Source organism: Chryseobacterium sp. WG23 (assembly GCF_024586575.1).
Taxonomy (GTDB): domain Bacteria; phylum Bacteroidota; class Bacteroidia; order Flavobacteriales; family Weeksellaceae; genus Chryseobacterium.
In genome coordinates, this window is record NZ_JALCZE010000017.1 from 1 (window position 1) to 57,671 (window position 57,671).

The 57,671-nt window shown below is 36.7% G+C and carries 46 protein-coding genes (1 of these 46 running past the window's edge); 32 read left to right on the plus strand and 14 right to left on the minus strand.

From position 1 onward, the window contains the following. The first annotated feature begins 536 nt into the window (after positions 1 to 536). The 13 genes from MP477_RS21405 to MP477_RS21465 all read left to right on the plus strand — a co-directional run bounded on the left by MP477_RS21405 (position 537) and on the right by MP477_RS21465 (position 15,317). Complete coding sequence (locus tag MP477_RS21405) at positions 537 to 1,862, plus strand: sigma-54 dependent transcriptional regulator (RefSeq protein WP_257192029.1); 1,326 nt, start codon at positions 537 to 539, stop codon at positions 1,860 to 1,862. Between the two features lie 441 nt (positions 1,863 to 2,303). Beyond that, complete coding sequence (gene kdpA / locus MP477_RS21410) at positions 2,304 to 3,998, plus strand: potassium-transporting ATPase subunit KdpA (protein WP_257192034.1); 1,695 nt, start codon at positions 2,304 to 2,306, stop codon at positions 3,996 to 3,998. Between the two features lie 183 nt (positions 3,999 to 4,181). Then, on the plus strand, positions 4,182 to 6,221 hold the full coding sequence (gene kdpB / locus MP477_RS21415) for a potassium-transporting ATPase subunit KdpB (RefSeq protein WP_257192036.1): 2,040 nt from the start codon (positions 4,182 to 4,184) through the stop codon (positions 6,219 to 6,221). A 10-nt stretch (positions 6,222 to 6,231) separates the two neighbouring features. Further along, on the plus strand, positions 6,232 to 6,789 hold the full coding sequence (gene kdpC / locus MP477_RS21420; RefSeq protein ID WP_257192037.1) for a potassium-transporting ATPase subunit KdpC: 558 nt from the start codon (positions 6,232 to 6,234) through the stop codon (positions 6,787 to 6,789). 13 nt (positions 6,790 to 6,802) lie between these two features. Further along, positions 6,803 to 7,888 (plus strand): porin, encoded by a 1,086-nt coding sequence (locus tag MP477_RS21425; protein WP_257192039.1) that lies wholly within the window; start codon positions 6,803 to 6,805, stop codon positions 7,886 to 7,888. A gap of 256 nt (positions 7,889 to 8,144) precedes the next feature. Then, complete coding sequence (locus MP477_RS21430) at positions 8,145 to 9,254, plus strand: sensor protein KdpD (RefSeq protein ID WP_257192041.1); 1,110 nt, start codon at positions 8,145 to 8,147, stop codon at positions 9,252 to 9,254. Positions 9,255 to 9,262: 8 nt separating this feature from the next. Beyond that, a complete protein-coding gene (locus MP477_RS21435) occupies positions 9,263 to 10,978 on the plus strand; it encodes an ATP-binding protein (protein ID WP_257192043.1) in 1,716 nt (571 codons plus the stop codon). Positions 10,979 to 11,124: 146 nt separating this feature from the next. Further along, positions 11,125 to 12,627, plus strand: a complete 1,503-nt coding sequence (locus MP477_RS21440; protein WP_257192044.1) for a carboxylesterase/lipase family protein — start codon at positions 11,125 to 11,127, stop codon at positions 12,625 to 12,627. Between the two features lie 401 nt (positions 12,628 to 13,028). Beyond that, positions 13,029 to 13,394: an ATP-binding protein gene (locus MP477_RS21445; protein ID WP_257192045.1), complete on the plus strand. Its 366-nt coding sequence runs from the start codon at positions 13,029 to 13,031 to the stop codon at positions 13,392 to 13,394. Between the two features lie 169 nt (positions 13,395 to 13,563). Beyond that, positions 13,564 to 13,785: a hypothetical protein gene (locus MP477_RS21450; RefSeq protein WP_257192047.1), complete on the plus strand. Its 222-nt coding sequence runs from the start codon at positions 13,564 to 13,566 to the stop codon at positions 13,783 to 13,785. Next, positions 13,782 to 14,285 (plus strand): hypothetical protein, encoded by a 504-nt coding sequence (locus MP477_RS21455; RefSeq protein WP_257192048.1) that lies wholly within the window; start codon positions 13,782 to 13,784, stop codon positions 14,283 to 14,285. Before MP477_RS21450 ends, MP477_RS21455 begins: the two co-directional genes overlap by 4 nt. Before the next feature lie 45 nt (positions 14,286 to 14,330). Continuing rightward, positions 14,331 to 14,798: a hypothetical protein gene (locus MP477_RS21460; RefSeq protein WP_257192051.1), complete on the plus strand. Its 468-nt coding sequence runs from the start codon at positions 14,331 to 14,333 to the stop codon at positions 14,796 to 14,798. Between the two features lie 54 nt (positions 14,799 to 14,852). Beyond that, positions 14,853 to 15,317, plus strand: a complete 465-nt coding sequence (locus MP477_RS21465; RefSeq protein ID WP_257192053.1) for a hypothetical protein — start codon at positions 14,853 to 14,855, stop codon at positions 15,315 to 15,317. A gap of 145 nt (positions 15,318 to 15,462) precedes the next feature. Here the strand turns inward: MP477_RS21465 and ligA are convergent, their stop codons facing one another. After that, positions 15,463 to 17,469 carry an NAD-dependent DNA ligase LigA gene (ligA, locus tag MP477_RS21470; protein WP_257192054.1) on the minus strand — a complete coding sequence of 669 codons (2,007 nt, stop codon included), beginning with the start codon at positions 17,467 to 17,469 and terminating at the stop codon, positions 15,463 to 15,465. Positions 17,470 to 17,709: 240 nt separating this feature from the next. On the opposite strand from ligA, the gene MP477_RS21475 reads away from it, so the two are divergent. The 7 genes from MP477_RS21475 (at position 17,710) to MP477_RS21505 (ending at position 30,647) form a co-directional block, all read left to right on the plus strand. After that, positions 17,710 to 20,805 (plus strand): TonB-dependent receptor, encoded by a 3,096-nt coding sequence (locus tag MP477_RS21475; protein ID WP_257192056.1) that lies wholly within the window; start codon positions 17,710 to 17,712, stop codon positions 20,803 to 20,805. A 153-nt stretch (positions 20,806 to 20,958) separates the two neighbouring features. Next, complete coding sequence (locus tag MP477_RS21480; RefSeq protein ID WP_257192057.1) at positions 20,959 to 21,705, plus strand: glycerophosphodiester phosphodiesterase family protein; 747 nt, start codon at positions 20,959 to 20,961, stop codon at positions 21,703 to 21,705. Between the two features lie 406 nt (positions 21,706 to 22,111). Further along, positions 22,112 to 25,084, plus strand: a complete 2,973-nt coding sequence (locus MP477_RS21485; RefSeq protein WP_257192059.1) for a SusC/RagA family TonB-linked outer membrane protein — start codon at positions 22,112 to 22,114, stop codon at positions 25,082 to 25,084. 10 nt (positions 25,085 to 25,094) lie between these two features. Then, positions 25,095 to 26,540 (plus strand): SusD/RagB family nutrient-binding outer membrane lipoprotein, encoded by a 1,446-nt coding sequence (locus MP477_RS21490; protein WP_230041030.1) that lies wholly within the window; start codon positions 25,095 to 25,097, stop codon positions 26,538 to 26,540. Positions 26,541 to 26,594: 54 nt separating this feature from the next. Then, on the plus strand, positions 26,595 to 28,160 hold the full coding sequence (locus MP477_RS21495; protein ID WP_373567443.1) for a calcineurin-like phosphoesterase C-terminal domain-containing protein: 1,566 nt from the start codon (positions 26,595 to 26,597) through the stop codon (positions 28,158 to 28,160). Between the two features lie 283 nt (positions 28,161 to 28,443). Further along, entirely contained in the window at positions 28,444 to 29,157 is a 714-nt protein-coding gene (locus tag MP477_RS21500; protein ID WP_230041029.1) for a 3-ketoacyl-ACP reductase, read from the plus strand. A gap of 308 nt (positions 29,158 to 29,465) precedes the next feature. Next, on the plus strand, positions 29,466 to 30,647 hold the full coding sequence (locus tag MP477_RS21505; RefSeq protein WP_257192160.1) for an MFS transporter: 1,182 nt from the start codon (positions 29,466 to 29,468) through the stop codon (positions 30,645 to 30,647). A 75-nt stretch (positions 30,648 to 30,722) separates the two neighbouring features. On the opposite strand, the gene MP477_RS21510 is transcribed toward MP477_RS21505, so the two are convergent. Then, positions 30,723 to 33,500 carry a reprolysin-like metallopeptidase gene (locus tag MP477_RS21510; protein WP_257192071.1) on the minus strand — a complete coding sequence of 926 codons (2,778 nt, stop codon included), beginning with the start codon at positions 33,498 to 33,500 and terminating at the stop codon, positions 30,723 to 30,725. Between the two features lie 574 nt (positions 33,501 to 34,074). Next, on the minus strand, positions 34,075 to 35,040 hold the full coding sequence (locus MP477_RS21515; protein ID WP_257192074.1) for a YpdA family putative bacillithiol disulfide reductase: 966 nt from the start codon (positions 35,038 to 35,040) through the stop codon (positions 34,075 to 34,077). Positions 35,041 to 35,274: 234 nt separating this feature from the next. Between MP477_RS21515 and MP477_RS21520 the strand changes: the two genes are divergently transcribed. After that, a complete protein-coding gene (locus MP477_RS21520) occupies positions 35,275 to 35,916 on the plus strand; it encodes a hypothetical protein (protein WP_257192075.1) in 642 nt (213 codons plus the stop codon). 67 nt (positions 35,917 to 35,983) lie between these two features. Here the strand turns inward: MP477_RS21520 and MP477_RS21525 are convergent, their stop codons facing one another. The 7 genes from MP477_RS21525 to MP477_RS21555 all read right to left on the minus strand — a co-directional run bounded on the left by MP477_RS21525 (position 35,984) and on the right by MP477_RS21555 (position 44,398). Continuing rightward, positions 35,984 to 37,270, minus strand: a complete 1,287-nt coding sequence (locus MP477_RS21525; RefSeq protein WP_257192161.1) for a glycosyl transferase family 1 — start codon at positions 37,268 to 37,270, stop codon at positions 35,984 to 35,986. 62 nt (positions 37,271 to 37,332) lie between these two features. Beyond that, positions 37,333 to 39,873: a YfhO family protein gene (locus MP477_RS21530; RefSeq protein ID WP_257192078.1), complete on the minus strand. Its 2,541-nt coding sequence runs from the start codon at positions 39,871 to 39,873 to the stop codon at positions 37,333 to 37,335. A 29-nt stretch (positions 39,874 to 39,902) separates the two neighbouring features. Then, positions 39,903 to 40,136, minus strand: a complete 234-nt coding sequence (locus MP477_RS21535) for a hypothetical protein (protein WP_257192080.1) — start codon at positions 40,134 to 40,136, stop codon at positions 39,903 to 39,905. Positions 40,137 to 40,251: 115 nt separating this feature from the next. Continuing rightward, positions 40,252 to 41,301 carry a DUF6263 family protein gene (locus MP477_RS21540; protein WP_230041024.1) on the minus strand — a complete coding sequence of 350 codons (1,050 nt, stop codon included), beginning with the start codon at positions 41,299 to 41,301 and terminating at the stop codon, positions 40,252 to 40,254. A 34-nt stretch (positions 41,302 to 41,335) separates the two neighbouring features. Continuing rightward, positions 41,336 to 42,088 carry a 23S rRNA (guanosine(2251)-2'-O)-methyltransferase RlmB gene (gene rlmB, locus MP477_RS21545; RefSeq protein ID WP_306552801.1) on the minus strand — a complete coding sequence of 251 codons (753 nt, stop codon included), beginning with the start codon at positions 42,086 to 42,088 and terminating at the stop codon, positions 41,336 to 41,338. A gap of 210 nt (positions 42,089 to 42,298) precedes the next feature. After that, the gene (locus MP477_RS21550) at positions 42,299 to 42,769 is read right to left on the minus strand and encodes a DinB family protein (RefSeq protein WP_230041023.1); all 471 of its coding nucleotides are present in this window, start codon (positions 42,767 to 42,769) and stop codon (positions 42,299 to 42,301) included. A 291-nt stretch (positions 42,770 to 43,060) separates the two neighbouring features. Continuing rightward, positions 43,061 to 44,398: a peptide-N-glycosidase F-related protein gene (locus MP477_RS21555; protein WP_257192088.1), complete on the minus strand. Its 1,338-nt coding sequence runs from the start codon at positions 44,396 to 44,398 to the stop codon at positions 43,061 to 43,063. Positions 44,399 to 44,625: 227 nt separating this feature from the next. On the opposite strand from MP477_RS21555, the gene MP477_RS21560 reads away from it, so the two are divergent. From MP477_RS21560 to MP477_RS21610, 11 genes are all read left to right on the plus strand, one after another. Further along, positions 44,626 to 45,930 (plus strand): hypothetical protein, encoded by a 1,305-nt coding sequence (locus MP477_RS21560; protein WP_257192089.1) that lies wholly within the window; start codon positions 44,626 to 44,628, stop codon positions 45,928 to 45,930. A 300-nt stretch (positions 45,931 to 46,230) separates the two neighbouring features. Beyond that, a complete protein-coding gene (locus tag MP477_RS21565) occupies positions 46,231 to 47,235 on the plus strand; it encodes a MoxR family ATPase (protein WP_230041018.1) in 1,005 nt (334 codons plus the stop codon). Next, entirely contained in the window at positions 47,235 to 47,693 is a 459-nt protein-coding gene (locus tag MP477_RS21570; RefSeq protein WP_257192093.1) for a GNAT family N-acetyltransferase, read from the plus strand. Before MP477_RS21565 ends, MP477_RS21570 begins: the two co-directional genes overlap by 1 nt. 69 nt (positions 47,694 to 47,762) lie before the next feature. Continuing rightward, the gene (locus MP477_RS21575; RefSeq protein WP_257192095.1) at positions 47,763 to 48,626 is read left to right on the plus strand and encodes a DUF58 domain-containing protein; all 864 of its coding nucleotides are present in this window, start codon (positions 47,763 to 47,765) and stop codon (positions 48,624 to 48,626) included. 67 nt (positions 48,627 to 48,693) lie between these two features. Further along, entirely contained in the window at positions 48,694 to 49,590 is an 897-nt protein-coding gene (locus MP477_RS21580) for a BatD family protein (protein ID WP_257192098.1), read from the plus strand. Next, the gene (locus tag MP477_RS21585; RefSeq protein WP_230041014.1) at positions 49,583 to 50,575 is read left to right on the plus strand and encodes a VWA domain-containing protein; all 993 of its coding nucleotides are present in this window, start codon (positions 49,583 to 49,585) and stop codon (positions 50,573 to 50,575) included. The genes MP477_RS21580 and MP477_RS21585 overlap by 8 nt, the downstream gene beginning before the upstream one ends. Continuing rightward, positions 50,575 to 51,582 (plus strand): VWA domain-containing protein, encoded by a 1,008-nt coding sequence (locus tag MP477_RS21590; protein WP_257192100.1) that lies wholly within the window; start codon positions 50,575 to 50,577, stop codon positions 51,580 to 51,582. The genes MP477_RS21585 and MP477_RS21590 overlap by 1 nt, the downstream gene beginning before the upstream one ends. Before the next feature lie 98 nt (positions 51,583 to 51,680). Beyond that, positions 51,681 to 52,424, plus strand: coding sequence for a tetratricopeptide repeat protein (locus tag MP477_RS21595; protein WP_230041012.1), 744 nt, complete (start codon positions 51,681 to 51,683; stop codon positions 52,422 to 52,424). Beyond that, a complete protein-coding gene (locus MP477_RS21600; protein WP_257192103.1) occupies positions 52,424 to 54,163 on the plus strand; it encodes a BatD family protein in 1,740 nt (579 codons plus the stop codon). Before MP477_RS21595 ends, MP477_RS21600 begins: the two co-directional genes overlap by 1 nt. Before the next feature lie 44 nt (positions 54,164 to 54,207). Beyond that, positions 54,208 to 54,810, plus strand: a complete 603-nt coding sequence (locus tag MP477_RS21605) for a MarC family protein (RefSeq protein WP_230041010.1) — start codon at positions 54,208 to 54,210, stop codon at positions 54,808 to 54,810. A 5-nt stretch (positions 54,811 to 54,815) separates the two neighbouring features. Then, positions 54,816 to 55,016, plus strand: a complete 201-nt coding sequence (locus MP477_RS21610; protein WP_047487286.1) for a hypothetical protein — start codon at positions 54,816 to 54,818, stop codon at positions 55,014 to 55,016. 84 nt (positions 55,017 to 55,100) lie between these two features. Here the strand turns inward: MP477_RS21610 and MP477_RS21615 are convergent, their stop codons facing one another. From MP477_RS21615 to MP477_RS21630, 4 genes are all read right to left on the minus strand, one after another. Further along, a complete protein-coding gene (locus MP477_RS21615) occupies positions 55,101 to 56,066 on the minus strand; it encodes a chorismate-binding protein (RefSeq protein ID WP_257192106.1) in 966 nt (321 codons plus the stop codon). A gap of 234 nt (positions 56,067 to 56,300) precedes the next feature. Then, on the minus strand, positions 56,301 to 56,729 hold the full coding sequence (locus MP477_RS21620; protein WP_230041008.1) for a PaaI family thioesterase: 429 nt from the start codon (positions 56,727 to 56,729) through the stop codon (positions 56,301 to 56,303). 30 nt (positions 56,730 to 56,759) lie between these two features. Then, on the minus strand, positions 56,760 to 57,338 hold the full coding sequence (locus MP477_RS21625; protein WP_230041007.1) for a 1-acyl-sn-glycerol-3-phosphate acyltransferase: 579 nt from the start codon (positions 57,336 to 57,338) through the stop codon (positions 56,760 to 56,762). Between the two features lie 314 nt (positions 57,339 to 57,652). After that, a protein-coding gene (locus tag MP477_RS21630; protein ID WP_257192109.1) for a PspC domain-containing protein crosses the window boundary here: on the minus strand, positions 57,653 to 57,671 show its end. 1,703 nt of this gene lie beyond the right edge of the window; 19 of the gene's 1,722 nt are visible here — the last part of the coding sequence; the start codon falls outside the window, past its right edge; its stop codon occupies positions 57,653 to 57,655.

Sequence of the window (57,671 nt, forward strand, 5' to 3'; positions counted from 1 at the left end):
AGAAGTTAAGCCCACCAGCGCCGATGGTACTGCTAACGCGGGAGAGTAGGCCGCCGCCAGTTTTTATTTTATTTTTAAAAATCCTTTATCGTAAGATAGAGGATTTTTTTTGTTTATATACTATAACGACTATACTCCAACTCTAAACTATACCCAATCTCAGTTGATAGTTGATAGTTGATAGTTGATAGTTGATAGTTGATAGTGCTGTCAACCCTCAACTCCTAACTCCTAACCCTTAACTCATTAGAACTTATATTGAAGTTCAATACTGAGATCCCTACGGGATGACAAAGGAGAGTGGAGTATGATAAAGTAATGCCGGACACTGAATAGTTGATAGCGCTGTCAACCTTCAACTTATAACTCTCAACTATTAACTCATAACTCATAACTCAAAACTGGCCACTCATCACTGTTCATAGATGTACTAAGATTCCCCTAATAATCATATATAGAAAGAAATTTCCCGCTAGAAGTAGATTTTACTCGAATAAATTCAATAAGTTTGTATCTGTTTTCCAAATACAATTATAATGTCAGGAAATATTCTGATTATCGACGATGAGATCAAACTCCTTAAGTTATTAGGTATGATCCTTTCCCAAGAAAATTTTAATGTAAAAGAAGCTTCTACGGCACGGTCAGCGATGACAATGTTGGAGCAGTATGATTTTGATGTCGTTTTAAGCGATGTCCGTCTTCCTGATGCCTTTGGGGTTGAGCTGATTAAGTCCATAAAGACAAAATATCCCCACCTAGAGATCATTTTAATGACTGCATTTGGAAATATTACAGATGCTGTACAGGCCATGAAGAATGGAGCCTATGATTACCTGGTAAAAGGGGATGATAATGAGAAGATTATTCCATTAGTATATAAAGCACTGGATAAAGTAAAAGACAACAGATCAAAAGTTGTTCAGCAAATTACTGCCATAAAAGGTTTTGAGCAAATTATTGGACATTCTCCTATCATTTTACAGGCTAAAAAACTGGCTGAAAAAGTTGCTTTAACAGATGCTGCCGTACTTTTGACAGGGGAAACCGGAACCGGGAAAGAGGTTTTTGCCAATGCCATTCATGAAGGAAGCGACAGAAAAAAAAATAATTTTGTAGCGATCAATTGCTCTGCATTCAGTAAGGATATCCTGGAAAGTGAGCTTTTTGGACATAAACAGGGAGCTTTTACAGGTGCTTTAAGAGATAAAAAAGGCTTGATTGAAGAAGCCAATGGCGGAACTTTGTTTCTGGATGAAATTGGTGAAATGCCCATTGAGCTTCAGGCAAAACTGCTTAGGGTACTGGAAACCAAAGAATTCATAAAAATGGGAGAAACGAAGCTCTCAAGATCTGATTTTAGGCTTGTAGCAGCAACGAACAGAAACCTCGAAGAAGAAATAAAGCAAGGTAACTTTAGAGAAGACCTCTATTTTAGACTGAACGTTTTTGAAATTACTCTTCCCGCATTAAGAGAGAGGAAAGAGGACTTAAAAATGCTGGCTAAATATTTTATTAATTTATTTTCAGATAAGCTGCATTTATCAACTATTCAGGTGAATCCGGATTATTATAAAGCGTTGGAAAAAAATGACTGGAAAGGGAATATCCGCGAATTGAGAAATGCCGTAGAACGAAGCCTTATTCTTATGGATAATAATATTCTTGATGCCGAAAGCCTTCCTCGCTATTCAAAGAAAGCGGTGGCTGAAAGTGACTCCCTGAGCATAAGATCCCTGGAAAAAATACATATACAGAAAGTTTTGCAGTATACAAAAGGAAATAAAGCTGAAGCTGCCAGGTTACTGGAGATTGGTATTGCTACCCTATACCGTAAACTGGAAGAATACGGATTGAAATAAATTATTTTTATCATTTTAATAAAGAGCCTATCATTTTGATAGGCTTTCCTGTTTTTATACCGTTTGTTAAATTAGTGTATCGTATTGTTATACAATGTATTATATGTTCTTTTTTTAGGATGGAATTCTTTTTGGCATATAGACTATGAATAAAATATTTAAAAAATGACAATTTCAAGAAAAACGTTTAAAAAACGGGAGTACTCTACTTTTAGCCTGCTGATTGTATCGTACGTATTACTGACTATTTTAACCTTAATAATAAAGATATGATGTTGATAAGTTTGGTTCTGCTTTGTGCAGTCCTGTTTTGGCTTTTATATAAATCAGTTGAATTTTTTGATAGAATATAAAATTATGTGGAGTTTATTTTTCCTTTCAATACTTGCCTTTGTGTACATCTGTTATGTTTTAATGAAACCTGAAAAATTTTAAATGGTCATGAATACAGAAATTTTAGGCATCATAGCAATGTTTGCTATTACATTAGTTATCGGAATATTTTTGGGTAAATATATTGCTAATGTCTATGGATATAAGAAAACTTTTTTAGATCCTGTTTTTCAGCCGATCGAAAAGTTAATTTATAAAATATCGGGAATTAACCCGACTCGTCAGATGAGCTGGAAACAGAATATGTATGCCATGCTGACGATTAATCTGGTTTGGTTCATCATTGGATTTTTAATCCTTCTGAATCAGTCCTGGCTTCCTTTAAATCCGGATGGAAACCCCAATATGACGGCAGATCTGGCTTTTAATACAGCTATCTCGTTCTTAGTTAACTGTAACCTACAGCATTATTCGGGAGAAACGGGAGTAAGCTATCTAAGCCAGCTCTACCTGATGTTTTTACAGTTTGTAACAGCAGCAACGGGAATGGCAGCAATGGCAGTCCTTTTTAAAGCCTTTAAAGACAAAACAGCTACCGAACTGGGAAACTTTTATGATTATTTTACCAAATCGATGATTCGGATTCTGGTTCCCATAAGCGTAATTGTTGCTTTAATACTTTCCATTAACGGAAGTCCTATGACTTTTGAAGGGAAAGACCATATCACAACTTTAGAAGGGCAGAAAATTGATGTCTCAAGAGGTCCTGTGGCAGCTTTTGTTGCTATAAAGCATTTGGGAACCAATGGAGGTGGCTTTTTTGGAGCCAATTCAGCCCATCCTCTTGAAAATCCTAATTATGTAACGAATATGACAGAAATGGTTACTCAAATGATCATTCCGTTTGCATTGGTTTTTGCATTAGGCTTTTACTTGAAAAAAAGAAAACTTTCATGGGTCATCTTTATAGTAATGACTGTTGGATTTCTCGCGCTAACCATTCCGAATGTTATCAATGAAACAGGTGGAAATCCCCTGATTACAGAGATGGGAGCAGATAGTAGCCTGGGAGCTATGGAAGGCAAGGAAATCCGCCTTGGGAGTGCTGCATCAGGATATTGGAGTATTGCTACCACTGTTATTTCAACAGGTTCTGTAAACTCTATGCATGACAGCACCATGCCTCTTTCGGGAATGAACGAATTGCTTGCCATGATGATCAACTGTTTCTATGGAGGCTGTGGAGTAGGTATTCTGAATTATTTCATCTTTATCATCCTTGCCGTATTTATCAGTGGTCTTATGGTAGGACGAACGCCGGAATTTATGGGGAAGAAGATTGAAGCCAAAGAAATGAAGATTGCAATGATCGTGGCTTTATTTCACCCATTCTTAATTCTTGTGGGAACGGCTTTAACGGCTTATCTGCCGGAATTTGGAGCAAAAACATTGAATAACCCGGGTTTTCACGGATTCAGTGAAATGCTTTACGAATTTACTTCATCTTCTGCTAATAACGGATCCGGATTTGAAGGATTGGGAGACAATACTCCATGGTGGAATATTGCAACAGGAATCGTACTGCTGTTATCAAGGTTTATCCCAATCATAGGACCGGTAGCCATAGCCGGATTGTTGGCTCAGAAAAAATTCATCCCTGAAAGTTCAGGAACACTGAAAACGGACACCGCTACTTTCGGATTTATGACGCTGGCAGTTATCCTGCTTATTGCAGCATTGTCTTTCTTCCCTGCATTGACATTAGGACCCATTGCAGAGCAGATTCAGTATTTCTCTAAATAAAATATGAACATTAAAAATTAAAATCAATATTCTGCCATTAAGGAAGCTGAAGCGTCTGAGGGAGTTAGTCTAAAAACTTACTGAAACGTTCATCACATAATATTATCCATTTTCTTCCTTACAGTTTTAGCTGCCCTTGATGGTTAGTATTGATTTATAATGATATAAAATTCTTTCAAAAAAATGAAAAATCAATCACAAACATTGTTTCAAAGAGATTTGGTTAACGAGGCGATTAAGCAGTCTTTCGTAAAGCTGAATCCGAAAATTATGTTTAAAAATCCGGTCATGTTTCTGGTGGAAATCGGAACCGTTGTCATGTTTATCGTAAGCATGTTTAGCCTGACTGGCGATACATCACAGGGAAGCTTCTCTTATAACTTTTTAGTTTTTATAATATTATTTTTTACAGTTCTGTTCGCCAATTTTGCAGAAGCAATTGCAGAAGCCAGGGGAAAAGCACAAGCTGATACACTTAGAAAAACCCGTGAAGAAACACCTGCTAAATTAGTGGTTGATAATAAACCCGGATTTCAGGTGGATACCACATTGAAAATGTCTGCTGAAATGAAATTAGGTGATATTTTCCTTTGTGAAACAGGAGATCAGATTCCAATGGACGGAGAGATCATCGAAGGATTGGCAACCATTGATGAATCTGCAATTACCGGTGAAAGTGCTCCGGTAATCCGTGAAGCCGGCGGAGATAAAAGTTCTGTAACAGGTGGAACAAAAGTACTCTCAGACAGGATAAAGGTAAAAGTAACCACAAAACCGGGAGAATCATTTTTGGATAAGATGATCGCTCTTGTAGAAGGGGCTTCAAGACAAAAAACACCTAACGAAATCGCATTAACCATACTTTTAGCCGGGTTTACCCTTACATTTATTATTGTTACCCTCACGTTAAAGCCTTTTGCAGACTATGCACAGACGCCGATAACAATAGCAGCATTTATTTCTCTTTTTGTTTGCCTTATTCCGACAACCATCGGAGGACTGCTTTCTGCCATTGGAATTGCCGGGATGGACAGAGCTTTGAGGGCCAATGTCATCACTAAGAGTGGTAAGGCGGTGGAAACAGCAGGTGATATTGATGTTCTGTTGCTTGATAAAACAGGAACCATCACTATTGGAAACCGTAAAGCAACCTATTTCCATCCGTCAAACGGAATTAAGCTGGAAGACTTTATTAAAGCTTCTGCACTGAGTTCTGTAGCAGATGAAACACCGGAAGGAAAGTCTATTATTGAATTAAGTGATTTAAAATCAGAAGATTTACTGGTTCCTAATCCTGTTTATATTGATTTTACGGCTGAAACAAGAACTTCAGGGATAGATTTTGAAGATACAAGGATCAGAAAAGGAGCTTATGACACTATAAAAAAACTGACTGAAAAAGCCGGGAATATCTTCCCGCAGGAAACACAGGATGCTGTGACCAAAATTGCTGAAAACGGAGGAACTCCCTTAGTAGTAGCAATCAATGAAAAAGTATGGGGCGTGATTGAACTTCAGGATATCATTAAAACCGGAATTCAGGAGCGTTTCCAACGGTTGCGAAAAATGGGGGTAAAAACGGTAATGGTAACCGGAGACAATCCTTTAACCGCAAAATTTATCGCAGAAAAAGCCGGTGTAGATGATTTTATTGCCGAAGCCAAGCCTGAAGATAAAATGAACTATATCAAAAAAGAACAGCAGGAAGGCAAACTGGTAGCCATGATGGGGGACGGAACAAATGACGCTCCGGCATTAGCCCAGGCAGATGTAGGGGTGGCCATGAACAGTGGGACCCAGGCCGCAAAAGAAGCCGGTAATATGGTAGACCTCGATAACGACCCCACAAAACTGATTGAAATTGTAGAGATTGGAAAACAGCTTTTGATGACCCGTGGAACACTGACAACCTTCAGTATTGCTAACGACGTTGCGAAATACTTTGCCATTATTCCGGCCTTATTTATCACGTTTATCCCTTCACTGCAAAAATTGAATATCATGAATCTTCATAGCCCGGAAACAGCTATTTTATCAGCTGTCATTTTCAATGCTGTGATCATTCCTTTCCTTATTCCGTTAGCATTAAAAGGAGTAGCTTACAAACCTATTGGAGCAAGTGCCTTATTAAGAAGAAATCTTTTGATCTATGGGTTAGGCGGTGTCATTGTTCCGTTTATTGGAATCAAAATCATTGATGTACTGATCAGTTTATTTTATTAAAATTTTAAAAATGAAAAATCATATTATTTCAGCATTCAGGCTGACTCTTGTAATGCTGGCTGTGGTAGGAATCTATTTGGTAATTGTCTTCGGAGGTTCAAAAATATTACCTGCACAGGGAAATGCGGAGATTATTACCTATAAAGGACAGAAATTCTATGCAAATATAGGACAGAAATTTAAATCTGATCAATATTTTCAAGGGCGCCCATCCAGTGTCAACTATAATGCCGCAGGAAGTGGAGGAAGCAATAAAGGTCCCAGCAATGAAGAATATCTGGAAACGGTACAGAAGAGAATTGATACTTTAAAACTAGATAATCCGGAAATGAAAAATGCTAAAGTTCCTGTAGAGTTGGCTACAGCCAGCGGAAGCGGATTAGATCCTGACATCTCGCCGGAAGGTGCTTTATACCAGGCAAAAAGAATAGCTAAACTAAGAAATCTTTCAGAAGAGAAGGTGAAAGATTTAATTAAAAACCAGACTGAAGGTCCATTTTTAGGGCTTTTCGGACCCTCAAAAGTAAATGTGTTAAAGCTGAATATTGCTTTAGATCAATTAAAATAAATTAGAAAATAACGTGAAAAAATATATTGTTATAGGAATGCTGTTGGGTGTTTTCTTTCCCAAAGCACAATCTTCGGATTCATTAAAAATAGGAAATAAAGTTACCTTTTCTGCCTATGCAGAGCTTTTCTACACCTACGATGCTAATGAACCGGGTAATCATCTCCGCCAAAACTTTTTATATTCATACAACAGGCATAATGAAGTAAACCTGAATCTGGGTCTCGTAAAAGCCAATTATCAAAGTGAGAATCTTCGTGCCAATGTAGCTTTAATGGCAGGAACCTATGCTCAGGATAATATGGCTGCCGAACAGGAAGCCTTACGCTATGTAAATGAAGCGAATATCGGGATCAAAATATCAAAGAATAAAAATCTATGGATTGATGCGGGGATTATGCCTTCTCATATCGGTTGGGAAAGTGCCATAGGAAAGGATAATATCAATTTGACGAGAAGCCTTGCAGCAGAGAACTCTCCTTATTTTGAGACCGGAGCCAGGCTTTCCTATACTTCAGATAATGGAAAATGGTTTTTAAGCGGATTGGTACTGAATGGATGGCAGCGCATTGCAAAAGCAGAGGGAAATCAGAGCATTTCTTTTGGACATCAGGTAACTTACAAACCTAATGATAAGATTACACTGAACAGCAGTTCATTCATTGGAAATGATAAGGCAAAAGAAGAAAAAAGAATGCGGTATTTCCACGATTTGTTTGGAAGCTTTCAGCTGACGGATCAATTTTCAGCATTACTGGGGTTTGATATCGGGGCAGAGCAGAAATCCAAAGGAAGTGAGCAATATAATATCTGGTACAGCCCGAATGTACAGATGAAATATCAATTAGATCAAAAATGGGCCCTAGCCGGAAGATTTGAATATTATAATGATAAAAAAGGAGTGATTATTGATTCGGGAACTCCTAATGGATTTCAGACTTTTGGATATTCCCTGAATGTAGATTATGCGATCTTAAAAAACGTGATTTTCCGTACCGAGGCCAGAGGATTTACCTCTAAAGATGCCGTTTTTGTGAAAAATGATGAAATGAAACAGGGAAATTTCTTCATAACGACGAGTTTGGCAGCATGGTTTTAGAAGTTTGATGGTAAAAATGAAATAACTACAAAAAGGACAAAGTTTTTGGAAATTTTATCCATTCAATTTGTCATTCCGTAGGAATCCAGACAAGGTAAATAAAAGTAATCAATCATAATATGACCTTTTATCCTTTGAAGTTAAGAGGCTGGATTTCTTCAGAATGACAAAGTTGTGTTAAAATACAGGAAAGCTTTTGTCCCTTTTGTAGTTCAATAAAAATTATAATAACTTAATACTGTAAAAGCAGGAATCAATGTCATCAGCAAAACATTTTTTAGAACTGATCCAGAAATCCAGAAAAGGAAAATTCAAGATCTATATAGGGATGAGTGCAGGCGTAGGAAAAACTTTCCGGATGCTTCAGGAAGCTCAGTCCCTTTTACGGAACGGCATTGATGTAAAGATCGGCTATATAGAAACGCATGGCCGGGAAGAAACAGTGGCTTTGGTGGAAGGTCTCCCGGAAATTGCAAGAAAATCAGTTTTTTATAAAGGTAAAAACCTGGAAGAAATGGATGTTCAGGCTATTATCAATGAACATCCTGAAGTTGTTTTGGTGGACGAATTAGCCCATACCAATGTAGAAGGATCTAAAAATAAAAAGAGATGGCAGGACGTCCTCGAGATTCTGGATAATGGGATCAACGTGATCAGTGCCATGAATATTCAGCATATTGAAAGTCTGAATGAAGAAGTAAAAGTAATCACAGGAGTTGAAGTTACAGAGCGTGTACCGGATAAAATTCTTGCTATTGCAGATGAAGTGGTAAACATAGACCTTACCGCTGATGAATTACTGACCCGGCTGAAAGAAGGAAAGATCTATAAAAAGGAAAAAATTCAGACCGCCTTGAATAATTTCTTTCAGAGCGGACATATCTTACAGCTTCGTGAACTGGCTTTAAAGGAAGTGGCCACTCACGTGGAAAGAAAAGTAGAAACTGAAATCAAGACTGAAAATTTTAAACCGATAAAATTTCTGGCCTGTATCAGCAGCAATGAAAGAATTGCCAAAACAATCATTAGGAAAACAGCCAGACTGGCGAGCTACTATAATAGTCCGTGGACGGTCTTATATATTCAGAAGCCCTCAGAAAATCCTGAAAAAATAGCACTGGATAAACAGCGGTATTTGATTAATAATTTTAATTTAGCACAGGAATTGGGAGCAAAAGTGGTCCGGATCAAAGACGGAAGTGTTCATAATGGAATTCTGGAGTATGTAATTGCCCATAATATAACAACAGTCTGTATCGGAAAGCCTCACGCCAGATTTTGGCAGCGCCTGTTGGGGTATAGCTGGATCTATACCCTTATGAACAGATTGAATGAAAGGCAAATAGATATTATTATTTTATCTTAAAAAAAGTAATGAAACTTAAAACTAAACTTACCTTAGGCGTAGGCCTTTTATTTTTTCTGATCGTTCTGCTTTCAGTGATAGGGTCTGTGTATATTAATAAACTGAAATCTGATACGGAGAAAATCCTTACAGCCAACTATAACAGCCTGGAGTTTTCTAAGAATATGCTCCTGGCTTTGGATAATATAAGCAGCGACAGTGCGGTGGCCATTGCAGATTTTCAGAAAAACAATCAGTTACAGGAAAAAAATCTCACGGAATTCGGAGAAAAAGAAGCTACACAGAATCTGAATTTACATTTTAACAGTTACCTGAAAGAACCTTCATACAGTAAAGAAAAGCTGATCCGGGAAGATCTTACGAAGATAATGTCTTTAAATATGAAAGGCATTGAAAGGAAAAGCGATATTGCCATCATCACTGCCGGTAATGCTACTTTCTGGATTGTTAGCTTGGGAACGGTATGCTTTCTGATAGCCTTTATTTTACTTTTTAATTTACCGCAAACCATTGCAGAACCTATTAATCAGCTGACATTCAGTATCAGGCAGATTGCTGATAAAAATTATAATGAAAGGGTACATTTTAAAGGAAGTGAAGAATTCAACAGCCTGGCAGAATCATTCAACACCATGGCTGAAAAGCTTCAGGAGTATGAAAGCAGTACACTTTCTAAACAGCTGATGGATAAGAAGAGGATTGAAACACTGGTAAACAATATGCATGATGCCGTGATTGGACTGGATGAAAACCATTTTATCTATATGATTAATGACGAAGCGTTGAAAATTACCAACCTGAACAAAGACGATATTATAGGCAAAACAGCTCATGAAGTTGCTGTAAACAATGATCTGATCCGGGAGCTGTTGAAAAATATTGACCATCCGGTAAAAGAACCTATGAAGATCGTCCGCGATAATAAAGAGAACTATTTTGAACAGGATATTGTTCCTATCAATATTGTGAAAACCGGGGAAAAGGAGAAAAAATATATCGGAAAGGTTATTTTACTGAGAAATATTACCCCTTTTAAAGAACTGGATTTTGCCAAAACAAATTTTATAGCTACCATTTCTCATGAACTGAAAACTCCTATTTCTGCCATAAAAATGGGCGTACAGTTACTGGGAAATCAGAAATTCGGTGAACTGAATGACCAGCAGAAAGAACTACTGAAAAGTATCAATGAAGATGGGCAGCGCTTGCTGGATATTACCGGTGAACTGCTTAATCTTTCACAGGTAGAATCTGGAAATATCCGTTTGACAATTGAAAAATGCTCCCCTAAAGAGATTGTACAGTCGGCGGTGAAAAATGTAGAAAAACTGGCAGAACAGAAAAATATCTCAGTGAATATGGAATATCTTCTGGAAGACACAGATTTTGTTGCTGCAGATTTTGATAAGACGGTTTGGGTGATGAATAACTTTCTTACTAATGCTGTGAAACACTCTTTTCAGGATGAAAATATAAATATTTTGGTGGAAAAAATAGATTCATTTATTCAGTTCAGTATTACAGATACGGGAAGTGGTATAGATGAAAAGTACCACCGTCAGATCTTTGACCGGTATTTTCAGGTTCCTGGCGAGCATCAGAACGGAACAGGTCTCGGCTTGGCTATTTCAAAGAATTTTATTGAGAAACAGGATGGAGAAATTGGAGTAAGCAGTTCCCCTAATAATGGAAGCACATTTTATTTCAGGCTGCCTGTTTCTTAAAAATACACTAAGATATGATTGATATTATATAAATTATATTGAAATTAATTTAAAATTCAAACAAAAAAAGTCATTATTAAACTTTGCTTCCATAAAGATTGTAAAATAAAGAGATTCTTTTTTTCTTTGTTATAAAAAGTAACAAAATGAGTGATAAATTATCTTTAACAGTACAAACTCGGTGTGGCAAAGTACAGGGAATTGTAGAAAAAAACGGTGTCTCTGCATGGTTGGGAATACCCTATTCCCAACCTCCTGTTGGTCAGTTAAACTTTAAAGCTCCACAGCCTCTGCAAGAGTGGGATGGTGTTTATGATGCGACAAAGTTTCGTGCTGTTTCCCCACAAAAAACAGATTCATTAACGGAGAGTATGGGGGAAGAGGTAATGAGTGAGGATTGTCTGTATCTGAATATTTGGTCTCCCAAAGCAGATGGGAAACTTCCGGTCATGTTTTGGATCCATGGAGGCGGATTTCTTAATGGTTCCGGATCAGGGCCGATGTATCAAGGAGCTAATATAGCCCGATCAGGAAACGTTGTGATTGTCACCATTAATTATCGTCTTGGCCCATGGGGGTTTTTACACTTAGGAGATATCGATAAGAATTTTGATAGTAATATCGGGATACGTGATCAGATTGCAGCTCTTACATGGGTAAAAGAGAACATTGCAGCCTTTGGCGGAGACCCAGAAAATATTACTATATTTGGAGAATCAGCAGGAGGTGCCAGTGTTTTTAACTTAATTGGAAGCCCCGTTGCAAAAGGATTATTTCAAAAAGCTATTGCTGAAAGCCCATCTGAGGGATGTATTTATAAAGATCCTGAATTAGCTACCAAGGTAGCAAGACGTTTTTTGCAAATCTTAGAAATCTCTGAATCAGATATCACAGGTATTAAAAATCTTCCTTTCGATGTTTTACTTACAAAAGGAGATATATTGATAGAAGAGGTAATCGCCAATTTACCGGGTAATATTGCTTTTCAGCCGTTTATTGGGGATGAAATATTGCCTGTACACCCATTACAGGCTGTTAAAAATGGAAGTGGTAGTCGTGTGCCGGTTATTATAGGATTCAATGAAAATGAATATTCAATATATAATGTACTACCGATGCCACAATTGATGCCTATCACTGAATCCAAAATCCGTATGTATCTTCAACAAAACTATCCGGAAAAGGCTGATCAAATCTATGATGCATATAATGATATGGAAGAATCAGAAAGATTATTGGAAATAGGTCAGGATCTTACGATTATTTCTCCAGCAACCCAGATGGCAAGAGTGATGTTGGAATATATATCTGACGTATATATGTATTATTTTTGCTGGACATCCGATCATTTGAAATCTTTAGGCTTAGGATGTTTCCACTCTCTTGAAGTTTCTTTTGTATTTAATAATTTAAATTGGGCTCTGATGAAAGAGGTCAGGAAGGGAGTGGATGAGCAGGAAATACAGAATTTATCAAAAAATATGCAGCGGGCTTGGACAAACTTTGCGCATACAGGAAATCCGAATCATACTGATGACTATCTTTGGAGCCCTTACAGTATAGTTTCCGAATCAGTAATTATTTTTGATAAAGAAATTTCTACAGGAGAACATCCAAAAAGAAAATATATGAAAGTTTGGACAGAATAGAAATCTGGTAATAAAAATCCTTACCAATTTCAACAATATGGAATTCCTAAAAATAAAGTGTATCTATCAAAAACAAAACCATTAGGATCGCACATTGAATAAAATATAATTTGTTTTTAATATTATATAATTTAATTGTAGCATAATTTAAATATTTATTAATTCTGGCTACCAAATATAAAGAAACTTAAAAAAGAGAATTACTACTAAAGAATCTTACGATTATTATAAAAATGTATCAGACTGATTGTGGCTAAAATGAGGCATAATTGTCTCTATATCGTTATTGTTTTCAAATAGAACGGATTGATTGATAAAAAAATATAAAAGACTGCGAACCATTTTCGCAGTCTTTGTAGTAAACAGTTGTACTCTATTTTTTAAATTAACTGCCAATCAGTGTGGAGTTCCTTTTGGAGAACACAGGTTTTGTTGCTGCAGATTTTGATAAGACGGTTTGGGTGAAGAATAATTTCCTTACCAATGCTGTGAAACACTTTTTTCAGGATGAAAATATAAAGATTTTGGTGGAAAAAATAGATTCATTTATTCAGTTCAGTATTACAGATACGGGAAGTGGTATAGATGAAAAGTACCACCGTCAGATTTTTGTCCGGTATTTTCAGGTTCCTGGTGAGCACCAGAACGGAACAGGCCTCGACTTGGCTATTTCAAAGAATTTTATTGAGAAACAGGATGGAGAAATTGGAGTAAGCAGTTCCCCTAATAATGGAAGCACATTTTATTTCAGGCTGCCTGTTTCTTAAAATGTACAATATAGTATTTAACTTTACGTTTGAATCTCAATAAAGATTTTATCAGAATTGTTAAATAACAGGATGAATTTTCATAACCTGTTAAATAAAGGTGTAAAACCCTGATTACATTGAAAATTATCTAAATAAAATTTTTAAATTTGAATGAAATTCAAACAAGATGAGCACGTCAGATTTAAAACTTGAGTTAATTAATCGGATCACACAATTAAAAGAAGCCAGGATTGTTGAAGAAATTCAGAAACTTTTAGATTTTGAATTGGATCAAAACGAATATACTCTTACTGAATCTCAAAAAGAAAGGATCGCTGAAGGAAGAGAGGAGTATAAAAAGAAAGCATATCTTGCTGAAGACGAAGCCAATCAGGATATAGAAGAATGACTAAAAGAAAAATAATTATTTTACTTTCATGTGTTGTGGTTAATTTTTGCTTTGGACAAAGTGAGTTTAGAGAAGCATTTACATTAAAACTCAAGGTGGATTCTGTTAGATTCTACCAACAGGAGATCAAAAAATCGCCGTATTTTGTTAAAGACGATATTTTACAGATTTATCCAGGTGAACATTTGTTTATAGAAACAGAAGTAAAAAATGGAAAGATTGAAACCATGAAAGTGGTTAAAGATAATATAAATCCTGAAAAAACTATAGAGATAGATTTTTCACAAAATGCTGAAGAAAGAAAAAATAAAGGAATGCTACTTCAGGTAAAAAATCCTTTTAATATCAGTCTAATGTACGATGCTATGGTGTATATTGTTGGAGATACCCGATGGATTAAAACCTCAATTATATCTGTAAAACCTCAGCTTCAAAATTTTGAAACGTGGAATGATCCTATTATTAGTCTTGTATTAGATAACTGGAGATTGGAGAAATAATCTTTATTCAGAAACTATATAAATAAATTCAGTCTTTTAATTAATATGTTTACAGACTTATTTTTTTACTTTTTCCTAGCTTCTTTAGTATTTGCTGTTCTCTCAGGAATCTTCTTTTCTATACAAAAAAAGAAAATTATTTCAAAATATAAACAACCAAACTCAAAAGTCTTACAGAATATTAGTGGTACAATTGTTACTAAAAACGGCTTTCTGCGGAAAAAATATGAATGGTGTAATTTTGATGTATTAATCAATTCCAATTCAATATTTTTATTTCCCAAGACTCTTTATTGTATTCCTACTCGTTTTATTAACCTTATATTTTCTAATTTTGATAAAAGGAATACAAAAAGACCAACCATTTTAAGAGAATTTTATATTAGTAAGCATTCTGTGGAATTGGTATCTTATCCGGGTTATCTTATCAATGGAGAGCGTAAAATTTATTTAAAGAACCTCAATCAGGAACAAATTATACTTTTCCAAAACGTATTAAAGAAAAATTCATAACTTTATCAAAAACTTGAAGACTATTCTTTTAAACTTATAAACTTTTATCATACAATGAAAAAAACTCTATCTCTATTAACATTGCTGTTTTTTATCGTATTAGGTATTCAGGTATCAGCTCAGGCATTTACATTAGAAAAAATTGCAGAATTCAATAAGCTTGGTATGTCTGAATTTAAAAATGAAATGAAGAAGATTAATTTCAGCTTTAATGACAAAACAGAAAGTGCAGATTTCACCCTGAACGAATATGAAAGTCCTGATCATACATTTAAAATTGGAAAATTTGTCTACACTAAAGATAAATCCCAGGACAGAATAGAGTGTGAATTTCCGGAACAGAGAGATTATCATAAGTATCTTTCAGCTGCTTTAAATGCTGGTTATAAAGAGATTGGTAAAGGGAAAATTATTACAAAAGAGCCTTATGTTGATTACCAGAAAGGAAAACAGCACATCAGGTTTATTTTACCTAAAGAAAATCAGAATGGCCCTTACAGTGTTCTTGTTTTCAAATAAAACGAAACTCTAAATTAAAATACAAAGGCTGTGAAAGTAATTTCGCAGCCTTTATTTTAGTGTAGCCCTTTTTCCACCTTAATAAATTTCTAAATGTAATTTTTATTTTATCAAATGCTAAGGTAAAAGAAAGCTTTTTTTATTCTTATTGTTTTTCAATCAAATCAAGGAACTCCTGCTCATCCAGAATGGTAATTGTTCCAATATCCTGAGCTTTTTTCAGTTTACTTCCCGCTTTTTCACCTACCACCAGGAAGTTTAGGTTTTTGGAAACGGCAGAAATATTTTTTCCACCATGTTTCTCCACCATTTCTTCGGCCTGTTCTCTGGTAAATAAAGATAATTTGCCGGTAAAAAGAAAAGCTTTTCCTTCCAAAACATTGGATAAAACCTCATTGGTATTTTCTCCCTTTTCAAGCTGTACACCGTAAGATTTTAAACGTTCTATCATCAGGATATTTTCAGAATTTTTGAAAAACTCTACAATGCTTACTGCAATTTTGGCTCCGATATCCTCTACCTGGCAAAGCTCTTCTACAGTAGCGTCTTTCAGTTCTTCTATGGTAGGGAAGTTCTTCACCAGTTTCTTGGCAACTGTTTCTCCTACATGCTTGATCCCTATTCCGTATAAAACTTTTTCAAACGGAATTTCCTTAGATTTTTCAATGCCTGTGATGATATTTTGTGCTGATTTTTCTGCCATTCTTTCCAATGGGAGAAGCTGTTCTTTCGTTAGAACATAGAAATCAGCTGGATTTTCAATTAACCTTTCCCTGTAAAGCTGTTCAATGGTTTCACTTCCCAGGTTCTCAATATTTAAAGCTTTTCGGGAAACATAGTGGATCATTCTTCCTACCACCTGAGGCGGGCAGTGAAGTTCATTCGGGCAGAAATGGATCGCCTGATCTTCAATTTTTACCAACTCAGTTCCGCATTCAGGGCAATGTTTAATGTATTCTATTTCTTTACTTTCTTCAGTCCTTTTTTCAGTGTTTACCGCAACGATCTTCGGAATGATTTCACCGCCTTTTTCTACATAAACGAAGTCATGCTCATGAAGGTCCAGCTTTTTGATAATATCTTCATTGTGGAGAGAAGCTCTTTTGACAATAGTTCCTGCCAGTAAAACAGGTTTAAGGTTGGCAACCGGCGTAATAGCACCTGTTCTTCCTACCTGGTAAGAAACGCTTTGAAGCTCTGTCTCTACTTTTTCAGCCTTGAATTTATAAGCCATGGCCCAGCGGGGAGATTTTGCAGTATATCCAAGCTGTCTTTGCTGCTGCAGAGAATTCACTTTTAAAACAATTCCGTCAATTTCAAAAGGAAGGTTGTGGCGCTCCGTATCCCAGAAACTGATAAACTCTTTTACCTCATCCAGGGTAGTACATAATTTTGCCTGCTGAGATGTTTTGAATCCCCAGCCATGGGCTTTTTGAAGCAGTTCCCAATGGGTTTCAGCCGGAATATCTTCAGCAATGAACTGATAGAGTACAGAAGATAAACTACGCTTTCTTACTTCTGCGCTGTCCTGCATTTTTAAACTTCCGCTTGCTGTATTTCTGGGGTTCATAAACGGATCAAGGCCTTCCTCTTCGCGCAGTTTATTGAGTTTATCGAAATTCTTTCTTGTCAGGTAAATTTCTCCACGCATAAAGAAATGCGAAGGGAAATCACCTTTCAATGTCAGGGGAATATCTGAAATAGTGCGGACATTCGGGGTAATTTCGTCTCCCTGGAAACCATCGCCCCGGGTTACTGCCTGCATCAGTTTTCCGTTTTCATAAAGAATGGAAATAGAGGCACCGTCATATTTTAATTCAGCAACAAACTCTACAGGATCATTAATGGTCTTAATAATTCTTTTCTCCCAATCTTCAAGATCCTCAAAATCATAAGAATTATCCAGAGAATACATTCTGAATTTATGCTGAATAGTAGGAAAAACCTTTGTAACTCCACCACCTACTCTTACAGAAGGGGAGTTTTCATCATAAAACTCCGGATGCTTTGCTTCCAGTTCCTGAAGCTGCTGCAGAAGTATATCAAAGTCATAATCTGAAATGGTAGGCATATCCAGAAGATAATAGTTTTCATTATGCTGATGAAGCTCTTTGCGGAGCTGTTCTATTTTTTGTTGAATGTTTTCGGACATTGCGGTTCTATCTTTTGAGCAAAAATAACTAAACTAATCCCATTTAGAAAATAACATAATTAAATATTACAGGAAAATTAATATTACGTAATGTCTTTTAACAGGCTGGTTATCTAGGGGATAAATTGGCTGTTTATAATAAATTAACATAACGTTTCGATTTAATTAAAAAAATGTTAAAACTCTCTTAAACAGAAGGCTCTTAAAGTCAAAATACCTTTGCACATCTAATTTGAGGTAATGAAAAAAGTAAAGATTGTACTGGGATTATTGTTTTTAGGGTTTGGAACGCTGGCATATGCACAGACTACACAGGCTTCTATTGTAGGGAAAGTAACAGGACCGGGAAGTACGGTTCAGGAAAAAGTGAAAGTAACGATCATTAATGAATCTACAGGATTCAGAACGGAAACGGAAACCAATTCAAAAGGAGAATATATCTTTAAAGAGATTCCTCTTGGTGGTCCTTACACCGTTATTGTCAACGAGGATAAAAAAGAAGGCTATAATGTCAACTTCGGAGATCAGGTTACTGTAAACATGGATATGGGTGGAGAGAAGCACATAGAAGAAGTAGTGATTACCGGAAACCTTAAAAACAAGATCGGAAACCTTGGAGCAGCTACAGCCATTTCTGCAAAGAATATAAGTATGCTTCCGGTAAATGGGAGAAACTTCACCAATCTTACGGAACTGTCTCCTCTAAGTGGAAAGGGAGGAAATTTATCCGGACAGCTGGGCTCTTCCACCAATTTCACCATTGATGGGATGACCGCTAAAAACCCAACCTCTGCAGGTTCTACTACCAGCCGGAGCGGTGCCCCTTTTTCTATTTCTATAGAAGCAGTACGTGAATTTAAAATTACAACCAACCAATATGATGTAACATTGGGACGAAGCGGTGGTGGAACAGTAAGTGCCGTTACCAAATCAGGAACCAACAAATTTTCAGGAAGTGCCTGGGAATATTTAAGAACCAATTGGCTTTCCAGCCCATATGATATCAGAGGAAATAAGAGACAGAATGATTTCTCTACCTCTCAGTTTGGGTTTTCATTGGGTGGACCGGTCATTAAAAATAAGCTGCATTTCTTTGTAGCCTGGGATCACCAACTGGATTCCAGACCATTGATTATTGCAGATATCAGATCTCAGGAAGATGAAAAAAGATTCAACACCACTACAGAAACGCTGAACAAGTTTCTGGATATTTCAAGAGCAAAATATGGGGTAGGAAACACTCCTCAGTTCGGAAGCTTTGATAAAGTGAGAAATTCAGATGCTGCATTTTTACGTTTAGACTGGCAGATTAATGAAAAGCACTTATTGACGTTAAGAAACAACTTCACTTACGATCTTAATAAAAACGGGCTTGGTGATAATACCAATATCAATTTCTTTGAATCTTACGGAAATGATAAAAACCTTGACAACAGTTTGCTATTGACTTTAAGATCAAATCTGAAGCCTAATGTGACTAATGAGCTGAAGGCTCAGTACTTATATACTTTTCAGAATAGTTATCAAAATGATGAGTTAGGAAGACCTGTGCCGAGAGCTATTGTTGAAGGAGTAGCATCAAGTGCCGGTTCTACGAATATCCAGATTGGAGGTCACCGTTTTGCTCAGGAAAGTTTCAGAAATAATGTATTCCAGATTGTAGATAATTTGTATTACAATACCGATAAAGTAAAATATACTTTCGGTGCAGATTTGATGTATACCACTTCAAAATCTGTTTATGGAAGTGAGGTAAACGGAAGATTCCACTTTAAGGAAGATCCGGATAAAAAAATAAGCAGCCTTGATAATTTTGATAATCTTAAACCTTACAGATTCTATAGAGAAGTTCCTTTAATGGATGACCCATCGGTAAGATCCAATATCTGGAATATCGGTATTTACGGGCAGTTTCAGACGAAAATTGCAAAAGGTCTTGATTTGATGGCCGGTTTAAGATTAGACTACAGCGGTTATCCGAAAGCGGAGTTCAATCAAAAGCTATTTGATGAAATGGGGATCAGAACGGATAATAAAATCAAATCATTTGTGATCCAGCCAAGATTCCAATTTGATTGGAATATCAACGAACAAAATAAAGATTTCTTGAAGTTTGGAGCAGGAATATTCTCTTCAGATATCAACAATTATATGATTATCAATAATTTGGTATTCGATGGAAAACATTTGGCTACAGTAGATGTGGATCCTGCAACTGTTGGTCTTACTCCTGATTTTAACAGCTACAGATCAGATTATGGCAGCGTTCCTTCCCTGGCTCAGTATCAAATTCCAACCATCAACTATACAGGAAAAGATGCTAAAATTCCAATCGTTTATAAAGCCAATATCTCCTATACCCACTTCTTTAATGAAAGACTCAGAGCAGGATTGGCCGCTTATATGGCGTTAGGTAGAAATAATTACTACTATTATGACAGAAATATGGTAGCGAACCCGTTCTTTACATTGGATAATGAAGGAGGAAGAGGAGTTTATGTTCCTACTTCAGCAATAGATGGTGCAAAAATCGACTGGAAAAAAGGAAGAATCAATAATAATTTTGGAAGAGTATTGGAATTGGTAAGTGACGGTAAAGTGAACCAGTTCTCTTTTGTAGTGGATACCAGCTACCGTTATTGGAAAGATGGAGAAATCACGGCAAGTTATACCTGGTCTGATATTAAAGATAATACCTCATACAACGGAAATGTGGCCAATTCTGCAACATTATCCACAATGGTTCAGGGTGATCCGAGAGATTTGAGAATGACATATTCTGACAACCAGTTCCGCAATAAAGTGGTTATTTATGGAAACTCACCTACTATTGCAGGATTTACATTGGGAATCAGATATTCAGGAATCGGGGGAACACGTTTCTCAATGACAGCAGGAGGAAATATTAACGGAGACTTTGTGGATAGCAATGACCTTGCTTATATTTTCCCGAATGTTACCCAGTCTATTATTGATGATCCTAATGTAGGACAGGCCTTGAAGGATTATGTGAATGAATACAATGGTAAAATTGCAGAACGTAACGGTGGTAAGAATGGATTCTACGGAGTTTGGGATTTACGTGTAGCTAAGAAAATAAAATTTGATAAAGTAGGGGCATTTGAGCTTTCTGTAGATATTTTCAACGTGGCAAACTTACTTAATAAAGAATGGGGCGTCAATGAATCCTATGGAAATACCTCAATGTACAGGATCAAAAAATTCGATCCGGTAACCAAGCAGTTTGAGTATACAAAAAATTTGAGTGGTAACGGTTTAGCCCCTTTATCTGGAAATCCGTATCAGATTCAGATTGGTGCAAAATACAGTTTCTAACAAGAAAATAATATGAACCACAAAAGGCTGAAAAATAGGGAAATGACCGAAAACAAGCGAAAAATTCTGTGTCTTTTGTGGTTTAAAACTTTTTAAAATAATTATCTTTATCCAAAAGTCTCCGGACTTGGTTTTTAATTATCAATTTATATTATGAAAAATTTTATCTTAGGATTAGCAGTTTTAAGTACAGTATTGATGAAAGCACAAACTCAGATTATCGCACACAGAGGGTATTTCCAGGTACAGCCTCCTACAACGGAGAACTCTATTACATCTTTAGAGAATGCTCAAAAGCTTAAAGTGTATGGATCTGAATTTGATGTGAGAATGACAAAAGATGGAGTATTGGTGATCAACCATGACGAGCACCATGATAAAATGGAAATCTCTGAGACTTCTTTTAAGGAATTGGAAAAAGTAAAACTATCCAACGGAGAAAAGTTTCCTACCTTAAAAGAGTACCTTAAGCAGGGAAAAAAAGATCCGTCTGTAAAGTTAATTGTAGAGATCAAGCCTGCTAAAACTCCTGAAATAGAGAATGAGATCACTCAAAAGACGATCAAAATGATCAAAGATATGAAGTTGGAATCTCAAAGTGAATTTATTTCTTTCAGCTTAAATATTTGTAAAGAAATCAAAAAGCTTGAGCCAGCATTTAAAGTGCAGTATCTGAATGGCGAATTGTCACCGGAGCAGATCAGAAAAGAAGGACTTGACGGCATGGATTATCATTACAGTGTTTTCCAGAAAAACCCTACATGGATTGCCGAAGCTAAGACGCTGGGGCTTATTACGAATTCCTGGACAGTAAATGATACAGCTGTTTATGAGGAATTAAAAAAGCAGGGAATAGGGTTTGTTACCACTAATATCCCTGAACAATTGAAAAATAAGTAAAAATAAATATTGCAATGTGTAAAGTCTGTCTCTTCCAAGAGGCAGACTTTTTTGTTCTTGTTCATCAACATTAAGTTCGCTGGAATTCTAACTGGCTTTTATTTTCTGTTTGCCGTGTATTTCGTAGAGCAGCTTGGCATTAAAATAAAACATACAGGATTTAAATTACTGTTACATAGTTGTTTATGATGTTTTGTTTTCTCAAAGACAGACAATAAAGATATGCAAATGGAATTATAAAATAATATTAAAAATAATTAATTAGTTAATGTGTTGTTAATCAATGTAGTGTGTAAATGTGTTAATAAAAACTTAATATTCCATTCAATATTTTTTTAATAAATGTTAAAGTGTTGTTAAAATCTTAATCATAATGTCCTTTTAATTTTGCACAAACAAAAAGGATATGCGTAAAGAGACACAAAAGCTGTTGGTTTTGTCACTGTTAGGACTAATCAGTGTAAACCTGACAGCTCAGCAGAAATCTAAAAAAGACACTATTAAAGGGCTTGATGAGGTGGTGGTAACTGCTTTGGGAATCAAAAGGCACGACAAGTCATTAGGGTATTCTACCCAGACGGTTAAATCTGAAGAAATATTACAGACTCAAAACAACAACTGGGCAGAAGCGCTGGAAGGTAAGGTGGCAGGACTGAAAGTGCAGACTGCGGGAGCAGGACCCCTTGGAACAGCCCGTATTACCCTCCGTGGAGACATTTCTATGAATATGGGAAATAATGATGCATTGATTGTTGTTGACGGCGTTCCCCTGAGCGGGAGAAAAACCGGTACCGGAACGGCAGCATATGGAGCGGGTTCAGGAGGAGATTTACCGATTGACTATGGTGACAGCTTCAACAGTATCAACCCTGATGACATTGAATCCATATCAATTCTGAAAGGACCTACCGCTTCTGCATTGTATGGTTCCAGAGGTTCCAGAGGGGCTATCATGATTACAACCAAATCCGGAAAAACAAAAAAAGGGAAAGTTCAGATTACCTTAAATTCATATTCAAGCTATGATACCGTTCTTAAGTGGCCGGATTATCAATATGAATACGGGCAGGGAACTCAGCAAAAAGATAAGAACGGAAATTATTATTATTCTTATGGAGCTTCTGCTGACGGTATCAACACAGGTTCTACCAGCAGTGCTTTCGGACCGAAATTTGACGGACAATATTACTTTCAGTATGATCCGGCTGTAGAAGGCCAAAGCCTGGAAAGAAAACTCTGGAGACCTTATAAAGATAATATTAAAAACTTCTGGCAGGTAGGCTCTACTTATTCAAACAGCTTGTCAGTAGAACATTCTAACGAATCTACATCCTTCAGAACTTCACTTTCTTATCTTAAAAATGAGTGGATGATGCCTAATACAGGCTTCGACAGGTTGAATGCTGCTATATCCGTAGATCATAAATTGAGCAACAGGCTGAAAATGGGAACTAAAATCAACTTCAGCCAGACTAAAAGTGATAACCTTCCTGCTACAGGATATAATAACCAGTCGATCTCTTATTTTATGATTTTCCAAAATCCCAATGTAGACCTCGAATGGTATAGACCCATCTGGAAAAAGGGACAGGAGCAGGTTGACCAGATTCACCCTTTTAGCTCATATATAGACAACCCTTATCTGATTGCCTATGAAAATCTAAACAGTACAAACAAAAAGATTATTACAGGAAACGTTAACCTAAACTATCAGCTGGCTAAAAACTTTGATATTGCTTATAAGACGGGATTGGAATGGAGTAATGAGCTCCGTACACAGAGAAGACCCTGGAGTTCTGCCAATTATCTGAAAGGATATTACAGGGAGCAATACATCAGGTATTTGGATCTTAATAATGATATTCTTTTTACCTATAAAAACAAATTCGGAGATCTTGGTGTGACAGCTTCTGCCGGAGGTAACATCAAATATCATGAATATACGATGAATGATTACCGGGCTAATGGACTTAATAAAGCAGGATTGTACCAGCTGTCTAATGCAACATCATTGGAAAACAGACTGCCAAAGCCTAACGATAACCAGGTAAACAGTTTATATGCATTGGCTAATTTCAGTTATAAGGATATGATTTTCCTGGATGTGACCGCCAGAAATGACTGGAGCAGTACCCTTCCTGATCAGAACAGGTCTTATTTTTACCCTTCGTTATCATCATCTTTTATATTATCGGATATTTTTAAATTGAAATCGGATAATCTAAATTTCTGGAAACTTAGACTTTCTTGGTCAAAAGTAGGTAATGATACCTACAATTATATGCTTGAAAAATACTATGAAAATAGTGTATTCACTGGATCTGTAGAATCTCCCTTATTGTATCCTAACCCTAATCTGAGACCGGAAATGATTACCAATGTAGAAGGAGGGATGGACTTTACCATTTTGAAAAACAGACTGACCTTTAATTTTACAGCGTATCAGAATAATTCTAAAGATCAGACCATTATTATTCCTGTACTCTATGAAACCGGATATAATAAAAGAATTATCAATTCCGGAGAACTTAGGAACAGAGGAATTGAAATGTCATTAAATACTACTCCTATTAAAAATAAAAACTTCTCCTGGAATGTAAATGCCAACTGGTCAATGAACCGGAATAAAATTCTTTCCCTTCCGGAAGAATTTAATGGAATACCTTACACGATGGCGAGTGTGGGAGGCGTGGTTTATTACAATGCTGTAGTGGGAGGTTCACTTGGAGATATGTATGGTTATGGCCTGATGTATTCTCCGGATGGACAGGTGATTTATGGTACAGATGGATTAACGGCAAAGCCAACCGAAATGAAAAAAATAGGAAATGCCTATCCAAAATGGAGAGCAGGGCTTCAGAATGAGTTTAAATATAAAAATATTACAGTTAGTTTCTCATTTGACGGACAGTACAAAGGGATCGCTTACTCACAGTCGCATCATAAAATGTCTGAACAGGGGAAACTTACCCATACTCTTGTAGGAAGAGATAACCCGGGTGGGCTGATTGTAGGGAACGGAGTAGTTCAAAATCCGGACGGAAGCTTTTCTCCGAATACAAAAGGAGTTCCTGTTTCTTCCTATTATGGAGATTATTACAGAAGAGCCAATGTAGAAACCAATTCATTTGACACTTCGTTCATTAAGCTAAGAGATGCCAGAATCTCGTATTCCTTCCCAAAATCTATTACAGAACCATTAAAAGTTACAGATATCAGCCTAGCTTTATTTGGAAGAAACCTTTGGATGTGGACAAAATTTCCATTATTTGATCCGGAAGCCGCTACCCTTGACGATTCTACCATTACACCGGGAGTTGAAATCGGACAGCTGCCTTCAGCCAGAACAGTTGGAATTCAGTTAAATGTTAAATTCTAAAAATTTTAAAATGAAAAAGATACTCTATATATGCTCATTTCTTAGCCTTGTAGGAAGTGCTGTTTCGTGTGACAGAAGCCTCGATGAAATTAATAAAGATACAAGTAGAATCAACGAACCTGTTGCAAGTGCTTTGCTGGCTCCAATACAATATAATATGGCTTCCATAGGCTATAACAGAGCCAATGATTTTAATTTTGATATCATGCAGGTTTCTCTGGATTTTCCGAATGAAGGAAACTCATTAAGCCGTTATTATATTACAGAAAACACAGGAACGGGATTCTGGAACAATTCATACAGGTGGCTGAAACAGGTTGATGACCTTAAAAAAGCGGCCATTTCTGAAGGAGATAAAAATTACCAGGCTATTTCCATGGTCCTCAACGCATGGATTTATTCCAACCTTACCGATACCTATGGCGATATTCCTTTTTCCGAAGCTTCACAACTGGATAATGGGGTTTCTCAGCCTAAATTTGATAAGCAGAAAGACATTTATGTCCACCTTTTAGATGATCTGAAAGCGGCTAATGCTCTCTTCATTACCACCAAGCCTCTCACCGGAGCAGATCTTTTTTATAAAGCAGATACCGATAATACTGGAATTGCCAATTGGAAAAAATTATGCAACTCGCTTTCTTTAAGGCTCTTGCTAAGAATACTAAGCCGGGAGGGAGAAGTGAATGTTAAAGAAAGAATTCAGGAAATCGTTAACAATCCAACGGTATATCCTGTTTTTCAAAATAATGCAGATGCAACAAAGCTTGATATTTCCGGAATTTCTCCATTAATGCCACCTATTGCAAGACCTCAGGATTTTACAACAGGAAGAGCAGCTTCAGATTTCTTTGTACAGGCTTTACAGAAAAATAATGACCCGCGTATACCGATGTTCTTTACCCAGGCAAAAGATCTGAAAAATAATAATATAGGATATGTGGGTGCTCCTTCCGGATATCCTTTCGGAACAGTTTTTACTTTCCAGCCATCCAATCTTAATCAAAACCTGGCAAAAGCCCCGCTGAAAATTTTTGTTTATCCCTATGCAGAACTCCAGTTTACATTAGCGGAGCTTGCTCTAAAGGGAATCATTCAGGGAAGTGCTAAGACTTTTTACGAAAACGGAGTGAAAGCTTCTATTGAACAGTGGGGAGCTGTAGTACCGGCCAACTATTTTGATAACCAAAATGTAGCCTATGAAGCAGACCTGAAAAAAATTATGCTTCAGAAGTATATTGCTCTTTTCTTTGTGGACCAGCAGCAATGGTTTGAAAAAAGAAGAACAGGATTTCCGGTACTTCCCAACAATGGAGGTCTGCTGAATAATGGAGATTTACCCCAAAGATTAATGTACCCACCCAATCCGAAAATATTGAATCCCACCAACTATCTGGCAGCTGTTCAGCAGATGGGAGGAGATCATATTAATGTGAAAATGTGGTGGAATAAATAAGAAGATTAATAAAGAATAAAGAATAAAGAAATGAAAGCAAAGATAAAATTTTTGATGCCATGTATGCTGATTTCGGCAATGGCGTTTTCCCAGACTTCTGTCTCCGGGTATATATATGAAGACAGCAATAAAAACCAAAAGAAAGAAAGTCGTGAAAAAGGAGTGGAAGGAGTAGCCGTATCCAATGGAGCACAGGTTGCCCTTACGGATAAAAACGGACGGTATAGCTTACCTGTTCAGGATGGACAGACCATTTTTGTCATCAAACCTTCAGGATACCAAACTGCTTTAAACAGCAATAACCTGCCTCAGTTTTATTACCATCATAAACCCAAAGGTTCACCGGCTGATTTTAAATACAAAGGAGTAGCTCCTACCGGAGAACTTCCTAGAGAGCTGAACTTCCCACTGTACAGGCAGAATGAAGATAAAAATTTTGATATTCTGGTTTTTGGAGATCCACAGCCTTATACAGAGAAAGAACTCGATTATTTTAAAAGAGGAATTGTAAATGAAGTTAAAAATACCAGAAAAAATGCAGTGCTCGGAATTAGCCTGGGAGATTTGGTTGGAGATAACTTAAGCTTTCAAAAACCTTATGCAGATGTGATGAAAGAAGTAGGATTGCCATGGTACAACGTTATGGGAAATCATGATATGAATTATGATGCAAAAGAAGACCATTTATCAGATGAAACATTCGAATCCAATTTTGGTCCTGCCAACTATTCATTCAACTATGGTAATGTTCATTTCATTATTTTGGATGATATTCTTTATCCGGACCCGAGAGATGGAAAAGGATATTGGGGAGGATTCCGTGAAGATCAGCTTCAGTTTATTGAAAATGATTTGAAATGGGTTGATAAGAATAAGCTTGTTGTGGTATCTTTCCATATTCCGTTGGAGCATAAAAACGAAGATAGTTTTAGAAATGCTGACCGCCAGAAGTTATTTGATTTCTTAAACCCTTTTCAGAATGTATTGCTCTTATCGGCGCACACCCATATTCAGCAACAGATTTTCTATGGCAAAAAAGCAGGCTGGAACGGAATAAAAGAATTACACGAATATAATGTGGGAACCACTTGTGGTGACTGGTATTCGGGTACGGCTGACGAAGCAGGTCTTCCTACATCAACGATGAGAGACGGAACAGCAAAAGGATATTCTTTCATCAGTTTTACAGACAACCAATATAAAGTTAAGTATAAAACGGCTGGAAAACCTGAAGACTATCAGATAAAACTGTACGTTCCAAAGGTCATTCCTTATCCTTCAAAAACCTCTGCAAAAGTGCTGGCAAACTTTTTTATGGGAAGTAAAAAAGATAAAGTAGAGTATAAAATAGACAACGGATCCTGGGAGGCCATGGAGTATGATGAAACAATAGATCCGAATTTTGCTCTTTCAGTTTTTAAATGGGATGCTACAGAGAAAATTCTTCCCGGTAGAAGACCTTCCAACCCTGAAATGTCAAAACATATCTGGGAAGCAGATTTTCCTAAAAAATTAGCCTTGGGGAAACATAAAGTTGAGGTAAGAGCTGTTGATATGTACGGAAATCAATTCTCCGCTTCAGAAGAATTTGAAGTACAGAACTCAATTCAGATTCCTTAAGCTTATTATTTTACTTTTTTTAGATTTTGAAGCCGGTTTATCATGAACCGGCTTTTTTAGTAAGCTGGCACTAAAAAAATCAAATTTTACCATAATCTTTGTCATTCCGGAAGAATCCATCTTCATTTCAATATCATTTATTTAGATTCTCCTAATGATAAATCATGTGGATTGTTTTGTGGTGAAGACAATAGAATGCCGTTAAAAAAACATTAAATATATATTCTTCTCGTCCCGTAAAAATGTTCTTTTGTAACTTTGTACAACGAAAAGTATTATTACAATGAACATAAACGGAAAAAATGCCATCGTAACCGGTGGTGGAAGAGGATTAGGAAGGGCAGTAGCGTTAGCTTTGGCTCATGAAGGAGTGAACGTTGCCATTACAGGAAGAAACGAAGAGAATTTAAAAAATACAGTTGACGAAATCCAGAAATTGGGAGTAAATGCAGCCTATGCTGTATTTAATATTGACGATGAAGCCTCTGTAAAAGCAGGAATCAGAACTTTAGCTGAAATGCTTGGTGGAGTAGATATTCTGATCAATAACGCAGGAATCGGGGATTTTGGAAGTATTGAAGATATGTCTTCTGAAACCTGGGAACAGGTGATCAAAACCAATCTATTCGGGGTATACTATGCGGCTAAGGCCGTTCACCCGTTTATGAAAGCTAAAGGAGAAGGTGATATTGTAAATGTAGCCTCTACAGCAGGTTTAAAAGGAGGACCTAATATGTCTGCCTATGCAGCTTCCAAAGCAGCGGTAGTTTCTCTATCCCAATCAATGATGGCAGAATGGAGAAAACAGAATATCCGTGTGATTACGTTGACGCCAAGTACCATTGCTTCTGATATGAGTATTCAGGGCGGACTTACAGACGGTAATCCCGAAACGGTATTACAGCCAGAAGATTTTGCAGAATGGGTAAGAGATATTTTAAAAATGAACAGACGCGCATTAATTGCAAATGGTTCTATTTTCTCTACAAATCCATAACAGATTTAAAATTTAAAGCCTCGCGAAACATACTTTACGTAGCTTTTAAATTGTTAAATTCAAAATAAATGCAGGTTTTACTTGTCAGAGTCGGAAGAGTTTTCTTCCGGCTTTTTTATTTTACTATCTTTTTTGCGACTTATTCTAAAGTCTTTAAAAACAGTGTAAAGCTGAAAATTATTCGCTCACAACAGAGGGATATGGGCTATTTTCTCTAACTTTGCATTTTAAATTTTTCCCCCAATATTATTGTGAAATTAATTAACTTATACACGAGTTCTTTCAAAGGACTCTCGCAAGAGAGTTGGATGCTGGCGTTGGTAATGCTAATCAACAGGGCGGGTTCTATGGTACTTCCTTTTTTAGGAGTTTATATGACAGACCATTTACATTTTAGCATTGAAAATTCCGGAATTGTCCTTAGCTTTTTTGGAATAGGTTCAGTGATAGGTTCATGGTTTGGTGGAATGATCACCGATAAAATTGGTGAATACAAGGTGCAGAGCCTAAGTTTACTTTTGAGCGTACCCTTATTTTGTTTAATTCCTCTTTTTACAACAGAAGCAGGGCTGGCAGGAATTATTTTGCTGCAGAGTATTGTAAGTGAAACTTTCCGGCCCGCCAACTCGGTGGCTATTACAAAATATGCCAAGCCGGAGAATATCACCAGAGCCTTTTCATTAAACAGGATGGCTGTTAATTTAGGATTTTCTATAGGTCCTGCATTAGGAGGTATTCTATCTGCTATTTCTTATGAATTTTTATTTTTCAGTAATGCTTTGGCCGCTTTACTGGCCGGATTAATGTACATCTGGTTTTTCAGAAAACGTACAAGATTAGCTAAGAAGAAAGCAAGAAATGTAAAAGAAGCTATAGTCATTAAAAAAGAGAATTCTCCCTATAGAGACCGTAAATTTCTGGTATACTGTGTATTCTGTATGCTGTTTTCCATTTGTTTTTTCCAGTTATTCAGTACATTGACTATTTTCTATAAGGATACCGCTCATTTGAGTCAGCAGAATATAGGATTTATTCTGGGTTACAGTGGCTTCCTGATCGTATTGCTTGAAATGGGATTTGTACAGCTGGCTGAGAAATATTTCACCTTAGGCTTTACAATGCTGATAGGAACTTTCTTGTGTGGATTTTCCTATGCTATGCTGGCCTTCGACTACAGTATGGTGGTATTGTTGGTTTCCATGACCTTGCTTTGTGTGGGAGAAATATGGACCCTGCCTTTTATATCAACCATTACTGCACTGCGCTCGGGAGAAAATAATAAAGGAGCTTATATGGGACTGAACGGAATGTCTTTTTCAATAGCTTTTATTATTACACCTTATATAGGAACATTGATTGCAGATAAACTAGGTTTCAACACCCTGTGGATAGGAACCGGTGTGTTGGCAATACTGATTGCCATAGGCTTTTATTATATAGTTCCATGGATGCTTAAAGATAACAGAAAAACAGAAAAAGATTTAGTTTAAAGCCAGTCTTTATTTAATAATAAACCCAGCTGAATACTATCCAGCTGGGTTTTTCATTGACTATATGAATTAAACTTATTTAATGATAATTTTTTTAGTAATTTTTTGGGTATCTGTATTGAATACCATTATATAATTACCCTTAGCAAAGTGGGTAAGGTCTATTTTGGTATCATTGGTAATGCCGGATTGTTTATGTACTAATCTTCCTGCAATATCAAAAATATTTACCTCCACAAAATTGCTCTTTTTCATCAAGACACTAAACTTTCCATTAGATGGATTAGGATATATCTGGAATTCATCATCTTTTAATGAAAGATCTTTTACTGCCAGAGTAGTAATTGCTTCTCTTGTACAAAGTTCGATTGCAGTTGCATTTACAGTTCCTGAACTGCTATTTGCCTGTACATTATTTAAGACGTCTGATGTATGTAAAGCTTTGATGAGCCAGTTTCCGTTTGGATTCTGTCCGTAATATTGACTTAAGTCTAATCTGATAGGCTCCAGATGCTTATTGTTACTAATATTATTACAATTTACCACTGGAGATTCTCCTTCTTGGTCAAAGATGGTTTTCATTATACCGGTTCCTGAACAATTCCCCAGCCAGAATATCTGATTGCTCTGATCATTCGGACCTTTAAGTTGTAAAGCAGTTTCTTTAATATCGGTATATGAAAGGTCCATTACAATATTAATATCTTCAATCAAGGTAGTAGCAGGAATATTAATAGTAATATTTGCTGGTGTAGCCGGAGCAAAAGCGAAAGTTCCACTCGCAGGATATTGTGTACAGTTCATTGTTATAGCATAATCTATTGCAAAAGCAGGGCTTGCTGCATAATAGATATTTCCTACGGATTCCACTATAATATATGCCTTTTTTGAAGAAGTAGAGGGAATTGTAATGCTTTCTTCCCCATCGTTTGGCGTATTGGAAATAAGAGGGTTGAATGTAGTTCCTCCATCTGTTGATATTAGGACATTAACAAACTGAGTATTGATAGGCGCCGCATTTGTTCCTGCTACATCCCATTTCAGAAGGTGCGAAGATCCTGAAGGGTAATTCTGATTCAATGATAGAGAGGTAACTTTAAAAGGGCCAGTACTTTCATGTACATTAACTACAGCTTCATCACTTGCCGTTTGTCCGCCCTCCGTAGCATTATCTCTTATCAAACTTACAAATTTCATACTTCTTGCCACATCAGATATCATATTCCAGGTGCTGTATAAACTTCCGTCAAGAACTTCCTTAAGCGGTGGAAAATACCTTGTTGGGCTTGTCGTTGGTGGATATGTTCTGAAGTTAGGATTTACTGCAGACATACGGTCAGGATATGAAAATGGTCTCATCATGGCCAGAATTTGAGCAGAAGCATTTGGATCCGTAATATCAATATTATCAAAAACAGGATTGGGATCTGCAATATCAGACTCTTCCCAGGAATATGTTAAACTATTATTATCAGGGTCTGTTCCGGTAGCAGTTAACTTGAATGCTGTACCTTTAGGAATTGTATAGTCAGATCCGGCATTAGCTGTAGGCGGATTATTAAGCATATTCACTGTTGCCGCGCAGCTGGTTGTTTTAACATAGGCATTGATTTGGCTAATACTATAATGAAGAAATTGATCACTGAATTTATCGGCTACATCATATGTTCCTGTTACACCCGGATATCCCATTATGGTTACTCCGCTTCCAGGTTCTCTATTGGCTCCGGTTTCTGGTAGAATCTCGTAAGGAAATGAGATACCACCGAAGTTAATGAGAATACTAACATTTTCTGGTTTTGAAAACGTGTGATTGGCTCCAAACATGTGCCCCATTTCATGAGCCGCAGCTATTGCATACATAAATCCTTCTGGTGTTAATTGACCTATATATGCGAATCCTCCGTTGCATACTGAACCAATGGCGGAGGCTTTACCTCCTCCTGTATTCTGATTGGAAAATAACATTCCCAGGTCATAATTACCACTGCCAATAGTATTGTCAAGAGTTGTTTTAATTTCCTGATCTAATGTTGTACTTGACGTAAATGTTGAATAAGGGTCTGTAGTTTTATCCAGGAAAATTATCTGGTCATTGTTAGCTACCAGATTCATATGGATGGAAAGATCTCTTTCATAGACAGGATTAATGTAGCTCATCAGATTATTGATAGCAACTAACGAATTGGCAGCTGTTCCGCCATAGTATTCACTGAATTCTCCATCGGCGGATGCTGCCAATCTGTATGTCCTGAATTTCTTATCACTGGTATTGTCAGTAGGGAATATTCTTGCTGTATTACCAGAGTTCTTTTCCTTAATATTACATTCAAAATTACTGATTTTTGAAAGTGTTTCCGGAACAGCAGGACTCACCAGATAGACAGAAGCATCTTTGGTAGCAGGTTCTATAACTGTCGGCTTCTGGCCGGGAGTAAATATAATTATGTTTATTCCTTTAGATGAAAGGCCAAAGCTTATGGTTTTGCCAGAATTTTTTACTGATGTCCCTCTGTAAGATTTAATATCGGGAAACTTAACGGCCAGCTCAGGAGCCATATTGGAAGTTTCATAAACAGCATATTTTTCGAATTTCCCATCCAGTCCGGGAATATCTACAGTTATAGTCGATTTGGTAATAATCCCTGTTTTAGATACTGGTGCTGTTTGCAGAGTGGATTTTAATCCGTTGATATCCAGTGTATAGGCATTGGAGTAGTCAGCTCCGATATTTCTTTTAGATTCTATTGCATTTCTCTCAGTGAGATGTGTCTTTTTCCAGAAGTTCTGTCCGTACAGGCTTTGGCCACTTATGGCTGCTATTGCCAAAAATAAATAGATTTTTTTTTTCATTTTTCTTTTGTGATTTTGATTGTTTTTTTGTAAAAATATAAATTTATCACATATGAAATTGAATTATTTTTTTATGTTAAGTTATTGATAATCAATTTATTGTTGGTTTTGTTGCGAGAATGAATATTGTGTTGAAAAAATAATAAATATCTGTTTTTTATTATAAAATATTTATTTAAAAAATTATAAATGCATGATAAAATAAATACTTGGAAAATGAGTTTTGGGATAGAGTTTATAGGCAAATTGATAAAACGCTTTGGGGGTTTAATGATATCATCATAATTATTATTTTCACCGGTTTAGTTCACTTCAGCTGGTATAAAATGATATCGTATAAAAGTCTAAACATCATACAGGTCACCCCTTAGTATTTTTCCTATACCTTCTATTTTAAATTTCGCACAAGCTGATAACGAAGTATGTTGCCTGTTTTTCATGTTCTGAACGTCTGTTTTCTTTTCCCAAAAGGAGATTCAGCAGTATAGATTTTCAGCAATAAGAATTGATCTAGTGACTAAAAGAAACTTTATGTTGGATGTAAAATTGATTTTTAATGATCTGATGACTGCCATCAGCGTTTGGAGACTATATTTTTGACAATCATTTCTGCGTGTACCCTTGAATTTTCAATAAACCAGAGATGGGTGTCTTTTCCTCCGCAAACCACTCCCGCCAGATACAGATTGGAGATGTTGGTTTCCATGGTCTCCATATTGTATTGGGGATTCAGGCATTCTCCATTCAGCTCTATACCGGAATTCCTTAAAAATTCAAAGTCGGGAAGGTAACCGGTCATAGCCAGAACAAAATCATTTTCAATCTCATGAATCTGATGGTCATGGTCTTTGAAAATAACAGATTGTTCTTTAACTTCAATAATCTCAGCATTGAAATAGGCTTTTATATTGCCTTCTGAAATTCTATTTTCTATATCCGGTTTTACCCAATATTTTACACTTTTTGAAATTTCAGAATGCCGGATGATCATTGTTACTTCGGCTCCTTTTCTGTAGGTTTCAAGAGCTGCATCTACCGCAGAATTACTGCAGCCTATTACCACTACTTTCTGCCTGGCGTATGGGTAGGGCTCGGTATAATAATGTTGAACTTTCGGAAGATTTTCACCGGGAATGTTCATCAGATTCGGAATATCATAGAACCCTGTGGCAATCACCACATTTTTAGCAAAGTACTTTCCTTTTGTAGTCTCAATTTCAAAGACATCGTCAATTTTGAAAACTTTTAGTACTTTTTCATAAAGATGAATACTCAGATCTCTCTGCCTGGCAATTCCCTGATAATATTCCAACGCTTCCTGTCTGCCGGGTTTTGGAGCAGGGGAGATAAAAGGAGTCCCGTCAATTTCAAGCTTTTCAGCAGTTGAAAAAAAACGCATATACAAAGGATAATGATACAGTGAATTAACAATAGTTCCTTTTTCAATGATCAGGTAACTGAGGTTATTTTTTTGAGCTTCAATAGCACAGTTTAAACCGATAGGGCCCGCTCCGATGATAAGAATATCCAAAATTTCCATAGAACAAAGATACGGCGTAATTGGCAGATTGTATAGAGGCTTTTAGGACAAAAATTTCAGGTGGTGTGAGTTGAGAGTTAAGAGTTAAGAGTTAAGAGTTAAGAGTTGAGAGTTGAGAGGTCAGAGGTCAGAAGTTATACACTATACATTATACATCCGACATTATACATTGTACCCCTCCTCACGGTAATGGCATCAGTTTTGGTGTTTTTTACCATCACTTAAAATTAAAATATGAAAAAACTACTTATTTCTCTATGGGTACTCACTGTAGTAATCGCTTGTAAGAAAGAAGCTGGAAAACCGGTTCCGAATGTTATTGATTCTGTTGCACAGGCAAAAACAGACAGTATTGGAAAACTTCCTACAAAAGAAGAAAGAGAAGCTTCTTTGAAGAAAGTAAACGATGAGGTTCTGCAGGCCCTAAAAACTAAAGATTATAAAACATTTGCTTCATTAATTCATCCTGAAAAAGGAATTCGCTTTTCAATGTATGCACATGTTGATATGAAAGGGGACAAACATTTCTCCAAAGCTGATTTTGAACAGTTTCAGCCTACAAAAACATTGTTTACCTGGGGAGCACGGGATGGCTCCGGAGACCCATACAAGGCAACGATTAATGACTACCTGGGTAAATGGGTTTTTTCTAAGGATTTTACAGCTTCCCAGTATTCTGTAGATAAATTCATCGGTGGAGGGAACTCTCTGAATAATCTTAAAGAAAGTTATCCTACAGCTAATTTTACAGAAAACTATATCAAAGGAACAGAAAAGAATAGTGAAATGGACTGGAAAACCGTTCGTTTTGTATTTGAAGAGTTCCAGGGAAAATATTATCTGATAGCGGTGATCAATGATCAGTGGACGATATAAGAAAGAGAGAAGCTAGATGCCGGAAGGAGGAAGCTATGGTCTTCCCAATTCCTGCCTCCAGCTTTTTTTATAAAATGTCTGCCAACTGTTGAGTGAGATTTTTTCTTGAAAACTGTTCAATGTGTTGAGTGTTTTTACTAAGATTTCCACTTTTCCAAAGCTTAAATTTTTCCAGGATAAACTGCTTTACTTCTTCGGAACCATGATATCCGAAGTGCTTCCCGGCATGGGTATCTTCTAAAATTTTTTCTACATCGGCTTTATCAGGACCAAATGACAGAATCTGTTTTCCTGAAGCCAGATATTCAAATATTTTCCCCGGAATAATCCCTTTTGAAGACTCGTTAGGAAAATTGGTGATAAGCAGAAGATCAGAACTCTGCATTTCTTCAACAGCTTTTCCATGGGAAAGATAACCCAGGTTTAAAATATGGTTTTTCAAACTGGAATTTTCAAGAGAAGCTAAGATCTTATCATCAATTCTTCCCACAAATTTCAGTGAAAAATCCTTTGAAAACTCTATGTTTTCTTTCACCAGTTCGTCCAATGCTTGCCAAAGGTTATCAGGATTCCGTAATTGCTCCAAAACGCCGATGTAACTTAGCGTAAATGTTTTGTTCTTTTGCAGTTTAGGATCTTCATAGGCATCAGTCTCGTCAAATCCATTAGTAATACAAACGGCATGAGCTCCTGCTTTCCGAAAGTTTTCAGCATCGGTATAGCTGGTGGCTAGGGTAATATCTGCATTTTTAAATACAGCACTTTCTAACTGACGGTGTTTCTTATCCGAACTTCTGGTTAATTTTAAATGCTTGTAGTAAGAAATCTCCGTCCACGGATCACGAAAATCGGCAATCCATTTGATATGGGGAAGCTTATTTTTAAGACCTAGCCCAATGAGATGCAATGAATGGGGTGGGCCGGAAGTGACTACAATATCTATTTTATTTTCTTTTAAATACTTTTCTAAAAATTGAATAGAAGGTTTGACCCAAAAAACCCGGGCATCCGGAATAAAGAAATTTCCCCTAACCCAAATGGAAAGCCTGGATTTCCAGCTTTGGTTTTTACCTACATCAAATTGCCCGGCTTTGAATTTTTTATTGCTTTTATTAAGCTTTTCTGCCAGCTGATAAGGTTCCCAGATCCTTGTTCTGACCATCTCAATATCGTTGGGAACATCCTTCATCAACGTTTCATCTACCAACGGATAATTGGGATTTTCCGGAGTGTAGATCACAGGTTTCCAGCCAAAATCGGGTAGATATTTTGCGAACTTAAGCCACCTTTGAACACCAGGACCTCCCGCAGGAGGCCAGTAATAGGTGATAATCAATATTTTCTTCTGTTCCATTTTGATGTTGAGATTCTTTATAACGGCTTGTTCCATTCAGAATGGTTTGCCACAATATTGAATTAAGCTTGTGGTTCAGTTACTGTTTCCTTTTTCTTATTTTTATTCATCCAGAAAATTCCAAAAGCTGTCAGGGCTATAAATAGTCCGAAACAAATAAGGGAAATCCATTTTCCTTTTTCAATGACTTCAGGTTCAAACACCATTCTGATATGATGGTTTCCTGCAGGAACGTGTACGGCACGAAGTAAATAATCTGCTTTGATATAAGGGACTTCTTTTTCATCAACCAGAACCTTCCAGCCATGAGGATAGTAAACTTCAGAGAACACAGCCAATTGCGGTGTTCTGGATTGAGATTTAAACTCCAGTTCATTAGGCTGGTATTTTGTAAGATTGATAAATGCTGTAGAATCTGCCTGAACAGGTTTATTGTCGAAATAAGATTTGTCTGAACTGGCAATAACGGCAGTTTTTTTATTGTCAATATCCCCAATAGATTTGATTTCTTCATTGGGTGTATCTGCAAATTTCAGGTCACTTACAAACCACGCATTTCCGTTGGCATTTGGATTAGGCACAGCCTGAGGTTCTGCGGGGCCTCCAAAAATCATATACTTAGCATTAAGCATATTCAGAATTTTAGGAGTCTTTACACTGTCTATGTTCGACAGGTATTCATTAAGAATGTCATCATATCTTCTTAACTTTACTGCATGATAACCACCAATAGATGCTTTAAAATAAGAAGTATTTGTCTCACTTGTTACACCTAAAGTCTGGTTATAAATTCTATAATGGCTCTTATCTTTTTCAGCAATTGTTTCCAGTGTTTTGTTGACATTCACATTATCAAGAATAGAGGATAAGCTCGGGTTTGCCTGAACTTTTTCAGCCAGTAAATCTGAAGTTTCTGTCTGGAAAGGATTTTCAGCAAAGACTTTGTCTACATAATTTTCATCATTCAGATAACGCTTATTCACAGTCCATAAGTCGAATAAACTTACTAAACCAATCACTACCAAAGCAATATTCTGATTCAGCTTTTTCTTTAAACTGAAAAATAAAACGGCTGCAGTAATAGCTACATAAATAAAGGCTTTAACAGCATCTGTTCTGAACAGTTTATATCTTTCATCCACAAGATAATCAAGTAGGAAAGGAGGGAAATAGGTTTTTTCACCTTCTGTAGCGAAACCTAACAATGATTTTCCGAAGACCAAAAGAATCAATACGAATCCTAATGTTCCACCACTTACGTAAAGAAGTGTTTTTTGTTTGTATTCTTCAGTAAGCTTTTCATCGGTGAAGAATCTGTACAGCCCAAGGATGGCTATCAGTGGGAATAACAATTCTACAACGACAAGGATTGAAGAAGGCGCTCTGAATTTATTGTAAAATGGAACATAGTCAATAAAGAAATCGGATAATGGCATAAAGTTACTTCCCCATGCCAGTAAAATAGTAAGTATGGAAGCTCCTAAAATCCAGTAACGGTATTTTTTTCGGGCAATGAAAAATCCTAAAAGAGCAAGAAAGCATACAATAGCTCCCTGGTATGCCGGTCCTGAAGTTCCCGGTTGGTCACCCCAGTATGTCATGCTACTGAAACCTTTCGATATTCTGTCCATTTCTGCCTGTGAGCCTACATTTTCCTGAACAAGCTCCTGAACTTTGCTCATCATTTCCTTAGCTTCCGGCTCCTGGCTTCCGCCACCCATCAGCCTTGGAATGAAAAGATTTAACGTTTCCAGTTTACCGTAGCTCCACATCAGCATGCTTTCCTTATCCATTCCGGATTTTCCTGAAGTATGGCTGTCATTCGTTAAAATCTGCTTTCCACGAACCGTTTCTTTTACATATTCAGAATTGGCAAGGATTCTTTGAGAATTCATTCCAACTCCAATGATACATGATACCGCAATAATTCCCGAAGAAATAAGAAAATGCTTCATCTGTGTTTTCTTCAGGATCACTCTGATCAGTTCAGAAAGGAATAAAAATCCTAACGCAATGAACAGGTAGTATGTCATCTGTGGGTGGTTCGCTGCAATCTGAAGCCCCATAAAAAGGGTTGTCACAATGAATCCCCAGATGTATTGTTTCCGGATATAAACCAATAGGATTCCGGCTAAAAGAGGAGCGAAATATTCAATGGTATTTACTTTACCATTATGCCCTGCAGCAATGATAATATAAAAATAGGTAGAAAGGCCAAAGAAAGTAGCCCCTAGCAGAGCATATTTCCAGTTTCTGACCACTACCATTCCCAGAAGGAAAAAGCCTGCAAAAAGCAGAAACAGATAATTAACCGGCCTTGGCAGGAAATTCAGATTGCTGTCAATTTTCTTGATAATATCACCTTTAAACTGGCTACCCATCTGATAAGTGGGCATTCCTCCAAACATGGAATCACTCCAGTAGGTTTCATTTCCTGTGTTGGCTCTATAGTCGAGCAGTTCTTTTGCTCCCCCTCTGTACTGTACAATGTCATGTTGGAAAAGCTGTTTTCCCGTAAAGACAGGGGTGGAATATAAAAATGCTAAAACTATAAATACAACTAATGAAATAGCAATATAAATTAAGTTTTTATTTTTCGCCATGCTGGTTATTATCTTTTTTCTTGGAATTTTTACCTTTTATCATTATTCTGTTTCACCTCTTCATAGTCTACGGTTTCCGCATCCCACTTAAGGTTTTGCTTATTCTCTTTATTCGAGTCATGGATATCCTGCTGCCTGTTATTCTGATTACTGTTATTGTTGAACCTATAACCGTAAAACGTCTTAAAAAATATCCTTTTCAGAATATTCCAGACAAAGAAAATAATGATAGCAGAGAGTACCAGCTCAAGAATGTACTTCATAATACAATATATTTAAGATTCTAAAGTTCAAAGTTGTTTGTCGATACTTATTTTAATAATCAAAATAAAACTCTCAAATTCTCAGACTCTTCAACCTCAAACTCTTTTACTTTAATTATTTTGCTGAAGGATTTACCATGACAGAAGATTTTGAAACACTTTTCATAGATTGAGACTGTTTTCCGTCTGTAATAGATTCTATCTGTGTAGTTTCCACATTGATATTCTGGTTGGTAATCCACCCTGTATTTTCATCAAATTTAATAGTACCGGTCTGTACCAGTTCACTGCTTAAGCTATGAGTAATAGGCCCCTGAGCTTTCTTTTCTGTTTTCTTAGGAATCCCTCCGGTAACACCAATTTCAGCACTTCCGTTTCCTAAGCTTTTTAAAACATAGTTTGAAGTTACTTTAACTGTCCCGCTTGCATCAGCGTTTTCAGAAGTGGTCCATTTTTCACCGATCTTCACTCCCTTTTTAGGAATAATCGTCAGGTTTTTATTGAACTGATCTTTCAGTACTTTTTCATTGAAAGTTTCTTTAAGACTTGCTACAACGCTTGCTTTCTGATTCGCATCTTTGATAAGAGTTCCTACAGAAGCAGATACTTTGTTGTACACAGCATCAAAACCTGTGATGGATATCACATTACCTTTTGTATCCATTTTCATAGCAAGCTTATTTCCGGTAAGCGCCCTGTTGATATTCCAGATCATTTTAAGATCATCTTCTTTAGGAATAGGAAGCTTGGTATCTACAACAATAGTTTTTCCCTGTGCAGACTGAGAACTTCTTTTAGCTACAAGGTTAAGGGTCATATCATACACATTTCCTTTGATATCATTGACTGTAAAATTCATTTCATCCGTAGATTCACTGGTCGCTGTAATAGACTTTCCAGTAGGATCTGTCATGGTCTTTACATCTCTCTGATACGTTGTAAGAGGATATGTTTTTCCTTTTTCAAGCTTAAAAGTTTGCTTAATGATCCCTGCAGAATCTCTGATCGCCGGGTTCTCCGCTACTTTAGCTACAGAATCAGCAGGAACTTCTACAGTAACGGTTTTTCCCGTTTTAGGATCTACTTTCGTTACAGTAGCTGTTTCTTTTTTACACGATACAAGAGCTATGGATGAGATAAGCGCTAATGCTGCTATATTTTTCATTTTCTGATTTTTTAATGTTGGTTATAGAACTGAATTATTTCAAAATTTTCTGTCTTACCGCTTCATACAGAATAGCACCACATGCGACAGAAACATTTAGAGATTGTGTTTTTCCTTCAATAGGAAGTTTTATTTTTTCATCCGAATGATGAAGTACTTCTTTAGAAATTCCGGTTTCCTCATTTCCCATTACAATAGCACAAGGTTCTGAGAAGTTAACATCATAAATTAACTTTTGTGCTTTTTCACTGGCAGCAAATACCGTGATTCCGCTTTGCTGTAAAAAGTCTACGGCATGGGCCAGATTATTTTCTTTACAGATTTTAATGTTATAAATGGCTCCTGCAGAAGTTTTTATCGCATCAGAATTGATTGGAGCACCTCCTTTTTCCGGAATAATGATCGCATCGATACCCACACATTCTGCAGTTCTGCAGATAGCCCCAAAGTTTCTTACATCGGTAAGTCTGTCCAGGATCAATAAGAAAGGTGTTTTTCCTTCTTCAAATAATTGAGGAACAATATCTTCTACTTTATAAAACGGAACATCCGAAATAAAAGCAACCACACCCTGGTGGTTTTTTCTCGTAAAGCGGTTCAGTTTTTCAACCGGAACATAATTGGGACGGATTTTATTTTTTGCTAAAGCAGCTTTCAATTCAGCATAAATAGGACCCTGAAGTGCATTTTGCACAAAGATCTTGTCAATGGTTTTTCCTGCTTCAATAGCTTCTATTACTGGACGAAGTCCAAAAATAAAATCGTCTTTTTTGTTGTCGTTTGTCAAAATTTATTTTTTCTATTGTTAAATCTAATCAAGGTAGGGAGGCTCTTCTACAGTTTTGTAGTAAAACAACATCCGGGATTACATGAATTTTATTTTCCTCCGGATGAATTCCCTGATTTTTACTCATTAACCCTTCTGAAGGCTCATCAGTTTTATTTTTTTGCCAAAAATAAGAACTGTGGTAGCTCTTATTCATCAGAGGGTAATTGTTTAATATTTTTCACCCAAAATAGCTCTTTTCTGAGCCATTGCATATCCGTAATGTAAGCTTTCATGCATGTTATTAAAGATAATGGCATCCTGAATACTTTTTAAATCCATTCCGAAACTGGTTGTATAGGGCGTGTAATCTGAAAAGAAATCACTGTCATAATCTTTCATTAAGATCTTTGACGTTTCAGTAAGCAGGAACTCCAAATCTTCCACTTCTGATTTCTGGACATTAAGATTAGGTAAAGTCCCTTTTTTATAAGTTTCAATCCAGTATTTATCAATACGGAAAGGGTTTCCACTCAGATAATAGTGCAGCAGCTGCTGGGTGGCAACTGTGTGTACAATATTCCAATATATATTGTTGTTGAAGCCATCCGGAATCAGCAGAAGATCTTCATGAGAAGTGTTCTGCAGGATGTCCAGAAGGTTTCTTCTTACCTGTCTGTGTGCTTGAAAATGATAATTCATTTTGCCGTTTTTTTAATCTCCAAAAATAGTTTAATAAACTGGAAATGACAATTTTTTGAATGGGGATTAGAGTTAAAGTTTTTTAACTATTCAAAAAAAGAACTAATTATGATTATATTCTTGCGCTTTTTTCTATAATAACAGCGTTTTAAGCCTTTTAATTTTCCTTTTTTAAACGACAGGGCTTTTTGAAATGTAAAACAAGATAGTTATAAAAAACCTCTTCAGGATATTTTCCAAAGAGGCTTTTGTATGGTTGAATTTAAATACCTTGAAGGGATATTATTGGTTTTATTTCTTGATAATCTTGTGTTTAAAAGCCGTCCCATCTTTCAGTACAATATTCAAAAAGTAAACTCCTGTACTGTAGCCGGAAAGATCTACCTTGTTTTCCCGGTACGTTTCAGATAATTTTCTTCCCTCTATACTGAAGACTGAGATAGAAGCGACAGCAGTCTCTGATTTGATGGTTACAAAATCAGAGGTGGGGTTGGGGTATATACTGACATCTATTGTTTTAATATCCTTAACGTTTAACGTAGTGTTGCTCTTACCCTGCATATAGACAGACAGGTATACATCTCCCTGCTGCTGATTGAAAACAGCTGTTGGGATGGTGTGTTTAAGAGTATGATTTCCTGCGGTCATATTAGCTAGGCTGAATCCGCGTATAGGAACGGCATTGCCCGGGCACCAGTTATTCCAGGAAGTCCATTCTGCAAGCGTTTTGGGAGTAGCGCCATAGATTCCGTTACCCTGTGTGTTGTATACTCTGTAGGGTTCACACGAAATTCCCCCGGGAGTATAGGTGAGTACCTGTACATCATCTACATAGGTGTAGTTTTGTCTTCTTATATATTCCTCACCACCGCTGTTGGCGCCATGTGGAGTAGAGATCACAAAGAAGCGGGCATTGGTAACCGGGTCTGGCAAGTTAAAATTTACAATTCTTACGGTTTCACCGGCAACATCTGTACTGTTATAATTATTAAGCCTGTTATAGCTCAGAATAGGAGCAAGGGTATTATAGTCTGTAGCTGTCGCCCCGTTATCTGTTGAAAAGAAAGTAAGAGTTCCCGTAAATACATCATTCCTGCCTGAGCATCCCGGAACTTCATTGTTTGCTGCATAAGGCACACCAAAGACATCCAGTTCCATGTATATATTATAGGTATTTCGCAGGGTAGCGTCGTGAAATATACTGTACAGGTTGCTCACATCATAAGTATAGGGAACTTCCAGAGGAGAGCGGTTTTTGTTCATAAAAGGAGTAATGTATCTCCCTGCCTCAATCCTTTTTACATTAGCATCATTTATTGTATAAGTAGCCTGGTCTTTAGGTACCAATGCTAAAAACACTTCTCCCAGGCGGTCATAATTATCACACAATGCACCTATGGTGACTCTCATGGCAATCTTTGCCTTAAAAGAGTCCATTTCTGCATCTGTAAGCTTTCTTGTATATCTGGCATTGTTCAGTCTGATCAACCCGTTAGGAACAGGAGCGGATACTGTAGCAGCATAGCCGTCATAAAACACTGCCTGAGAAATCACATTGGTTACTGTCGTGGTTTGTGATTTAAAAAGACTGGCAAACAGAAGACTGACAAAAAATAGATTTTTAGACATGTGATTGGTATTTGATACAAATGTATTAAAATATGTACTTAAAAAACGCTTTATTGTCTTTGTTTTTAAATTAAATAGCTTTTTGTTGTTAATAGTGTAAAAAAAACAAATAGAAGAAAGCATTTTCAAATGAAAGATGTAAATGAATTTTATTAAATGATTGTATTTGTCATTAAAGTTGAAATTTTATTATTAAATTAGCATCGTATTCACTGATAATTTTATTAATGATGAAGAAAAATTTACTTTTATTTTTATTATTGACAGTCTTGATTTTTAAAGCTCAGATCAATTTAAATATCGGAAGCACCAATGTGGGCACAGCGCCTGTCAGTAGTTTTTTTTCCTATTCTTATGTCCAGCAGATTTACCCTAAACAGGAATTGAATGCAACTGCTGCAGGAACTATTACAGGAGTTACATTCTATGTAGATCCATCTGCCAGTATTTCTGACTCTTCGAATTGGACGGTTTATCTTGGGCATACCCAGAAAACGGCATTTACTTCCGGCGCAGACTGGATTCCCTCCTCACAACTTACTCAGGTATTTGCAGGTACGGTAACGAAGAATAATGGTAAAGTGGAGATTGCTTTTACTACACCATTTGCCTATAATAATACAGATAATTTAGTGGTGGCAGCAAGAGAAAATGCGCCAAGCATTGATATTAATAATTTTGATGAAGTTTTCCGTGTGTATCCATATATTCCAAATTCTACCCTTTATTACAAAGGAGACCAGGCAGTTATTGATCCTGCATCTCCACCCGGTGGAATAAGAGCGGATTATAAATCAGCAATAACAATTGCCGGGCTGACGGCCAAGTCTACTCCTGCCTGTCCTTTTATACTCTATCCTGCAAACAATGCTCAGTTTATTTCTTTATCTCCTACTGTTAGCTGGCAGCCGGTGATTGGAGCTACGTCTTACAAAGTTTCCTTAGGGACGAGTCCCGGAGGTACAGATATTATTAACCAGCAGGTTGTGACTGCTGCTAACTTTAATCTTTCACCATCAATTGTTCTTACGAGAGATACCAGTTATTATTTAAAAGTAACAGCTGTTTCGGCCAATGGTGAATCTTCCGGCTGTACAGATAATGTTTTTAAAACCATTCCTCCAATACCGGTAAATGATGCCTGTTCCGGAGCTTTGCTGGCATCTGCTTTTCCTTATTCCTATACACAGAGTGATGGAATGTCCTCTACCAATAATGCCGGATTTATAATGGCATGCCCTAACGATGGAATGAACGATGGACTGTGGTTCAAATTTACGGGAGACGGCGGCCAATTTACCATTAAAGTGGCTCCTGCAACCATTTCTTTCGATCCCAAAATAGGAGTGTATAAAGGATCGTGTAACAGCTTGACTTGTGTGGGGACAAAAGATAACGGCGGTGGCGGTAGTTCGGAAACTATTACCATTACTACCAGCGCAGGAACAGAATATTATATCAATGTGGGATCTTACGAGGATGCGGAAGATAGGCCGGAAGATGTGTTTACCATTACCATCACAAAGCTTTGATATGCTGAGAAATTGGTAGCAGATTTGTAATTTAATATAATAAAAATGTTGTGGTAAAAATGCTACAACATTTTTTATAGGAAACTGGTAAAAATGCTGTATTCCTAGCAGGAAAATCAAAGATACACCCGGTGGAGCTTCCGTGTGAATCGGCAGTATGTGTAAGAAACTCAGTTCGTATTACCCTGAATCCCTTATCCATCCCGGAATATTTAACAAACTTTAACTCAATAATGGCATTGATTGTGTTGATTAATGCAAGTATTTATCAGAAATTTACCACCTATTTTAAATCAAGCTATGTCAGATACATTTCAAGCAGAAGATATCCGTCAGTTGACGGAAAAAGTAAAAGAAAAAAACTATTTATTTTCTCTTCTGAGACAGGAAATCAACAAAGTTATTATTGGGCAGGAATACATGATAGACCGCCTTTTGGTAGGGCTTTTGGGAAATGGTCACGTGCTTCTTGAAGGAGTTCCGGGACTGGCCAAAACTTTAGCGATAAAAACATTGGCGGATGCTGTTCATGGCGAATTCTCAAGGATTCAGTTTACACCGGATCTGCTTCCCGCAGATGTGGTGGGAACAATGATCTTTAATATCAAAGACAATGATTTTTCTATAAAAAAAGGTCCTGTATTCGCTAATTTTGTACTAGCGGATGAGATCAACCGTGCGCCGGCCAAAGTACAGTCTGCCCTGCTGGAAGTGATGCAGGAAAAACAGGTAACTATTGGTGATGAAACAATGAAGCTTCCCAAGCCGTTTTTAGTACTGGCTACTCAAAACCCTATTGATCAGGAAGGAACTTACCTGTTGCCGGAAGCACAGAGTGACCGTTTTATGCTGAAGTGTACCATAGATTATCCATCTTTTGAAGATGAAAGAAAAGTAATGAGAATGGTTTCCACTTCACATCAGCCTACTGTGAATCCGGTCATTTCTCTTCAGGATATCGTAGATGCCAAAGAATTGATCAACCAGATTTATCTGGATGAGAAAATTGAAAAATATATCCTGGATATGGTGTTTGCAACCCGATATCCGGAAAATTACGGACTTTCCGAACTTAAAAATTATATCAGCTTCGGAGCTTCTCCAAGAGCATCTATTAACCTTGCGATTGCTTCAAGAGCTTATGCATTCTTAAAAGGAAGGGCTTTTGTTATTCCTGAAGATGTAAAAGCATTGGCTAAAGATGTGCTGAGACACAGAATGGGCTTAACTTTTGAAGCGGAGGCAGAAGAAATTTCAACAGAAGAGATCATCAACAGAATTTTAGCAAAAATCCAGGCGCCATAATGAGTGATGTTGTAATCAGAAAAGCCGTTCAGGAAGATTGTGCTTCGATGCTTGACTTAATTAAGGAACTGGCAGAATACGAAAAAGCACTACATGAAGTAACGGTAACATTAGATCAGTTTACTAAAGATGGCTTTGGACCGTCTCCGGTCTGGGGTGCTTTTGTTGCTGAAATGAACGGTAAAATTGTAGGAATTTCGTTGTATTACGACAGATATTCAACCTGGAAAGGAAGGAGGCTGTATCTTGAAGATTTGGTAGTAACCGAAAGAATGAGAGGAATGCAGATTGGGAAAAAATTATTTGATGCAACACTGGAACATGGAAAATTAAATGATTACAGCGGAATGGTATTCCAGGTACTAAGCTGGAATGAACCAGCCATCAATTTCTATAAAAAATACAGTCCGAAATTTGATAATGAATGGCTGAATGTGTCCATTGAATTGAAAGATTAGAAGATGAAAATGGAAAAAAGAATAGTGTAAATACAAATCCCTGTAAATTATTAAACCTTACATCAGCGTATGCAGATAAAAGATATTGTAAAAAAAGTAAAGCAGATAGAAATCCGTACCAGAAAAAAGACGGAAGCTGCTTTGATGGGGCAATATCACAGTGCCTTTAAAGGGCAGGGGATGACTTTTTCGGAAGTCCGTCCCTATCAGTTTGGAGATGAAATAAGAAGAATTGACTGGAATAAAACAGCACGTTTCCGTGAACCGTTTGTAAAAGTAATGGAGGAGGAAAGAGAGCTTACGATGATGATTCTCGTAGATATTTCCGCTTCAATGGATTATGGAACAAAGACTCAGCTGAAAAGGGAATATGTTGCCGAAATCGCAGCCAGCTTAGGGTTTTCAGCCGCAGGAAATAATGATAAAGTGGGACTGATTCTGTTTGCTGACAAAGTATATAAAGTAATTCCACCACAGAAGGGGAGAAAACATATTCTTTCTATTATCAGCAATATCCTGACGGCCGATTATGTTGCTGCTGAGTCTAAAATAGACAAAGCACTGGAATATATGATGGGAATTTTTAAAAGAAAATCTCTGGTATTCCTGTTTTCAGATTTTGAGGATGAATATGATTCTAAAATGCTGAGAGTAACCTCAAAAAAACATCAGCTGCTGGGAATGAGGATCTATGATGAAAAGGATAATGAAATTCCTGATGTAGGATATACACTGTTACATGATGTAGAAACAGGAAAACAAATATGGGCCAATACTTCCAGCGCCAGATGGCGATATACTTTTGCGGAAGCTCAAAAACAGAAGTTAAGAGCCCTGGAAGAGGATTTTTCCAACAGCTCGGCCAGCTTTATGAATATCAATACAGGTTCAGATTATTCAAAATTACTGTATAGCTATTTCCAGAAAAAATAGTACGGTAACCGATAGATAGAATTAGAAATAAAACACTAGGCACCAGCCTGAATTTATTATTTAAAAATTGAAAAAAATACTATTAATATTATCTTTTTTTATCTGTGTCAACACTTTTTCACAGATATTGTCTTCCAATATAGAGAAGAAAACTATTGCGTTAGGTGAAGTCAATCATTTTGTTATTAAAATTGACAATATTCACGACCAGCAGGTGATCTCTGCAGCCAAAAATGAGTTGCTGCCTTTTCATTTTGAAGAAACAAAAGACAGTATCGGACAAAATGCCAATTTATATGAGAGGAAAATAGAGTTTGCTGTTTTTGAAGAAGGGAAATTTACGATTCCTGAGCTGGAATTTAAAGTGGGTGATAAAATACTGAAAACTATTCCTTATGAGATCGATGTCATTAATACCGCTCAAAAAGCTGATCAGATTAATGATATCATGAAGAATAAAGAAGTTAAACTTGATGCAAAAGATTATTGGGAGCTCTATAAATTCTATATTCTGGCAGCTTTAGCAGCTATTGCTTTGATTGTGGCTATTATCATGATTGTAAAATGGGGAAGAAAATCCACGAGTTCACCGGCTGTAGCGACCAACCAAACATTAAAAGAACTGGATTCTCTTAAAAAGAAAAAATATATTGAAGGAGGTAATTTCCGTTCATTCTACGTAGAACTGATCGATATTTCCAGAACCTTTATAGCCAAACAATATCACCTTCCTGCAGATGTACTTCTTACCGATGACCTTATTGAGGTCATAAAAAAGAACAATACCATTTCTCAGGATAACGAAAAAATAATAGAAGATGTTTTCTTAAGGGGAGACCTTGTGAAATTTGCGAAAACCTTTCCTGATAAAGAAACCATGGAAAATGATTTTGCCAATATCAGGGATTTTGTAAAAAGATCATCGAAAGATTTAGAATTTGAAAACTTAAGAAAGGATGTTTAATTTTGAGTTTTACAGTCCGTGGTTCTTACTGCTTTTTCTACTGTTTATTCCACTTTTTATTAAAGATGCCGGAAGACAGAAAAGGAAAGGGATAAAAGTCCCTACCGTTAAAAATATGGATTCCAGCGGTGGTATTCAGGCTGTTCTTTTTGTCTTGAAAATATCGAAGTACATCATTCTTGCTGCACTGATTATTGCTATGGCGAGACCCAGAACCTTTACAGTCTCCCAGGATAGAGATGATACAAAAGGTGTAGATATTATGCTGTCTATAGATGTTTCTCTCAGTATGCTGGCGAAGGATTTAAGCCCGGACCGTATTACAGCACTGAAGGATATTGCCGTAAAATTTGTTCAGAAACGTCCGAATGACCGGATAGGAGTTGTAGCTTACGCTGCAGAGGCTTTTACAAAAGTGCCTGTCACTTCAGATCATCAGGTTGTCATTGATGAGATTAAAAATCTTAATTCAGCGGGGCTGGAGCCGGGAACGGCTATTGGCGAAGGCCTTTCTGTAGCCGTCAACCATTTGATTAAAAGCAAAGCGAAAAGTAAAGTAATTATCCTGATGACAGATGGGGTCAGTAATATTCAGAATGCTATTCCGCCACAGATTGCAGCCGAACTGGCTAAAAGTAATCATATAAAGGTGTATTCCATAGGAATTGGGACCAATGGATACGCACTGATGCCTACATCGCAGGATATCTTTGGGGATCTTGTATTTACCGAGACGGAAGTTGCCATTGATGAAAATACTTTGAGAGAAGTGGCTCAGAATACAGGAGGGAAATATTTCAGGGCTACATCAAACAGCAGTCTTGAAGAAGTATACGATGAGATCAATCAATTGGAGAAATCTGATGTAAAGGTTTCCAAGCTCTACAATTACGAAGAATATTTTAAGATTTTCCTGTGGATTGCGTTGGGAATGCTGGTATTGGATGCATTGTTGAGATGGGTGTTTTATAAAATTTTAAGCTGATGAGTTGGTCTTTAGGAAATTATTGGTATTTATTTTTGCTGTTGCTTCTGCCGCTGTTAGCTATCTTTTTGATCCGTTTTTTGAGATGGAAAAATAAAAAGAGAGAAATTTTTGCAGACAGCCAGTTTCATGATCATTTATTTGAAAAACAATCGGGATTTATAAAAATTTTTCCTGCCTTATATTTATTAGGAACTCTATTTTTGATATTTTCAATCATTGATCTTCTTAATGGCTCAGAGGAAGTAAAAAGCAGCCAGAAGTTAAACAATGTGATTTTTATGCTTGATGTTTCGAATTCAATGAATGCCGAAGATATAGACCCAAGCCGTCTTGCTGAAGCTAAAAATCTGATGCTGGGTACTATGCAGAAGATGAAAAATGACAAAGTTGGTATTGTGATTTTTGCGGGACAGGCTATGTCTATCATGCCCCTGACTACAGATTATAATTCTGCCGAAACCTATATCAGTGGGATTGAAACCAATTCCATGCAGGTCCAGGGAACCGATTTTTTGAACGGAATGCAGGCTGCTGTAGATAAGTTTAAAAATGTAAGCAAAGGCTCCAGGAAGGTTATATTGCTCAGTGATGGTGAAGATAATGAAGGGAATGACAATGCTGCCATTAGGTTAGCCAATAAAGAAGGGATAAGTATTACTTCTGTAGGCGTTGGAACCGACGAGGGAGCGCCGGTTCCTGAATATGTTTATGGGCAGTTAATGGGATATAAAACAGATGTGAACGGAGGAACTGTCATTTCAAAAAGACAGACAGACGCCCTAAAAAAGATGGCTGAATCTACCGGAGGAAGTTATATAGACGGAAATAACATCAATGAAGCGCCAAACAGAATTATTGATGCCGTCAATAAAAAATCTTCAGGATCCGAAACCATAGTGAAGTCACAGAATGCCAACCATTACTATCAGTATTTTCTGGGAGTATCCATCTTATTTTTCCTTTTAATTTTTCTTTTTAATCCTAAAAAAGATTTCAATGTCTAATCTTCTTAGAAGAGAACCTCATTTTAAAGGCCACTTTAACCGAATTTTAACAAATAAACTCCTGTTTCTTAACATTTAAAGGAATAATTTTGCAAAGGATGAATACTAAAATCTTACTTTTATCGTTTATAATTGCTTTTTCCTTCTCAGGCATTCTGTTTGGGCAGGAAAACTACAGGACTTTGGTTCATGAAGGGAACCAAAAATTTGACGGTAAAGACTATGATGGAGCATCTTCAAAATATATGGAGGCCGCAAAATCCAATGACAAAGATTTTACGGCGCATTACAATTTGGGGAATGCTTTATATAAAAGTAAGAAGTATGAAGAAGCAAAGGAAGAGTTTGAAAAAGCACAGCAGTTTTCACAGACACTTCCGGATAAAGCGGCGGCACTTCATAATTTAGGCAATAGCTATATGCAGATGAACCAGCCGGAAAAGGCTGCAGATTATTATAAAAAAGCTCTTAAGCAAAATCCGTATAGTGAGGCCACCAGGAAGAATTATGAAATTGCCAAGTTAAAGGAAAAAGAAAAACAACAGAAAAACCAGCAGAACAACTCAGGAAAAGGTGGTGGTGGTAATGATCAGAACAAAGGTGATGATCAGAAAGGCGATAAAAAAGATCAGAAGCAGGATCAGGGAAGTGGTCAGCAAAACAAAGGTAAAAGTGACCAGGGCAATGATCCTCAGCAAAAACAGGACAATGAAGGTAAAATGCCAAAAGACCTTGAAAATGCAATTCTAGATAAAATTAACGAAAAAGAAAAAGAAACCGCCAGAAGAATTTTAAATAAGAATTCTTATTCGATGCCTGAAAGCAACGAGAAAGATTGGTGATGCAGCATAAATTGATTTACATATTGCTTATTCTGGCATCCGTAATTACTTACGGACAGGTAAATCTTAGCCTTGATGCTGATAAAGCTGAATATGCCGGTAAGGATATTGTTAATCTTACAATCATTTTAGAACTCAACGGAAGTGATCTTGTACAGCAAACAGGGTTTCAGCTTCCGGATCTTTCGAAATTCAATATTATCGGAAGCGGATCGGTTACCAATACAGTGATTGATCCTGCTACCAATACACTGATTACCCAGAAAGTATCCAGAATAGCCCTTGAACCTAAGAAAAAGGGAAAAATAAAAATCGGATCGGTACTGGTTACTGTCAATAATAAAATCTATAAAACAGAACCTTTTGATGTCAATGTCAAAGAATTCGTAGAAAAGAAATCTTTAGCCGGGAATACTTCCAATGACGTCTATCTGAATATGGAGATAGAAGACAGAGAAGTATACCAGGATCAGCCTACCATTGCTGTTCTGAAGGTGTATTCCCGAAATATGGATAATCTTAGAAAAGTAAAAAATATCCATCTTCCACAGCAGGATAATATCAATGTGCACCCTATTAATTTTAACAGGTCTGAAATAGATCCGACGAATTCCGGAAATATGGCTTCCCAGATTCTGGCAATGTTTATGGTATTTCCAAATGAAGCAGGGTATGTAGAAGTTCCGGGGGTGTCAGCCTCTGTGAATTCTCATTCCAATAAAAATAAAATTCTTTCCAATAAGATAAGACTTACTGTAAAAAAACTTCCGGAAGGAGCTCCTGACTGTTTTAAAAATGCAGTGGGAAACTTCAATGTAAGTGTTTACAATGCCTCTAAAGAGAAGCCTGAGGCTAAAAAGCCAATGAATATTGTGGTAAAGGTTTCAGGAGAGGGAAATTTACCGGATATGGTACTTCCAAAAATTGCAGCGTCTCCGGATTATGAAATTTTTGCCCCTAAAATCACCTCTAAAGTATCCCCAGGAACAACGGGGATGAAAGGAGTAATTTTGGCTAACTATGTTATTATTCCTAAAAAATCGGGAGCAATTTCTATAAAAACAGAACAGTTTGCTTTTTTTAATCCTGAGAACAAAGAATATATCGATCTTGGGCAGGAAACATTGGCCTTGAATGCATTTTCTCATGAGCAGGTTCTTGAAGCCCGTTCTACGGTAGAGAAAGTAAATGAATATACCAATAATCTGCTTGAAACGGTAAACACTCCGGTTTTAAAGACCACTTCATTTAAAGTAAAAGAAAAAAGTAAATTCCATTGGAATATTCTCTTCACCAATATTGTGATCCTTTTGGGGTTATTTGTTGCTTACCTGTTATTTAAGACTTGGCAAAAAAAACGTACATTAGTTAGGGAAAATGCACCGTCTAAATCTTTAGGATCAGTGGCCGAAACAGAAAGGGAAATCAAGGAATTGCTGAAAACGGATATTAATGACTATTTCAGCTACCTTGAAAATCTTAAAGATAACGGAGAATACGAAAAGTTCTTTGAAACAATGGAAGAATTGGATGAGGAAGTAAGAGCTCAGTATTTTCAGGGCTCTGTCAGTGAGTTTAAGACTTTTCTTGAAAATCACAAAGGTTCTTCTTTTGCAGAAGACTACGGAAAACTTCAGCAGAAAATTCAAATTGAAAAATATTCTCCTGTGAAATCTGTAGAAGGACTTGAGGAACTTTTGAAAACAATTGTTAATTTATATTCACAAATTAGCAAATAGTTAATTTATTTTCATATTTTTGCGAAATTTTTAATTACAAAGAGATGGAAATTTTTGATGGTTTCTCTATTAAAGAGGTCGTTACAAGCTTTATGGTTCTTTTCGCCGTTATTGACATTATCGGTTCAGTTCCTATTATAGTAAGCCTTCAACAGAAGTTCGGGCAAATTGAAGCTGGAAAAGCTGCAATTACTGCCGGCCTTATTATGATTGTTTTTCTATTCGTAGGAAATAAGATCCTTAAACTGATTGGAGTAGACGTGAATTCCTTTGCCATTGCCGGAGCTTTTGTGATTTTTGTCATAGCCCTGGAAATGATTTTAGGAATTGAAATCAATAAAACCACCGAAGCAAAAGCGGCATCCATTGTTCCCATTGCATTTCCGCTGGTTGCAGGTGCCGGAACACTGACTACCGCGCTATCTCTCAGAGCTGAATTCCATGATATTAATATTATTTTAGGAATTATTCTTAATACAATTTTCGTATATTTGGTGCTTAAATCAGCGAAATGGCTGGAAAGGAAAATAGGGGATGCTACATTGATGATCCTTCAGAAAGTTTTCGGAATTATCCTGCTGGCAATTTCAATTAAATTATTCACCGCAAATTTTGCCCAGTTGGTGCTGAATTATGTTAATTTTTAGAAATTATGAAGAAGTTTTATAAAGTATTTTTAGTACTATTTATTGTATTCATTGCCATTAATCTTTATGCTATAGATTGGCAGTCGGATGTTTTATCAGAAGAGAGTGATAACCTGAAGTTTGTATTTTCTGCGGCAGCAGCTTTTATTGGGCTTATTTTGCTTTTCGTTATGGATACGTGGAGCAGAATCGGAGTAAAGAAATAACTCAGATAACTTATATTTAAAATAAACAAAACCTCTTTCAATCTGAAGGAGGTTTCTTATTTCTATTTAAATTCTTTATGTTTTTTACGAAGTTGCCAGATTTTTAAGAATGGCTTCAGACTTCAGTTCTGTTTCAGTCCATTCTTTTTCCGGATTGCTCTGAGCGGTAATTCCGCCACCGACAAAGACATGTACAGAGTCTTGATAAAGTCTTGCACATCGCAGATTTACAAAAAATTGTATACTTTCTTCAGTTTCAATTTTAATGTAACCGGCATATAATTCACGGGGAAACTTTTCATACCTCTGAATATTTTCAATGCAGAAGTCTTTAGGAATTCCACATACTGCCGGAGTAGGATGAAGATCCCGGATAAGGGTATCAAGGTCCTCAGGCTTTATATAAGTCCGGAAATCTGTACGAAGGTGTTTGATGTTGCCGGAGATATGATCGTAGGTTTCTGACTGCTGTACATTGCCGGAATAATTTGTAAGGATATCCTGAATATAGGTGGTAACGGGTTTTTGTTCTTCAACCTCCTTTTCGGCCCATTCTTCTGAAACCGGTAGCGTACCCGCCAGTGCCATGGTTTCAAATTCGTGTGTTTCCTTATTGAACTTTCCTAAAACTTCAGAAAAAGCACCCATCCAGGTGTTCTGTCCATCATTAAATAAATACCTGAATGCATTCGGATAAGAGGTGCACAGGTTTTTAAAGCTTTCTGTGAGATCAATCTGATCAAAGTTCCTGAATATCTTTCTTCTTGAATAAACCAGTTTAGGAAGTTGGTTTTTTTTTATCACCTCAATCACATTGTGAAGACTATGGATATATTCTTCCTTCGTTTCTTCTTCAAAATGGGTTTGATCCTGTAATAAGGGATTGTTTATAATACCGGTTGCAATCTGCTGCTCTTCAGCCTCAGTAATTTCACCTTTAAAACTTACCTGTTGCAGTTTGTCAAAAGAATAAAAATTTATGGAATTTATATTCTGATTTTTATCTGTGGAATATAATTGTTCGTCAAAAGGAAATTTGAAATAAATCATTAGCTGTGGATAGATTTTGAAAATCACCGCCCGGAAATATTATAGGCAATTCCCACGTTGATTTTCCTTTCTGCAAAGGTATTATTAGTCTTAAAAATGTCAAAATTAAAAGAGCTGTTTTTTAAAGAAATATTCTTTACTTTATATTCCGGTACTCTGAAAAGTTTGCAGTAAGTATATAAAAAAGACTCAAAAAAATTGAGTCTTCTATTTTTTATTGATATTCCTTTTAATCTATTTCAGGATAATAGCATTCGTCATCGTCGTATGGTTGATGAGTACTCCTTTTTCATCCCTGATCTCAATTTCTGAAACATGCATGGTTTTTCCTTTTCTGATAAAGCGGGCAGTAGCGGTTACAAGCCCATCTTTCTTACTTCTCAGATGATTGGAATTGATATTGGTTCCCACACCATAGTATTTGTTCCCGTCTATGAAAATATTAGACAGGCTTGACCCTAAGGTTTCAGCCAATACACAGCTGGCTCCTCCATGCAGGATTCCAAAAGGCTGATGGGTTCTTGGAAGCACAGGCATTGTGGCCGTAAGGGTTTCATTTTCGACATCAATGTCGATGAATTTTATTTCCAGTGTTTTTGCCAGGGTTTCGTTTCCCCAGTTATTCAAAAACGCCAATATTTCTTCTTTATTCTGACCTTTCATTGTATGTTGATAATTTGCTGTTGATGATACTTATTCCCCCATAATATTAGGATTCCAGTTAGCCGGAATTTTAGGACCAATATCATTTTTAATGTAATAATCCTGAATTTCCTGCATAATCTCTGAAAAAGGAGCAGATGCAAGCCTTTCATAAGGAATGGTATAGCCCAGGTAAACAATATTTCTTTTGAAATCTCCCGCTGCCAGTACAATAGGAACTTTTGCTGCCAATGCCATGTGATAGAAACCTTTTCTCCATTTCGGAACCCAGCTTCTTGTTCCTTCCGGGGTAATAACCAGGCTGAAATCTTCTTTTGCAAATTGATTCGCTACAAAGTTGACCAGATCATTTTTTTGAGTTCTGTCTATACCGATACCTCCAAGTCCTCTTACAAGGCTTCCATACCATGCCTTGGTGTGGGCATCTTTAATAATGATCTTTAATGGCTTCCCTAAAGACCAGTAGGCAAGATTTCCTAAAATGTATTCCATATTATGGGTATGTGGTGCCACCACAAGGATACATCTGTTCAGGCTGTTTACATCGCCCTGCAGAACGACTTTCCAGCCCAATAATTTTAGCATTAGTCTGCCTATCAGTTTTTTCATAGATTCTTGGATTAAAACAAAAAAAGTATAACCAAACTTTGGTTATACTTTACAAATATATTGAAATATTATCGCTCTTAAAACAAACCGTTGATTAAATCTACGATTTTCATAACAAATTCCAGGGCAAATTGTATCATGATAGGGGTGTGTTTTTTGTTGGTTGGTTATTATATTTTAATACTACGAAAGTAAAGCTTTTTTTTCACATAGGAAACTAAATAATATGATATTTTTTCTTTTCTGAGAGAAGAAGAGTGTGAATTTCAAACGGTTGCTATCCACTCACACCTTCTCGCACTCTCTGAAGTTAATTATTTAGTTTGTATGGAA

Excerpts from the sequence above, each read along its gene's own strand:
- MP477_RS21540 (WP_230041024.1), bottom strand. The coding sequence starts at position 41,301 with ATGAAAAATATAGCAGCATTAGCGCTTATCTCATCCATAGCTCTTGTA.
- MP477_RS21435 (WP_257192043.1), top strand. The coding sequence starts at position 9,263 with ATGAAACTTAAAACTAAACTTACCTTAGGCGTAGGCCTTTTATTTTTT.
- MP477_RS21405 (WP_257192029.1), top strand. The coding sequence starts at position 537 with ATGTCAGGAAATATTCTGATTATCGACGATGAGATCAAACTCCTTAAG.
- kdpC (WP_257192037.1), top strand. The coding sequence starts at position 6,232 with ATGAAAAATCATATTATTTCAGCATTCAGGCTGACTCTTGTAATGCTG.
- MP477_RS21615 (WP_257192106.1), bottom strand. The coding sequence starts at position 56,066 with ATGATTTATTTCAAATTTCCTTTTGACGAACAATTATATTCCACAGAT.
- MP477_RS21525 (WP_257192161.1), bottom strand. The coding sequence starts at position 37,270 with ATGGAACAGAAGAAAATATTGATTATCACCTATTACTGGCCTCCTGCG.
- MP477_RS21560 (WP_257192089.1), top strand. The coding sequence starts at position 44,626 with ATGATGAAGAAAAATTTACTTTTATTTTTATTATTGACAGTCTTGATT.
- MP477_RS21565 (WP_230041018.1), top strand. The coding sequence starts at position 46,231 with ATGTCAGATACATTTCAAGCAGAAGATATCCGTCAGTTGACGGAAAAA.
- MP477_RS21465 (WP_257192053.1), top strand. The coding sequence starts at position 14,853 with ATGAAAAAAACTCTATCTCTATTAACATTGCTGTTTTTTATCGTATTA.
- MP477_RS21460 (WP_257192051.1), top strand. The coding sequence starts at position 14,331 with ATGTTTACAGACTTATTTTTTTACTTTTTCCTAGCTTCTTTAGTATTT.
- MP477_RS21515 (WP_257192074.1), bottom strand. The coding sequence starts at position 35,040 with ATGGAAATTTTGGATATTCTTATCATCGGAGCGGGCCCTATCGGTTTA.
- MP477_RS21475 (WP_257192056.1), top strand. The coding sequence starts at position 17,710 with ATGAAAAAAGTAAAGATTGTACTGGGATTATTGTTTTTAGGGTTTGGA.
- MP477_RS21600 (WP_257192103.1), top strand. The coding sequence starts at position 52,424 with ATGCAGCATAAATTGATTTACATATTGCTTATTCTGGCATCCGTAATT.
- MP477_RS21500 (WP_230041029.1), top strand. The coding sequence starts at position 28,444 with ATGAACATAAACGGAAAAAATGCCATCGTAACCGGTGGTGGAAGAGGA.
- MP477_RS21450 (WP_257192047.1), top strand. The coding sequence starts at position 13,564 with ATGAGCACGTCAGATTTAAAACTTGAGTTAATTAATCGGATCACACAA.
- MP477_RS21520 (WP_257192075.1), top strand. The coding sequence starts at position 35,275 with ATGAAAAAACTACTTATTTCTCTATGGGTACTCACTGTAGTAATCGCT.
- MP477_RS21585 (WP_230041014.1), top strand. The coding sequence starts at position 49,583 with ATGTTTAATTTTGAGTTTTACAGTCCGTGGTTCTTACTGCTTTTTCTA.
- MP477_RS21620 (WP_230041008.1), bottom strand. The coding sequence starts at position 56,729 with ATGAAAGGTCAGAATAAAGAAGAAATATTGGCGTTTTTGAATAACTGG.
- MP477_RS21485 (WP_257192059.1), top strand. The coding sequence starts at position 22,112 with ATGCGTAAAGAGACACAAAAGCTGTTGGTTTTGTCACTGTTAGGACTA.
- MP477_RS21550 (WP_230041023.1), bottom strand. The coding sequence starts at position 42,769 with ATGAATTATCATTTTCAAGCACACAGACAGGTAAGAAGAAACCTTCTG.
- MP477_RS21440 (WP_257192044.1), top strand. The coding sequence starts at position 11,125 with ATGAGTGATAAATTATCTTTAACAGTACAAACTCGGTGTGGCAAAGTA.
- MP477_RS21570 (WP_257192093.1), top strand. The coding sequence starts at position 47,235 with ATGAGTGATGTTGTAATCAGAAAAGCCGTTCAGGAAGATTGTGCTTCG.
- MP477_RS21610 (WP_047487286.1), top strand. The coding sequence starts at position 54,816 with ATGAAGAAGTTTTATAAAGTATTTTTAGTACTATTTATTGTATTCATT.
- MP477_RS21555 (WP_257192088.1), bottom strand. The coding sequence starts at position 44,398 with ATGTCTAAAAATCTATTTTTTGTCAGTCTTCTGTTTGCCAGTCTTTTT.
- MP477_RS21590 (WP_257192100.1), top strand. The coding sequence starts at position 50,575 with ATGAGTTGGTCTTTAGGAAATTATTGGTATTTATTTTTGCTGTTGCTT.
- kdpB (WP_257192036.1), top strand. The coding sequence starts at position 4,182 with ATGAAAAATCAATCACAAACATTGTTTCAAAGAGATTTGGTTAACGAG.
- MP477_RS21495 (WP_373567443.1), top strand. The coding sequence starts at position 26,595 with ATGCCATGTATGCTGATTTCGGCAATGGCGTTTTCCCAGACTTCTGTC.
- MP477_RS21455 (WP_257192048.1), top strand. The coding sequence starts at position 13,782 with ATGACTAAAAGAAAAATAATTATTTTACTTTCATGTGTTGTGGTTAAT.
- MP477_RS21430 (WP_257192041.1), top strand. The coding sequence starts at position 8,145 with ATGTCATCAGCAAAACATTTTTTAGAACTGATCCAGAAATCCAGAAAA.
- MP477_RS21595 (WP_230041012.1), top strand. The coding sequence starts at position 51,681 with ATGAATACTAAAATCTTACTTTTATCGTTTATAATTGCTTTTTCCTTC.
- MP477_RS21530 (WP_257192078.1), bottom strand. The coding sequence starts at position 39,873 with ATGGCGAAAAATAAAAACTTAATTTATATTGCTATTTCATTAGTTGTA.
- MP477_RS21625 (WP_230041007.1), bottom strand. The coding sequence starts at position 57,338 with ATGAAAAAACTGATAGGCAGACTAATGCTAAAATTATTGGGCTGGAAA.
- MP477_RS21575 (WP_257192095.1), top strand. The coding sequence starts at position 47,763 with ATGCAGATAAAAGATATTGTAAAAAAAGTAAAGCAGATAGAAATCCGT.
- MP477_RS21510 (WP_257192071.1), bottom strand. The coding sequence starts at position 33,500 with ATGAAAAAAAAAATCTATTTATTTTTGGCAATAGCAGCCATAAGTGGC.
- MP477_RS21535 (WP_257192080.1), bottom strand. The coding sequence starts at position 40,136 with ATGAAGTACATTCTTGAGCTGGTACTCTCTGCTATCATTATTTTCTTT.
- MP477_RS21605 (WP_230041010.1), top strand. The coding sequence starts at position 54,208 with ATGGAAATTTTTGATGGTTTCTCTATTAAAGAGGTCGTTACAAGCTTT.
- MP477_RS21480 (WP_257192057.1), top strand. The coding sequence starts at position 20,959 with ATGAAAAATTTTATCTTAGGATTAGCAGTTTTAAGTACAGTATTGATG.
- ligA (WP_257192054.1), bottom strand. The coding sequence starts at position 17,469 with ATGTCCGAAAACATTCAACAAAAAATAGAACAGCTCCGCAAAGAGCTT.
- MP477_RS21490 (WP_230041030.1), top strand. The coding sequence starts at position 25,095 with ATGAAAAAGATACTCTATATATGCTCATTTCTTAGCCTTGTAGGAAGT.
- MP477_RS21505 (WP_257192160.1), top strand. The coding sequence starts at position 29,466 with ATGCTGGCGTTGGTAATGCTAATCAACAGGGCGGGTTCTATGGTACTT.
- kdpA (WP_257192034.1), top strand. The coding sequence starts at position 2,304 with ATGAATACAGAAATTTTAGGCATCATAGCAATGTTTGCTATTACATTA.